We start from the raw sequence: 57,671 nt of genomic DNA on the forward strand, positions 1-57,671 counted from the left end.
AGCTGATGCATGCGGATGGATGGTTCAGGCTTCTTCCACTTTTTTTTGGTCAAGTACTGCCAAAGGTCCACAATGGACACTTCTCCGTAGCCGAACAGGCTGAACTCCTCAATTTTGCTTAACATCGCTGGTTCCAATGAATCATAATACATGCGGTAAGGATGATCATCTTTCATACTTTTCTCCCCGATCTCTAAGGTAATGGTTTTTCAGCTCCATAACTTGTCATGCTTTGTCCATCTCATGGCATATATATTAATTGTATATGATAATACCGCTTTTGAGAAGGCAGGGAATGCAATGTCCAAGTTTTTAAAAGGGACTCTAATATTAATGATGGCAGGCCTCATTACCCGGGTATTAGGTTTTATCAATCGAATTGTCGTGGCAAGGTTCATTGGGGAAGAAGGAGTAGGATTATTCATGATGGCCTTCCCTACACTCATCCTAGTCATCACAATCACACAGATGGGGATCCCGGTTGCCATTTCAAAAAATGTAGCTGAAGCAGAAGCCAGGGGAGATTTCAAAAAAATTAAAAAGATCCTTGTGGTCTCCCTCGCTGTTACACTTTCACTCTCTGTCATCTTTACGCCAGCCCTGATATTGTTGGCGCCGTATCTTTCCCATACCCTTTTTACGGACCCGCGCACTTACTATCCGCTGGTTGCCATTGCTCCTATTGTTCCGATCGTAGCCATATCCTCTGTCATCAGAGGTTATTTTCAAGGGCGCCAAAATATGGCTCCCGCAGCATTTTCACAGGTCATCGAACAAATCATCCGCATCCTTTTGATTGCCATTATGACAAGGGCCTTTCTCCCATATGGCATCGAATATGCGGCAGCTGGCGCCATGATCGCCTCTGTCCTTGGCGAATTGGCATCACTTATTTATCTATTCACTGCATTTAAATTAAAAAAGAAATTCAAAATACGTAAAAATTTCTTTAAATCCATATCCTCCGGAAAACAAACATTCAAGGAGCTTATGGAAATTGCCTTGCCAGCCACCGGAAGCCGGATGATCGGCTCCTTATCATGGTTTTTTGAACCGATTGTCGTTTCCCACAGCCTGGCGATTGCCGGTGTGGCAGCCGTTGCTGCAACAAAGCAATATGGGGCTTTGACAGGATACGCCCTGCCGCTTCTTATGCTCCCGTCATTCATAACGGTTTCTCTTTCGACCTCATTGGTGCCAGCCATAAGTGAAGCCAATTCTAAAAAAGAATTTAAGACTGTTGAACACCGGCTTCAACAGGCATTAAGGTTCTCCTTGATTACGGGCGGACTTGCTGTCATCCTTCTCTATGTCTTTGCTGAACCATTAATGGAGATTATGTACGGGTCTAAGAACGGGGCCGGTTTCATCAAGCTCATGGCGCCATTTTTTATTTTCTATTATTATCAGGGACCGCTTCAAGCCGTTCTCCAAGCTTTGAACCTTGCACGTGCAGCCATGATCAACAGCCTCATTGGAGCCATTGTGAAAACAGCAGTCATCTTCCTACTGGCCACACAACCGCAGTTTGGCATCAATGGAGCAGCATTGGGGATTGTTGTCGGCACCCTTTTGGTTACTCTCCTGCATTTCATGACAGTAATGAAAGTGATTCCCTTTACTATCTATGTCATGGACTATGTAAAATTTCTGGCAGCTACTCTGGTTTCCGCATTGGCGAGCTTCTGGCTTTATCGGGTGCCATTCCAGGAACTCAGCATGCTCCCTCGTCTATTGGGAAGCATTATGGTGATGTGCGTGCTTTACACTATCCTCTTATGGACGGCCGGCTTAATCAAGAGAAGTGATATCGTGATGTTCAGGAAACTCATAAAAAAATGAGGGGTGGAAGCCCCTCATTTTTCATCTTTAATTGTCCTTTAGATCAATGTAAAATTCGCCATTCTGCCAACTGCAAAAAGAAATATCTTTCGTTTGAATATATCCTCTCTCCTTCAGTTCTTTCTTAAGCCAAAAAGGATTTTTTCCGATCGTATTCAAATTTTCATGAATGATGTCCCCATCTAAAATAAGAGGCAAGGTAACGGTGCTTTCAGAATCCTCTTCCTTCTCAAATACCGACAGTTTTCCTGATGTTTCAAGAATGGCAAATTCAACATCAGCTATATTCCGAATATCATTCTCCCTTAACTGCACCATTAAATCATCAAAATTATAGCGCTGCTTCTTCATCATGGTTTCATCGATTTTTCCTTTATTGATCAATATAACAGGCTTTCCATCCACTAGATCCCTGAACCTTTTATTTTTCAGTGATATCCATGCAAAAGTGATTTGAACAAGAAGCAAAACGAGCATCGGAAGCAGGGTATGCATTAAGTCCTCTGAGGGCTTCTCGATTGCCATCACTGCCATTTCTGCGATCATGATGAAGACGACTAAATCCAGTATGCTTAACTCACCGATTTCCCTTTTACCCATCAAACGAAAAATGATCAAAATCACTGCATATAAGAAAATGGTCCGGAACATGATGACGCCGTACATCTGCATCCCTCCCCATTTTTAAAGTTCTGATCTCTCTCGTATTATGCACGTCAACAATTCATTGCATTCCTTTTCAATTAATTAGGCTGTTTTGGTAAATGTTTTTGTTAAAATCTTACTGCCGATTTTAACGTAAAATTAGCAATTTGGCGCGTTGTATTGAGTATCCAGGCTCTTTTCATTTGAAAAGAGCCATTATTTATCAAGAAATACATAATTTTAATTCTAAATAAACCTTTGCCGAATATGCTTGTACTAGGGAGATTACTGCTAGTATGAGAAAGGAGAGGAGCAGTTATAGAGGCGAAAAAATTAGGGGGATCCATTTTAAGCGGATTATTGGCCATCCTCATTCTTGCAATGCTGTCGAGTTTGGTTTTTTCTTTGATCCTGCGCTTTACATCAGCCGATGAATCCTCTATCAATTTATTTGTAACGATCATTTCATTTATCAGCCTGTTTATCGGTGGATTTGTTTCAGGAGGAAAAGGCCGGCAGAAAGGTCTTATGCTCGGAGGTCTGACCGGCGTCATTTATTCTGTGCTGGTATTCCTATTCCAATACTTAGGGCTCGATGCCCTCTTCTCCATGAAACAGATGATTTATCACGGCTGCTTCATCATCACAGCCATGATGGGCGGCGTACTCGGAGTCAATATGTCTGGTGGCAAGACAGGTAGTTCAAATTAAGAGTAATGAAAAAGACCCGGAGCAGCAGAAGGCATCCCTCCTTTGCTCCGGGTCTTTTTTGAATGTCCTATGTATACATTCTGCTGGTATGTTACTTCTTTACAGATTCCTTCACTTCACGGATGGCAGCACGATCGAAAGTCAAACGTGAACCATCACCGCTTAGAAGTACGATTGTTCCTTCATCGATTGCATCGACAATTCCATGAATTCCGCCGATTGTCACGATTCGATCACCTTTTTGCAAATCACTCTGCATCTGCTGGACAGATTTCTGGCGTTTTTGCTGCGGGCGGATCAAAAGGAAATAAAACAATACGAACATCAAAAGCAATGGACCTACAGTACCCAATAATCCTTGCATTTTTTCACTCCTTTCTAAATTAATGTAATTTTATTAAAAGTTTTTCGCGCCTGGCTTGTTGAATCCATATTGTTCGAAAAACTCTTCTCTGAAGTCACCAAGACGATCTTCGCGGATCGCTTCTCGGACTTGCTTCATTAAGTTTAACAGAAAATATAGATTATGATAAGTCGTTAGGCGGATTCCGAAAGTTTCATCACATTTTATCAAGTGGCGGATGTATGCTCTTGAATAGTTTCGGCAAGTATAGCAATCGCAATTTTCATCCAAAGGACCAAAGTCACGTGCAAATTTAGCATTTTTCACAACAAGTCTTCCGCTGCTTGTCATAAGTGTGCCGTTCCGTGCAATCCTTGACGGCAATACGCAGTCGAACATATCAATTCCGCGCATGGCTCCATCAATCAAGGAGTCAGGAGACCCTACTCCCATCAAGTAGCGAGGCTTATTATCAGGAAGCAGCGGTGTGGTAAATTCCAGCACCCTGTTCATGATATCCTTCGGCTCGCCCACAGATAATCCTCCGACAGCATAGCCAGGGAAATCCATCGAAACCAAATCCCGTGCACTCATCTTTCTTAATTCCTCATATTCTCCGCCTTGTACAATTCCAAAAAGACCTTGGTCTTCCGGACGCTGATGTGCTTGAAGGCAGCGCTCAGCCCATCTGGACGTACGTTCAACCGATTTTTTCATATAGTCGAATGTGGCAGGGAATGGAGGACATTCATCAAAAGCCATCATGATGTCAGACCCGAGGGCATTCTGGATTTCCATTGCTTTTTCAGGGGACAGGAATAGTTTGTCGCCATTCAAATGGTTCCTGAAATGAACCCCTTCTTCTTCAATGTTGCGGAATTCACTCAAGCTGAATACTTGGAATCCGCCGGAATCCGTTAAAATCGGCTGATCCCAGTTCATGAATTTATGAAGGCCGCCTGCTTCCTTGATAATTTCATGGCCCGGACGAAGCCATAAATGGTAAGTGTTGCTCAGTATAATTCCCGCACCCATGGCCTTTAATTCTTCAGGTGCCATCGTTTTAACGGTCGCAAGTGTTCCTACGGGCATGAACATTGGTGTTTCAAATGATCCGTGAGGCGTATGGATGATGCCCAATCTTGCCCCTGTCTGTTTACAAGTCTTGATTAATTCGTATCTGATTGCTGTCAATGAGTTCTTTCTCCTTCCAATTGCTTGCTACAAAATGAACATTGCATCGCCAAAGCTGAAAAATCGATAGCGTTCCTTCACGGCTGTTTCATAGGCATGAAGAACATGCTCCCTCCCGGCAAGAGCACTTACCAGCATGATGAGGGTTGATTTTGGCAGATGGAAATTGGTAATCATTCCGTCTATCGCTTTAAATTCATAGCCTGGATAAATAAATATATTGGTCCATCCGCTTGAAGCTGTGAACCTGCCGTCATTCGCGGTCGCCACCGTTTCAAGTGTACGGGTCGAGGTTGTCCCGACGGAAATGATTCTCCCCCCGGCTTCCCTGACTTCATTCAGCAAACGGGCAGTCCCTTCTGAAATCTGGTAGAATTCCGCGTGCATTTCATGTTCTTGAAGGTCTTCCACAGAAACAGGGCGGAATGTTCCCAGACCGACATGAAGAGTGATAAACGCAATATGCACACCCATATCTTCAATTTCCTTCAGGAGCTCCTGTGTAAAGTGAAGTCCGGCTGTTGGTGCCGCTGCAGACCCCCGCTCCTTCGCAAAGACAGTCTGGTATCGCTCGCTGTCATCCAAGCGTTCCTTGATATAAGGAGGAAGCGGCATATCACCCAGGGACTCCAGGATTTCATAAAAGATTCCATCATATTTGAACTCAAGTATCCGGCCGCCATGATCCTTGATGCCGACGCATTCTGCCGTCAGCCGGCCGTCGCCAAAAGTAATGATTGTACCTTCCTTGACTCTCTTTGCAGGCTTGACTAGGGTTTCCCACGCATCCCCTTCTTCCTGCTTAAGCAGGAGGATCTCGATGGCCGCACCTGTATCTTCTTTCTCCCCGAATAATCGGGCAGGCAATACCCTCGTGTCATTAAGTACGAGACAGTCGCCGGGTTTTAAATATTTTGTAATATCGCGAAAATGACTATGTGATAAGGAGCCGTCTTCTTTATTCAAGACCATTAGCCGGCTCGCTGTCCGTTCCTCCAATGGGGTTTGGGCAATCAATTCTTCCGGTAAATGAAAATCAAACAAATCCACTTTCAATTTTTTCACCTTTTTTCTGTATGTTTACGTGCTGAATTCCACTTTATTGTACCACCAGATGCTGCTATAAATCATTCCATAGGCACCTTAAGATTAAAATGCTTATAGACCGCATCTGATACAATCCTTCCCCGTGGCGTCCTTTGCAGAAAACCGATTTGAAGCAAATACGGTTCGTATACGTCCTCTATAGTATCGGATTCTTCACCGATGCTAGCTGCAATTGTATCCAGACCGACAGGACCGCCTTTAAAACGTTCGATGATCCCCATTAATAATTTATGGTCAATATGATCAAGACCTAAACGGTCAACTTGAAGAAGCTCAAGTGCTTCATCCGTAAGATGCTGCGTGATTTCTCCATTGCCCCTGACCTGGGCATAGTCCCGGACTCTCTTTAAAAGACGGTTGGCAATCCGCGGCGTCCCCCTGGAACGGCGTGCAATTTCCTCGGCGCCTTTTGCATCGATTTGAGTTTCAAAAATTTCCGCAGTCCTTTTGACGATCTCAGTCAGCTGTCCCGCTTCATAATATTCCAAGCGGCTCAATACGCCGAAGCGGTCTCTCAATGGTGCAGAAATGGAACCTGCTCTTGTCGTGGCGCCGACTAATGTGAATGGCGGCAGATCCAAACGGACGGATCTTGCGCTTGGCCCTTTACCGATCACAATATCCAGGCAAAAATCCTCCATAGCAGGATAGAGGACCTCTTCAATGGACCGAGGAAGCCGGTGGATTTCGTCGATAAACAAGACATCACCTGGTTCGAGGGCTGTAAGGATTGCTGCCAAATCGCCCGGCCTCTCGATGGCAGGACCTGAAGTAGTCCGGATCTGTACGCCCATTTCATTTGCAATTACGGCAGCCAAAGTGGTTTTTCCAAGCCCAGGGGGACCGTAAAGCAGAACATGGTCAAGGGCTTCTTCCCTCATTTTTGCTGCTTCTATGAAAATCGATAAATTCTGTTTTACTTTTTCCTGGCCAATGTATTGCTGCAGGAACTGAGGACGCAGACTTTGCTCGAGCGAGAGATCAAGCATATCCGCTTCACCGGAAACAATTCGATCTGTCATCACTTTCCCCCCTTTACTTTTTTATTTCAGCAGCTTCTTCAGCGCCAATTTAATATAGCCATCCGTTGAAAGATTTTCACCCTTCAGGGAAGGCAGGACTTTGTTTACCTCTTTTTCTGAGTATCCAAGTGCTTTTAAAGCAAGGATAGCTTCATCCAAAGCTTTTGAACTGGCTTCTTTTTGATCCATTGCCTCAGCTGTGAATAAGTTCGGAAAATAATCCGGGACAATATCCTGAAGCTTACCCTTGAGGTCAAGGATCATCTGCCGCGCAGTTTTCTTCCCTACTCCAGGGAATTTAACCAGGAAGCTTTCATCTTCATTCTCGATAGCGTTGATGACTTGCTCCGGTTCACCTGATGCCAAAATGGCCAAGGCCCCTTTTGGACCGATTCCCGTGACATTGATTAGCCTGATGAACAGAAGCTTTTCTTCGAGAGAATGAAAGCCGTATAAAGCCAAAATATCTTCTCTTACATGCTGATATGTATAGACGATCGTTTCTTTGTTTTGATGTTTAGAAAAGGAGAAAGGATTGGCTGTGAAAATCTGATAGCCCACTCCATTATTCTCCAGCACGATATATTCTGGACCAACGCGTTCCAAGGTCCCTTTGATGTATTCAAACAAACTAATTCTCTCCCTTTTTATGTACCTCATTTTATCATATCATTTTTCTCGTTTGGAAGGAATGAAATTACCCAAAACATTTGTTCTTATTTATGAACAAAAACAGACAGGGCAGCTGCTCCCTGTCTGTTATATGTTCAATTGATAGATAATGGCCTATAGGTTTCTAATACACTGGTATAGTCATATTTGTTCTTTATCGGAATCCCGTTCATCAATTTCTTTTGTGTACTGCTTTCAAGCCTTCTCATGTCGATTTGAAAAAAGGATTGGATTAAATTGGATTGATCGGGCTTCCCATTGAAAATGGATAAGGTGCCATCTTCGGACAACCCGAAGTACCCATTTGATTTTAGGAGCGGAGAGATATCATTGATTCTTTTTTGGAACGTAATTGTCCCATCTTCGACATCTACAAGCTGCCAATGTTGATATTTATCCCAAAACTCTTCCATTGATATGATGGATTCATCAACGGTTTCCTCACTCATTTCCCCGTCCAGATAAACCCTCTCAAGCAATATGGATACATGTATATCAGCTTTTTCACTTGAATCCATATCCTCAACTTTCAATGAACCCGCAAGAGCGGTATCGCTTATAAGGAACAAGCCAGCGAAAATAAGCAATGCTTGGATTATAGAATAAAAGTACTTCATGATCTGCACTCCTTTTGTAATGAAGCGGCTCTACACTATTATCCTCACCATATTTATACAATTTATTCGTATAAAAAAGCAGCGCGGGATTCCCGCACTGCCTGCTACTTCATTTTATTTGTTAAGGTCCTGAATAGATCCTTCATATCCATATCAATGGATTGTCCTGGACCGCCGTCCCTTAAATCATTATCCATATTTCTGATTCGGCTGAAGGTCCCTTCATCTGTCACAACGGTTGCTGAACGCCCGTGTAGGTAAGGTGCGACAGCCTTTTTGATTTTCGCTTTGGTTTGTTCTTCTTTGCTATAGTCCTCAAGGTCAACGGCAATCAGCACATTGCTGCCGTATGTCACTGATCTGACATCATTGACATTCTTGACGCGGCTAGCCACATTGCCTATCTTTTCTGAGAGTTCCCCCTCATAGCTTGTATAGTAGGAGGATTTTGCTTTCCTGGTGTTATCGTCGAGATGGCCATGGTAATTCGCATCCCCATAGCTGAACCGATTATCCCTGTGGAAGAAATTACGATCATATTCCGATAAAGGCCTGGATGGATTTTGTGGATTCCCATCCTCGTCCTTTACTTGGAGGTATTTTTGTTTTTGGGCTCGTATATCTTTTCCCTCTTTGCCAACCGAGTGATCCATCCATTCTGTAAGCGGTCCATCATTGTGATCATTTACATCACCGCCATGTCCGCTGTTGGAGTAATAGCCAAGCGGTTCATACGTATCCGAGTATCGCTGCTGCTTGGCAGATTCGTTAGCCCCGCATCCAGCCAAGCCTCCTGCAATCAATACAGATAACGGCCAAACCAAGTATTTCTTCTCCAAAAGGAAAACCCCCTTTTCCTCATTGAGCAGAATATGCTCTTTTGTAGGTTGGCAGAAAAGTGGGGTGTTCATGCAATTGGAAAGGCCGATTCGATTGCCTGCATTGGACCTAATTGGAGTTTAAGGAATCAATTTTATTGAATATTTCATACATCATCCTCATGCGGAGCGGAAACTGGCTGATGGTCAGATCATATAAATACGGCCATATCATTTGACGCGCCTTTTCATCGCTTTTTAAAAATCGATTACATTCCCTTAGCACATCCGTCGGATATAAAAGTGAAATAAGAAACACCTTGTCTTTCTCATACATCGAGAGGATTTCATGCTTAAATAATTCATCTATCGACCAGTTAAGGGTAGGCAAGAAACGGCTGGCAATCTGAAGGTGTTCGATTACCGGTGGAGCTATGGCGATAAGATCAAAATCGATTAAGTAAAGTTCTTCATTTTTCCCATTTAAAAAGTTATGGTACGCAACATCTCCATGAATGATGCATGAAGGCGTCTGATCAAAATATCCTATTACTGAACTAATTTTATCAAGCGACCATTTCGCCCATTCCTCATACATATCCAATAAAAACACAGGAAAATATGCTTCAAGCATGTAGCGGTTATGATGAAATTCTGCCAGTCTGTTCTTCCATTTATCCTTTTGATCGAACTCCGGCAAAAAAGATTTGAAATCGGCCGGAAAAATGGATGTTGTCTGATGAAATTTCTGCAGGAGTTTCAGTGCCTTCCTCCTATTTTCCTTGGTTTTAAACGTAAATATATTCCTGCTTGAATAAATGAATTCGATGATTCCAAATAATCGCCCCTCAAACTGAAGAACGGGATATGTGCCATGAATCGGATGAAAAGAATATGTATGGCAGAATCCATGTTCTTTCAATTTCCTTGTAAGAAGCTGCTGATGAAAGAGCTTTTTCTTGGAAGAAAACTCTTTGACAAGCCAGGTCTTACCCTGGGTTTTGTATTTCCAAAGCCCGTTCTTAACGGCTCTTAATCTGCCGGTATTATTTTGAAGAAGAGTATTTAAAAAATGAAGGAGACGAGTGGAAAAATCGTCTCCTTCATAGGGGAATCTAAAAGCCATTATCTTCTCCATCAATCCTCGGCATTCCCGGAAAACCGTATTGGCCAGGCATACCCATTTGTGGCTGCATACCCATTTGCGGCTGCATGCCCATTTGCGGCTGCATGCCCATTTGCGGCTGCATACCCATTTGCGGCATCATGCCCATTGGCTGCTGCATGCCCATCGGCTGCTGCATGCCCATCGGCTGCTGCATACCCATCGGCTGCTGCATCATTGGCTGCTGCATACCATAAGGCTGGCCCCACATGCCAGGATTTCCTCCCATATATTGATGGTGGTGATATGGCACTTCAAACGATGGTCCTCCACAGCCGCAGTCATCTTCAAATGGCATATAAGCTTGCTGTGGTGCTTGCTGCATCATCGGTTGCTGCATCATAGGCTGCTGCATTGGGTAATGCATCTCAGGGGATTCTTGGACAGAAGTCCCTTGAACCTGAGCCATTGGATATCCTCCATGCTCCATTCTTGGACCGCCCATTGGGCCAAATCCCATACCAGGCATGACTGGCGATGCAGGGTAGCATCCAGGCGGATTACCCATTTGTGGATAATACATGGCCGGGTTCACACCTTGAGGCATTTGAGGCATCCCCCCGTATTGCGGATTTTGCTGGTCATGGGCTCCCATCACACCTTGTGGAGATCCTGGATAATTCATTGGCTGTTGATGCATCATAGGCATATAAGAGGATGATTCATCATCATAGTGGTGCATCATGGCGGGATTGACTCCCTGCATCATCGGCTGCTGCATCGGCATGGACATTGCCCCTTGGACCTGCGGCATCGGACCCATAGGACCTGGACCTCCATAAGGAAAATTAAATCCTGAACCTGGCATTACCGGGGTTACGGGCACACAATAACTTGGATACATAGGTTCTGGTTGACCCCCTTCGATTGGTTTTTCAGCAACCGGTTCTTCTTTCGGCTTTTCAACCGGCTTTGGCGGAACTGGAAGCGGTGCCTGCGGTGCTTGCATCTGCATATTTGCCATATTCATCATATAATAATTATTTATATCGATTTCTGGGATAACTGGTTGGGGAGCTTTTGGAGTATAAACTGGCTTTGGCATTTCTTTCACAGGCGCTTCCTTAACAGGAGCCTCTTTCACAGGCATTTCTTTCGGAGCTGATGCAACGGGCTTTTGCTGTGAAAAAGGATGCTCTTTTGGGCTTTCCTTTTTTGTCCCATAGGATACTTTTGCTCCACCTACTTCTTTATTGACGGTTCCGCCAGAAGCAGGTACTTTAATTTTCATACCGGGCATTATCATATCGGGGTTTGAAAGCTGGGCATTCATCTTTTTTAACTCTTCGAAATTCACGCCATATTTTTTGGCTATTTTCCAAAGAGTATCCCCTTTTTGGACGATGTGGATTTTCACTCATTTTCCCTCCTCAGGCATAAGTCTATTCATTGTATGTCAAGATAGGCAAAATGCTAATAATCTACTCAAATACTTATGAACTTTTTTTAAAGAATATGCTAAACCTTGAATTCTGGGGTCTAAAGATCAATTTAAAAAAACAGCCATCCATTTGATGACTGTCAATTACTTCATTCATTTTCATTTCATGCCCTGTCCAGCATACGCTGAAGCGCCAGCATTGCATTATCAGAAGTGTCTTTATCCACCACGATCTGATTGACCGGCTTCCCTTCCTCTATCCTTTCAAGCGACCAGAGCAGGTGGGGCAAATCAATCCTGTTCATCGTCAGACATGGGCACATATTTGGATTGAGCGAAATGATTTGTTTGTCTTTATGCTTATCGATCAAACGCTTCACTAGATTCATTTCAGTCCCGATAGCCCAAGATGATCCCGGTTCTGCTTTTTCAATCGTATCAATGATATATTTAGTAGACCCATTTAAATCAGATATTTCCACTACTTCACGCCTGCACTCCGGATGGACAATGATTTTCATTTGTGGATGCTTTGCCCTCACTTCATGTACATTGGCAACTGTGAAGTTCTCATGTACGGAACAATGGCCCTTCCATAAAATCACTTTGATATCTTCAGCGTCGCCTTCATAAATCAATGTATTTACTTGAGGATCCCATACAGCCATTTTATCCAATGGGATGCCTAAATCAAAGGCAGTGTTCCGGCCAAGATGCTGATCAGGCAAGAAAAGGATGCGCTCCTTTTGAGTCAAGGCCCATTCAACCATGGCATGAGCATTGGAAGAGGTCACTGTAGCCCCTCCATTTTTGCCCACAAACGCTTTGATTGCAGCGGTGGAATTTACGTATGTTAAGGGCAGTATCGTGTCCCCGAACATTTCCTGCAGGAGAACCCAGGCACGCTCAGTCTGATAAATATCTGCCATATCAGCCATGGAACAGCCCGCTCTCATATCCGGCAGGATGACCTTTTGATGATCCCCCGTCAAGATATCAGCCGTTTCAGCCATGAAGTGGACTCCACAGAAAACGATGTAATCCGCTTGTTTGTTAATGGACGAAACCTGTGCAAGCTGGAGTGAATCCCCTGCTGCATCAGCAAATTTCATTACCTCGTCCTTTTGATAATGATGGCCGGGAATGAATAATTTCTTTCCGAGCTTCTGCTTGATCTCCCACACTCTTTCTTCCATTTCTGGATAGGTCATTTCTTTATATTTTTCCGGGAGAGATGCATTATCCATATTCAACAATTCCATCATATTCATCCCACTTACGCCTCCATCACCGTTTTTCTGTTCTTCACTTTTGCACTGATGTCAAATGCTTCTATTGTATGCGTCAAGCAGCCTAGTGAAATATAATCCACTCCTGAAAGGGCATAATCCCTGATATTATCCAGTGTGATCCCTCCGGAAGCTTCCGTTAAGATTCCTACCGGGACAATACTTAACCATTCCCTTATTTCAGCTGGAGTACGATTATCAAACATGATGATATCCACACCTGCTTCGATGGCTTCCATAAGCTGTTCTTTTGTTTCGATCTCCACTTCAACTTTTACAGTATGGCCGATTTTACCCCTTATTTCATTCACAGCCTCAGTGATAGAACCGGCAAAATCAATATGGTTATCTTTAATCAGAACAGAATCAGCCAATCCCATACGATGGTTAAAGCCTCCTCCGCATCTGACTGCATATTTTTCAAGCATCCTGAGTCCGGGGGTTGTTTTTCGAGTATCGCAAATCTTTGCACCCGTTCCTTCAATCCTTTTTACAAAAGTAGAAGTCTTTGAGGCAATCCCGCTCATTCGCTGGATTAAATTGAGGACGACTCTTTCACCTTTTAGCAAACTTGCCACTGCTCCGGTAATGACGGCAATGGCATCCCCATATTTCACTTCTTCCCCATCCCTCTTTTCAATGGAGATAGAAAGGGAAGGATCAATGGTATGAAAGCCTTCGTTGATGACATCCTCTCCGCAAAATACCCCATTTGCTTTTGCCATTAGCTTCAAACTTCCCTGTGCTTCCGGAGCAAACAGCATATCCGTCGTGATATCCATATCCCCAATGTCTTCAATAAAAAATGGTTCAAGCATAGCTTTTAATTTTACCCGATTCATATCTGTTCCTCCTCAAATGCATTCCATGATTCGAATGAATGATGTGGCAATTTAGCCAATCCATATTTTCATCAGGATAATCAGTCCTTAAATGCCCCCCTCTGCTTTCCGTCCTCTTTAAGGCTGAGGAAACGATCATCCTTGCAGAAAGAATCATAAACGCAACACTGATTTCTTCAATATCCCAATTTTTATAGCTTCGCAATAAATATTCATCAATGTGAAAGGATTCCAGCCAGGCTAATAGTTGTTCCATTCCTTCTTTTGAACGAACAATCCCAGCACCTTCCATCATTCGCCGTTTAATCTCCCCTCGCTCCGGAAGTTTCGGACATGCTAATCCGCCGCTCTTCTCAATAAGACGCCAAGTTGGGGCAGCGCTTTTTCTTGTGAATTGATTCAAGTGGGCTGCAAGGCGCTTTCCGTATGAAAGCCCTTCCAATAATGAGTTGCTTGCCAGCCGGTTCGCTCCATGAACCCCGCTGTCTGCCACTTCCCCTATCGCATATAAATGGGGAATCGAGGTTTCCCCAAAATCATTGATGGAGATGCCTCCCATTAAAAAATGAGAGCCTGGGGCAACCGGAATCAAGCCTCTTTCTACATTAATGCCTTCCCGCTCACAAAGAGAGGCAATCGATGGAAAATGCAGTTTGAAATCATTAATCATGGTGATATCAAGGAATACCTCATCCCCATTCCTTCTAATCTCAAATATCCTTTGAGCGACAATATGTCTCGGGGCAAGATCTTTTAGTGGGTGGATACTTTCCATGATGGCTTTTCCTTCATTGTTTCTCAATACTGCTCCATGACCCCGGACTGCCTCCGAAACCAAACCTTTTGCCATACCTCCGACGTATAGTAATGTAGGGTGGAATTGCACAAACTCCAAGTTGGACAACTCTGCTCCTGCAAGATAGGCGAGTGCCAATCCATCCCCTGTTACAGACGGGTGATTTGAAGTGAAGTGATACAGCCCCCCTGCGCCTCCGGTGGCAAGGACAACATGTTCCCCAAAGTATTCGTTCACATCCCCATTGCTATTTTTGGTTTGAACTCCTCTGCAGACTCCATCCTGAGAAAGGATCAGTTCAATTGCCATTTCATTCTCAATGAATTCAATGTTCGAAGGAATCGAATTGAAAAAGGCATCCATGATGCGCCTTCCCGTTGCATCGCCTCCGCTATGGACGATCCTCCTTCGACTATGGGCCCCTTCCATTCCAAGCGCAACTTGCCCTTGTTCATCCAAATCCAACGGAACCCCGATGCTCATTAATTCACAAACAATATCCGGAGCATCCTTTACCAGGTTGAGCACTGCTTTTTCATCCTGATGCCGCCTTCCAGCTTCCAATGTATCCTGATAATGCAACCGATAATGATCGTCTGGAGAAATAGCAGCAGCCATTCCACCCTGTGCCATATAAGAATTGCAATGGTTCTTCAACGACTTTGTGATAATTATCACATGAGAATCCGAATGAAGTAATTTTGCCAGCTGCATAGCTGCAATACCGCTGCCTAAAATGATTACGTCAGCATGCTTCATAAATTTAAACTCCTTTTTAACAGGTGTCTTGACACATATCTTTACATATTATTAGACTTATGACAAGAGATTTTTTTTAAGGAGTGTGCCATTCGATGAAATACTTTGATTATGCAGCCTCAACGCCTATGGATCCGGATGTTCTAGAAGCTTACATGCAAGCTGCCTCACAGGTATATGGAAATACAGAAAGTCTTCATGATATTGGAGGAAAAGCACAATATATCCTCAATGAGTGCAGGAAAAAGCTTGCCGGGATTACTGGGGTAAAAGAAGAAGGGCTTTATTTCAGCTCCGGCGGCACCGAAAGCAATTTATTGTCTTTACTGGCACTTGCACAAGGAGCCAGCAGCGGAAAAAGGCATATCATCTCAACTCATGGGGAGCACGCTTCTGTTCATTCTGCCATGGAATATTTAAAAGAACATGGTTTTGAAGTGGAGTATCTTTCTTTTACAACTGAAGGGACAATCGACCTTCAGAAGTTGTCCTTAGCAATACGGGATGATACCTTGCTCGTTTCGATCCAGCATGTCAATTCGGAAATTGGATCGATTCAGCCAATCAAAGAAATTTCAGAGCTCATTAAAGGGAAAGATATCCTCTTGCATTGCGACTGCGTACAGTCTTTTGGGAAAGTCGATTTAAAAAGCATTACACCATACATGGACAGCTTTACTGTGTCATCACATAAAATCCACGGACCAAAAGGGGTGGGTGCATTTTATATCAATCCCCTCCATCAAGCGAAGCCTGTCTTTCCCGGCCTTTCCCATGAACGGGGCATGAGGGGTGGGACGGTGAATATCCCTGGAATCTTTGCTTTTATGACTGCATCTGAAAAGGCTGCCGCAAAACTGGATGATTGGCAGGCAGCATGGGATAAAAGAGACTATTTCCTTGAACTTTTGAGGAACGAAAAACCTCACATTTTTGGATCAATGGATAAGGATCGGCAGCTTCCATATATAATCGGGATGGCTTTCGATGGCATTGAAGGACAGCTGGTGATGCTCGAAGCAAACACAATGGGATTCTCAATTTCTACAGGAAGTGCATGCCACACCGGCCAGCAAGAACCAGCCAATGCCATGAAAGCAATGGGCGTGGATGTTGAAAGGGCAAAATCATTTTTTAGAATTTCTTTTAGCAAGACCACTACACATGAGCAGCTTTTTGATCTGGCAAAAGCACTAAAAACGATATACGCTGAATACAAAACGGTCCGCGCTTAATATGGTATAATGCGTATCAGAATAAACATGTCCGGAGGGAATAGGAATGGCGAAGCCAAAGATTCTAGGTGAAGAACGAAGACAGCTGCTGCTGAAAATACTTAAAGATCGCAATGCACCCATCACTGGGACTGAGCTTGCCAAGACCGCCAATGTTTCAAGGCAGGTCATTGTCAGTGATATTACACTTCTTAAAGCGAGAAATGAGCCGATCCTTGCTACAAGCCAAGGCTATCTTTATATGGCCCAGAACCCAATACATCAATACAAAGAAAGAATCGTTGCATGCTTCCACCCCCCTGAAGAAACAGAAAATGAATTGTTTCTTCTTGTCGACCATGGAGCTACAGTGAAAGACGTAAGGATCGAACATCCGGTTTATGGAGATCTCTCGGCATCGATCATGGTCTCCAATCGTAAGGAAGTAAGCCAGTTCCTGCAAAGAATTGAAGAAACTAATGCGGGCTATCTTTCACAACTGACAGAGGGAATCCATCTTCATACCATCATTGCCCCTTCAGAGGAGATACTCGACGAAGCAGAAGAGGCACTTCGAACTGCAGGGTATCTTGTGGATGAAAAGGATTAAGAATAGAAAAAACCGGATTGTATTCCAATCCGGTTTTTGTTTGCCTGTTATTCTGTTGAGTACACAGGATAGCTACCCAGAAGCTTGACCCCGCAGCCCAATGCCTCCATTTCCTTGATGGCATTCGGAAGCAGGACCTCATCCATAGCTTGTTCAATATCCAGTATGAAGAAATAATCACCTAGACCTGTTTTCAGCGGCCTTGATTCGATCTTGCTCAGGTTGATTTTTCTCCAAGCCAAAGCCGACAGCACTTGATGAAGGGCACCTGAGTGATTTGAGGGAAGAGTGACCATGAGGGTGGTCTTTTCATTGCTAAAACCTGATTCGAGCTCCAGCGGTTTTTTCGTTCTGGACAACACAACGAATCTTGTGTGGTTTCTATCAAAATCCTGGATTCCATGCTGGATGATGGATAATCCATATGTATCGGCTGCCAGCTCATTGGCTATTGCCGCAATCTTCATTTCCGGATGTTCCTTTAAGTATTTTGCCGCAGCTGCAGTGGACGTCGTATATTCAATGGACGCCCCCCTATAGTGTCGATGCAGATACTGATGGCATTGGGCAGTTGCATGGGAGTGGGACAATATTTTCTCTACTTCCATGCTATTTTCCACATGATCAGGATGGACCATCAAATGCTGCTGGATCGGAACCGTCAATTCAGCAATGATTTTCAGTTCCACTTCATGAAACAGATAGTCAACAGTCAGATGTACCGATCCCTCAAGCGTATTTTCCAATGGAACTACTGCATAATCCACCTTCTCAAAGTGTACCGCTTCAATACATTCAGGGATGGTCATGAACGGCACATGCTCTTGCAGAGGGAATAGATGCTTGACTGCCATATCTGTAAATGTTGCCATAGGTCCTAAAAATCCAATCCTCATTCTCTCTTCTCCCCTCTATTTCAACATATAAAAAAGGGAGGAGCGGCTCCTATGCACCGGAACCAAGCACCTCCACTTTTTCAACAAACTCCAGCTTTTTCAATCCCGATATCAAACCATCCAGATTGCCATCCATATCCGTTACATTCAATGACAAGGTGACATTGGCCCTTCCTTGAAGGGGAATAGTCTGATGTATGGTCAGTATATTACAGCGGTGGGCTGCAACGACTCCAAGAAGGTGGGATAGTGTGCCTGTCCGATCTTCCAAGTGAAAAAACAGGGTAATGATTTTTTCTTTCACAACGGTATGAAAAGGAAATACAGTATCACGATACTTGTAAAAAGCACTCCGGCTTAAATCTACACGCTGCACTGCATCCCATACAGAAGAAGCTTTTCCCCTCTCAAGGAGATTCTTTGCCTCAAGGGTTTTCTTCATCGCTTCAGGCAAGACATCCTCCCTGATCAGGTAAAACTTCTGATCAAATTCTTTTTTTTCCATTGATCATTTCCCCTAACAAATGAAGGACATCATCAATCGATGAATTCAAATTCAAACTCCAATAGCCTTACGATATCCCCGTCTTTGGCGCCGCGCTCCCTCAAAGCTTCATCTACACCCATACCGCGAAGCTGGCGTGCAAAGCGTCGAACAGATTCCTCCCTGGAGAAATCCGTCATTTTAAATAGACGTTCCAGCGAATACCCGTTAAGAACGTAAGCTCCATCCGGGTCACGTGTAATGGAGAATTCTTCTTCTTGTTTCTCATGTTTATAAATGACACGATTGACGTCTTCATTTTCTTCCACATGTTCAAGAGGGAATTCCGGTGTATCCTCGACTTTATCTGCAATCGCAAATAACAGATCCCTCAAACCTTCGCGAGTCAAAGCTGAAATAGGGAAAATCGGATGTTCTTTTCCAACTTTTACCTTGAATTCTTCCAGGTTTTCCTCAGCACCAGGCATGTCCATTTTGTTTGCGACTATGATCTGCGGACGTTCAGTCAAACGAAGGTTATATTCTTTCAATTCTTCATTGATTGTAAGGTAATCCTCGTAAGGATCCCTTCCTTCAGTGGCAGCCATATCGATGACATGCACGATGACTCTAGTCCGTTCGATGTGGCGCAGGAATTGATGGCCAAGCCCAACTCCTTGGTGAGCCCCTTCGATAAGTCCTGGAAGATCTGCCATTACGAACGAACGGCTATCTTCTGTTTCGACCATTCCGAGGTTTGGAACAATTGTGGTAAAGTGATATTCGGCAATTTTTGGCTTAGCAGAAGAAACTACGGATAACAAAGTAGATTTCCCTACACTTGGGAAGCCAACCAAACCGACATCTGCGAGCAGTTTTAATTCCATGATGACATTGCGTTCCTTGCCAGGCTCCCCTTTTTCGGATAATTCCGGTGCCGGGTTGGCAGGTGTCGCAAAACGGCTGTTTCCTCTACCGCCTCGGCCGCCTTTTGCAATGACGGCGCGTTGTCCGTGCTCAGTCAAATCCGCAATGATTTCCTCTGTATCGGCATCTTTTACAATTGTACCGGGTGGAACCTTAACGACCATGTCTGCAGCATTTTTACCATGCTGGTTCTTAGACATCCCATGTTCTCCCCTTGTTGCTTTAAAGTGGCGCTGATAGCGGAAATCCATTAAAGTCCTTAGACCTTCCTCCACTTCGAATACAACGTCCGCGCCTCTTCCTCCGTCCCCGCCGGCAGGACCGCCCTTAGGAACATACTTTTCGCGGCGGAATGCAACCATACCGTTGCCTCCATCGCCACCCTTCACATATATTTTGACCTGATCGACAAACATGAAAGGCACCTCCTTTTCTTCCTCTTGCTGTTATATGTAAATAATCAGAAGGATAATTGAATGGTAAATTGATTGATGCTCCAATCTTCAATGGCTGCTTGCTTCTGTAACTTAAGCCAATTCAATACTTCCTCTTCACTTTTCAGTATGCCACGAAAATCCAAAAAGAATTTCGCTGAATCCTTATCAAGTTGTATGGTAATGGATAACTGCTGATCCTGAAACGGTTCGACCGCTTCGTTCAGTAAAGCGAAAAATGTTGAAAACCAATTGAATAATTCCGCATCATCCAAAGAATGGACTGTATTTTCATTCAAAATGTCATAATCAATTGTGAAACGATGCCCTTCCCAATTGAACGTCATCAATAATGAAGCAAATCTATGCAGTTTCAAATTTGATAGTCTGGACTCTTGCTGTGCTTCCAATACGATTTCATCAATGATTGACTTAGCCCGTTCCGGTCTATCTAAAGCTAAATTCCCTTTGATTAATTGCAGCTTGTTCATCCAGTCGTGGCGCGCATGTTTAAGCACCTCAACTACTGTCCAGTTATTATTCATTCCCGCACTCCTAATTATCATTCAGTCTAATTACATATATCACCAGACTGCTGAAAAGCTTTTTCACCCAGTCTGATTTACAGAAAATATTTTTTTGAATTCTATTAATCATTCGCACTGTTCTTTTTGTAGTATACCAAAAAAGGAAGGCGTCGTCCTCCTTATTGGCAAAATCCTAATTGTTCCTCATAAAACAAGAAAACTCTAACCGACAATTCGGTTAGAGTCTTCTTTCAGCATTAAGCTTCTTTCACTTCAGGGTAAACGCTGACTTGTTTCTTGTCACGACCCAAACGCTCGAAACGGACAACTCCATCGATTTTTGCGAATAGAGTATCGTCTCCGCCACGGCCTACGTTTGCACCTGGATAGATTTTCGTACCGCGTTGACGGTAAAGAATAGATCCACCAGTAACAAACTGACCATCTGCACGTTTAGCGCCTAAACGTTTTGAGATAGAGTCACGACCGTTCTTAGTTGAACCTACACCCTTTTTGGATGCAAAAAATTGAAGGTCTAGTCTTAGCATTAGTTCCACCTCCTATTTAGTTGAAGGTTAATTTAATATATTTTCCGTAATCACGTTCAATTGTCTGCAAGGAAACTACCATACCTTTTAAAAGAAGCTGGACTTGCTTGTCCTCTTCTTCCGGCAAATCATTCGGAATGCTGCAGCTAAGGAAGCCGCCATCCGATGACTGATCAATAATCGGCTCCGCATTGGTTAATGCAAACACCGCATTGATGGCACCGAAGGATACAGCAGATGCGCCAGCACATACAATATCTGAACCATGTTCCGCAAAATCAGCATGTCCCTTCATCGAAAAGGAAGAAATCCTTCCGTCCGGGGACTGGTTAATCTTCACCTTGATCATAAAATCAGGCCTTACAAGTTGATAGCATCGATTACTACTTTAGTGTAAGGTTGGCGATGACCTTGCTTTTTACGTTGGTTCTTCTTCGCTTTGTACTTGAAAATCGTAATTTTCTTTTGACGGCCGTGTTTTTCAACCTTACCTGTAACAGTAGCTCCTCCCACTAATGGGCTTCCTACTTTTACAGAATCTCCGCCTACGAAAAGAACTTTATCAAAAGTGACAACTTCACCTTCAGCTACATCCAATTTTTCGATGTAAACTTCTTGTCCAGCTGCTACTTTGATTTGTTTTCCGCCAGTTTCAATAATTGCGTACATACTTGCACCTCCTCATAGTCTCAGACTCGCCAAAAACAGGCGTTTCGCCATAAGCAAAAGCTTAATACCTGATTTGTGCGGTTGTAGCACGGGTGCTACAAACAATAACATTAAAACTTTATCATAACGGACTCTCTTATGTCAATGGCGGAATGAAGAATTGCTTCAAACCATTTTTTTTATTTCTCGAATCGTTCCAAATTGTTTGAGGTTGAAATGGTGATTAGGATGTCCTTCCAAACGGCTAAAGAAAATCCGGACGTTTAAAATCGTTTCGATTCTCTTTAAATGTTTTGCATTTTCCCCTTTAAATACATCCATTACTTCTTCTGTCGCTTCGATAAGCACGGATTCATGCTCCCCGAACGGTCTTTCCCATAACAGCCTCTCCAATTCAAATGCGACGGTTTCCGGACTTTTGATTTTCCCTGTCCCTTTACAGACGGGGCAATCTGCAAGAATATACTCGGGAATGGATTTTTTTGTTTTTTTCCTTGTGACCTGCAGGATCCCCAAAGAAGTGAACCCTACAATCCGGAAATACTTCGGATCCCTCCTAAGAATATTCTCTAAGGATTTGATCACTTTTTTGCGATCATTTTCACTCTTCATATCAATGAAATCAATGAGGATGATGCCGCTGTAGTCCCTTAAAATGATTTGCCTGGCTATTTCATCTGCTGCTTCCAGGTTCGTTTTGATGATTGTATCCCCAAGCTGGCTTTTACCGGTGAACTTGCCTGTATTGACATCAAAGACCGTCAAGGCTTCTGTTTCTTCAACAATTAAATAAGCTCCGCTGTCCAGCCAAATGATCTGCTTCAGGGCACGCTCATATTCCTTTTCGATATCATAGCTCACCATGATATTTTTCTTGTCGGTATAAAGGGTATACTCCCACTCGCCGTCCGGCTGGGAGTCCTTTATGTCCTTCAGAAATGATGCGTCATCACAGATGACTGCACCAGTTCCCAGTCGATCCATCTCATTTGTGATTTCCCCTAAAAATAATGCAGGGGCATGGATCAGGGAAGGAGCAGGGGACTTTTCTGCCTCTTGTTGGATATGTTGATACCTTGTCCTCAGTTTGTTCAATTCCTGCATCAATTCTTCTTCGGTCGATTCAAATGCTTCTGTACGGAAAATGAAGCCTTCTCCATCCTTCTTCTGCTCATTGCCGAAACCCCTCAATCGATCCCGGGTTTCTTCAGGAGCTTTTTTGGAGACGGCAATATATTTCCCATGGGGCATATAAACAGCTTTTTTGCCGGAAAACTCCAAAACCCCTGTCAGTAAAGGGCCTTTCGTATCGCTCTCGTCTTTTTTTACCTGTACAAGGAGCTTTTCCCCCTGGCGAATGAACTTGGTCAATGCCATCATTTCTTTGTTATTCGATTCATTATGTATGTACGCAGGAATCTGATCGCGTGATAGGTAGCCGTTCTTTCCTTCTCCGATATCCACGAATGCGGCTCCAATCCCATTTTCCACTTTCTCTACTTTCCCCAGATAAATCCTCCCGACCATTGAATCCTGTTCAGGCTGGGCTATATTAAGCTTTAGCACCTTTTCATTTTCTATGACTGCATATCTTTTTTCTCTCGTTCGATAATCAATGATTATTTTATTCAAATCGATGCGCCTCGCTTTAAAGCATTAAGGGGAGGCTATGATCTGCCTCCCCTGTAATTACTTTAGCCAGAAAAAAAACAAACGTCAATAGAGCTCCAGGATGTCTTTTACTTTGGCAGTGACCATCTTCTCCGTGAAATAGGCATGCAGGAGTTCGTTTTCATCAAGGCTGCCGATTTCAGCGCTGCCCTCGATGACAATAATCGGGTGTTTAACGCCCCGTTTAAATCTGCTAAGCACCTCTGAGAGACTGTCCTCCGCATTTACATTCAGCGGACTGAGCCGCATGAAGTTCGGCTTCTTCCCATAATGGCGCTCCAAAAGGAACCTCATCAAGATAAATTGCCGCTGCTTCCATTCCATCCATAATGAAAAGTAGAGGTAGCATAACACAATCCATAAGTTTAATTGCATGGGAAAGATAAACAGAGAGAAAAGATGAAGCGACAATAAGACAATGACAGAAAATAAGATTGTTTGCTGAAATGCCTTTGAATATGGGTGGAGCAATGAAAGCCCCATAAGAAGGAGCTTCCCCCCATCAAGGGGCAAAACCGGTAAGAGGTTGAATAACAGGATCATGATGTTGAATTCCATGAACATAAAAAAAACATCCTCTGGCACCCATTCGTTCATATATAACGCATACATGACAGCAGTCATCCAAATATGCTGAAGGGGGCCGGCGAGTGTGACAGCCAATTCTTCTTTCAGCGGCCGGTTTCCATACTCCTCCATCTCAGCAACACCGCCGAATGGGAGGATCCTGATCCGTTTGATCCTCCATGAAAAAAACTGGGCGCAAACCCCATGCCCCATTTCGTGTATGATGATAATCCCAAGAAGCATCAACAACTCCGTGAAATGAGCAGTCATTACGGCAACGGCAGCGACCACCCAAAATAAAGGATGGATCCTGAATTTCAGGAAGACTTTAAACAGGGGTTTTTTTATTAGGAATTTACTCAAGCGAGATCACCTGCAGAGGGTCTACGAATTCATCCCCTTTTTTAATGGCTAAATAAAACTCACTTGATTCTCCTTCAGCACGTTTAGAAGGCTTTCCTACAACCATCCCATCTTCGACACTTTCATATTCCGATACTGCAATCGATTCCAAATGTCCATACCATGACTCTGTCTTCTTATCAGGGTGCTGAATGATCACGGTATACCCAAGATCATCTTTCTTGCCGGCAAAGATGACAACCCCTTTACTTAAAGAAACGACTGGTTCCTCAGCTTCCGTTTCGAGCATGATTCCTTTCCCATTTGCGCGGAAGCTTTCCAAAACTTTACCTGCTGGGACTGCATAATGAGGCTTGCTCCCTGCCGCTTGATCTACAGAATCTTTAGGGTCATTGGGAAAGAGAGCGAGCGGCTTTCCAAACTGTTCCTGATACCAATCAGATACTGCCGCAAATTGAAATTCTGAAGACATCATTTTTTCAACATACTTTTTCGGTTCTTTAAAAACCGGTGATGAACCGCGGTAAAGAACCGCCACCCCAAGAACAAGAACGGCAGACAGAAGAATCTTAAATAAAAACACTTCCTTGTTCCATAAAGGGTGCTGATCAGATGGACCCGATTCAAACGAAGGAAATCTCTCGCCGCCATACCTTTCTTCATCTGCAGGGATATAGGTGCTTCTGTTGGAAGTCCCATTGAACTGCTTCGTGTTTTTCCGTTTCGCTATCCGCTTTCTAATCTCATCCGCTCGATTACTCATGGCCTCACCAATCTCCTTTTAGACATTTGTACTACTTTATGACTTGTCCAGTCGGAGTATGAATAGAAATACCGAAAGTCATCCAGGCTCTTTAAAAAACAAAAAAGCCAAATGCCCCCGTCAATGATTGACGGCAAGCACTTGGCTTTCAATTTCATTTATTTTATTAAGCTTTGACGCCAAAGAATTTTTTCAGCTTGGCCATAACTCCCGGCTTATCTGTATCCAACGATTGAAGAGGTACAGATTCACCTAGGATGCGGCGGGCGATATTCCGATAGGCAATGGAAGCTTTGCTGTTTGGATTTAGCGCAATTGGCTCCCCTTGATTGGAAGACCTGATGACATTTTCATCATCTGCCACAATTCCAAGGAGGTCGATGGATAAATGAGTCGTGATTTCATCCACATCAAGCATTTCTCCATTCTTCATCATGTGGGGACGAATACGATTGATTACCAGGCGTGGAGGTTCAATATCCTCTTTCTCCAAAAGACCGATGATCCTGTCAGCATCCCTTACTGCTGAGATTTCAGGTGTAGTGACAACGATAGCCTTATCCGCTCCGGCAACCGCATTTTTGTATCCTTGCTCGATGCCGGCAGGGCAATCGATCAGGATATAATCATAATCCTGCTTCAATTCATCGACCAGCTTTACCATCTGGTCGGGATTGACTGCTGATTTATCGCTTGTCTGAGCTGCGGGAAGCAAAAAGAGAAGGTCATCGAACCGTTTGTCCTTCACCAATGCCTGATGGATTTTACAGCGGCCTTCCACTACATCCACCAGGTCATAGATGATCCGGTTTTCCAGTCCAAGGACAACATCCAAATTTCTCAAACCAATATCTGTATCGATCAGGCACACTTTTTTTCCTTGCAATGCTAAAGCTGTGCCTAAATTGGCAGACGTTGTCGTTTTTCCGACCCCGCCTTTTCCAGATGTAATGACGATTGCATCACCCATGAGTAGCGTCCCCCTTTAATCTATTAATTGTCGGTCTAAGATGTTTTAAAACTTGTAATCTATCAATGACGATTTGTTCTGAATCATCTATGTAGGCACATTCCATTTCATTTCCTGCTGCATCATAGGAGTCAGGAGCGCGATTCAGGCATTCAGCAATCCTTAACTGTGTCGGCGTCATCACAGAAGCAGCGATGACCGCATCTTTATTTCCATTGCATCCGGCATGGGCAATGCCTTTTAGCATTCCCATGATAAAAATATTACCGCCGGCTTTCACCCGTCCTCCAGGATTCACGTCCCCTACCAGAAGCAGATCTCCAGGGACTTCAAGCACTTGGCCGGAACGAACAACGGCGGCAACGGAAAAGATGTCGGTTTCTTCTTTCTGTTTAAACGCTTCCTCTTTTGTCATGACGCTGCTATAGACTTCTTCCACGACAAGATTGCGTTTTTTTCTGACAAGCTCCTTCAATTCTTCTTCCTGCTCAGTTGTCAGATAGCGATTGCCCGCCTGAATTTTAACTGCTATGAGTGGAGCATCTTCCTGCTCCCGGTAATGAGCGGACAGCTTATCTTCAAGTTCTTTTTTCACATCATCATATGAGCACTGATCATTCAGCTGAAGGACCAGTCCGTTTTTTGTGCCTTTTATCATAACATTTTGTTTTTTCATCATGGCGCTTTATTCACCTCAGTGCCTGTATAATTCGACAATTCGTGCCTGATTTCCTTTTTTGCAGGAAAGAATTAATCATCCAGCAACTCTTTTCTCCAAAACATCAGCCATCTTTTTAGAGGAAAAGCAACGATGATCAAGAATGCAAGATTCAATATTAACGTCGGCCAAAGTCTGATATCGACAAAATCAACCATCGTCATCTGGACATGACCGATTAAACGATAGAATTGATAGACAATGAATTCGACTGCTGCCATATTCAAGAGAGCAACCAGAATCGCTATGAAAACATTGGACTGCAAAACTTTCATGACCTTTGTAGTCAGGTAGACGGCAGCCGGAAATAGAAAAAGATTGATGCCGATGATCTCTGTGAAGAAAACATCATAAAGCAATCCGAAAAGCAGCGCATACCAAAGCGTATTGTTACGGATATAATAAATGGCCATAAAAATAAGGATGGCCAATAAAAAATGCGGCGCCAGGATGCGTTCACCATGAAAAGCCTTTGCCGAAAATACTTGGGCAAAGACTCCTTCAAAATAAAAACTGAGGGCCAGAATCAAAGGGAGAATGAAGCGTTTCATTATTCCCCCTCCTTTTCTGTCGTTAAATCAAATGCATCAGATTTGGCGATGGTCCGGTCGATGACCATCACATGCTCCACATCATATAAATCTGCTGATGGCTTTACATACGCCATTTGGGTCAATCCGTATTGATCTGGTACAAGCTTTTCGATTTTCCCGATCGGGATCCCTTCGGTGAAAAGTCCACCCATTCCCGATGTGACGACATTTCTGCCTTTCTTGATATCAACATCGTAAGGAAGTCTTTTAAGAATCAGCATTTTTTTCTTGGCATCATAGCCTTCTATTAATCCGAAAACATTTTTTTCGCCTTTTTCCCCTTGGACTTTGACAGAAATCCTGTTTTTAGGATCATTTGAACTCAATAGCTGGACTGTCGATGTGAACTGCTTGGAACTTTTAATTTTCCCAATGAATCCTTTAGCCGTGATGACAGCCATATTTGGCTTCACTCCACTGGATAAGCCTTTGTCGATTTGCAGAAGCTCTTCCCATTGGACGGGATTTCGTGCGATAACCGTGGCTTGGGTAGGATTGTAGTCCCTGAGATTATCTTTGATATTCAGGGTCTCCCTTAAATCTTTATTATCTTTTTGTAGATCATTGACTTTCGCGTCAAGAGAGGCAAGCTCATCAAGGCGGGCTTTTAACTTTTTATTTTCAATGTATGTATTCTGCAGATCCTCAACATTTTGAATAAAGCCCGCTACTGCTCCAGCGGGCTTGGATACAAGATTCTGTCCAAAGCCGACAATATCAGAAATGAATTGTTCCGGCAAAGAAACGTTTTCACGATCACGAAGAGAAAATCCAATCAATGCCACCAGTACAATGATGCTTACCAGCAATAATATCAGACGCTTATTTAAAAAGAATTGGGGCATGACTTACACCTCTATCATTTATTAGCGTGAATCTTTTGCTTTGTTCTTGAATAAGTGAATATGGTCCAGCGCTTTCCCAGTACCGATTGCCACACAATCTAAAGGATCTTCCGCAATCAATACAGGCATTTTCGTCTCTTCTCCAATTACTTTATCAAGGTTGCGAAGGAGTGCTCCTCCTCCAGTCAGAACAATGCCGCGGTCCATAATATCAGCCGCCAATTCAGGTGGTGTCTTCTCGAGCGTGCTCTTGACTGCATCCACGATAGAGTAGACCGTATCATGCAAAGCATTGGCGATTTCGACTGCTGTGATTTCAATCGTTTTCGGCAGACCTGTCAAAAGATCGCGTCCGCGGATTTCCATGGATTCCATGTCTTCAGCTCCGCCTGCAGAACCGACTTCCATTTTGATGGTTTCCGCTGTACGGTCCCCGATCATCAAATTATAATTCTTTCGGATGTAGCTGATGATGGATTCATCCATTTCATCTCCGGCAATACGGATTGATTGGCTTGTAACAATTCCGCCAAGTGAAATGATGGCCACTTCAGTTGTCCCGCCGCCGATGTCGACAACCATGCTTCCTGTTGGCTCCCATACAGGCAGGTTTGCACCAATTGCAGCTGCAAAAGGCTCTTCGATGGTATAGGCATCCCTTGCACCTGCTTGACGGGTTGCATCGATGACAGCGCGTTCTTCGACTGCAGTGATCCCGGATGGCACACAAACCATTACATACGGCTTGCTGGAGAATAATCCTTTATTTTTCACTGCTTGTCTAATGTAATATTTCATCATGGTAGCAGTTGTTTCATAGTCTGCGATGACGCCGTCCTTCATTGGGCGAAGGGCTACAACATTCCCAGGTGTACGTCCAATCATGTTTTTGGCATCATTTCCGACTGCTACGATGCTTTTAGTATCTGTCTGCATGGCAACAACGGATGGCTCACGGACCACAATGCCCTTTCCTTTTACGTATACCAGCGTATTCGCTGTTCCTAAATCGATTCCAAGATCTCTAGTTCCAAGTCCAAACATTCAAGTATCTCCCTTTCTGATACGAATTACTAAGGTTTTTATAGTACTTTTATTTTCAAAAAATCACAGGTAATTTCATCTTTGCGATTCGACAAAAATCGATGCTCGTTATGAAAAATCATAAACTCTATTATATCTCAATGGCTGTTAAAATCATAGTGTCATAAATAACCTTTTTCCTTTAAACTGATAAATTTCTTGTCGCCGATAATCAAATGATCGAGAATATCTATTCCGATGATTTTTCCGCATTCTGCAAGCCTTTTCGTCACCTCTATATCTTCCCGGCTGGGAGAAGGGTCCCCGGAAGGATGATTATGGGCACAAATAATAGACGCTGCAGAGCGGCGAAAGGCTTCTTTGAAGACTTCTCTTGGGTGGACAATCGAGGCATTCAGACTTCCGACAAAGATAGTCTGGCGGTGCAGGACTTGATTCTTGGTGTTCAGGTAGAGGCAGACGAAATGCTCCTGTGAAAGGAACCTCATATCATTCATGACATAATTCGCGCCATCCTCCGGGCTCCTGATGACGTAGCGGTCATCATACGTAAGATTGCTGATCCGGCGGCCGATTTCAACGGCAGCCATGATCTGGATGGCTTTTGCTTCACCGACACCTTTAATGGCTGTCATTTCCTCCAATGAAGCATCTTTTAAGAGCCTGAAGCCATCAAAATGGGTGAGAACGCGGTTAGCGAGGTGAATGACCGATTCGTTTTTTGTCCCGGTTCTTAAAATGATGGCAAGAAGCTCCTGATTTGAGAGGCTGCTTGCACCATTATTGGCCATCCTTTCACGCGGGCGTTCGTCAGTGGGATAGTCCCTTATGAGGATCGTTTCAGTTTCCAATAGGTTATTTTCCTCCTTTTAGGAGGACGCCGGGCCTGGCCATATCCCCTAAAAGGACAGACCTGCGGATTTCAGCTCTCGGTAAAGGCGGGAAACAGGAAGGCCGACCACGGAATAATAATCGCCCTTGATTTCTTTCACAAATAGCGAACCATACCCTTGGATCCCATAAGAGCCCGCTTTATCAAACGGTTCGCCTGTTTCAATATAGCGGTTGATTTCCTCGTCCGTCAAAGCCCAGAACGTCACATCCGTTTTTTCAAAAAAAGATTGGGGCTCTCCATCCTTGATGATGGAGACTCCAGTAAATACAGAGTGGGTACGGCCAGAGAGTTTTTTCAGAGTGGATTTAGCATCGTCAGAATCTAGCGGCTTCCCAAGGATTTCATCACCCAATGCTACAACCGTATCCGATCCGATCACTATGTCCTCAGGAAAAGATTCAGCCACGGTTTTAGCTTTCCTTTCAGCTAATAGAAGGACCGCTTTGTCGGGGGCGATTCCTTCGGGCAGATTTTCATCAGCATCGCTCGGAAAAATGTCAAATGGGACTTGAAGTTTTTGTAGAAGTTCTTTTCTTCGGGGAGATCCTGAAGCAAGGATTAAGCGGTTCATCTTTCATCAAACCTTTCCATTCAATATCAGAGGGAGATACAAGATAATCCTATCAAAAAGCCCCTTGCTAAACAAATGATAAACGACAAAAAAGACGATTATTTTTATCTTGATCCTAAAAACGCAAAGCTTGGGAGCAAGATCGAAAAAAATCGTCTTTTCGCAATATTTCCTAGAAAATATCAGTTTATGTCAATCTTTTAAAGATAGATAGGTGCTTAAAAAATCGAGAAGTGCTTGCTGGGCATCAATGAGATCTTTTTCATTTCCACTTTTCTTGAAGGTTTCAATCCCGGAATAGCCTTGGATCAGGTCCTTTTTCAATTCATTGATTTCTTTATTGGAGAAATCCCCAATCTGTTCCATGCTTTTTATTTTATCAGGAACATCAGCATCCAGTTGAGCGCCGTTCCCAGATAGTAAAGAGCCGCTCGTCTCAGACAGGAGAAGAAATAGGGGGGCTGCATCATTTAGGAATGCTGCCTCTTTTCCTGATACCCCATCAACCTTGATATCCCCTGCAGAAATTGTTTTTGCAAAAACATCGATCTGCTGATCCTTCATTTTTTGCGCCTGTACCTTTGCTTCTTCTACTGTTCCGGCTGTACCGGAATATAAATAGTATTGTTCCCCCTGCTTGGCGACAGAAGCAGGAAACCCTTTTGCGGCGATTTCTGCAGCAGTGGTTTTAGCAGCTTCTTCTGACGTAAAGATCCCGGCTTGGATGACAGGGACATTGAAGGAATTCAATGTTAATGCTGTGGCTTCTCCGCCAGATTTGGCATCCGATCCGCCCGCTCCTGCTTCATGATTTTCTTCAAGCCCCAAAGAAACGGCAGGTTCTGATTTGCTGGTAAACAAATGAAGCATGGCATACCCCAGTATCAGCCCAATGATGACCGCTGTTGCGATTGAAAAAACAAGATTCGACAGACCACCTTTCCGTTTTGGCCCTTTCGGCTGCACCCATGATTTTTTGGAAATGGCGGGCACATACGAAATCTGCTTGAATTCTTTTAGTTCACCTTGGTCCTGCCCCGGATCTGGCAGAACCCAATCAAATGATTCATCTTCCTCAAGGGCTTCAGAACCAGCTGCTGTTTCTTTTTTTGTATCTTTCCAATCATGCACCACTAAATTCTCTTCAAATTCCTTTTCTTCTCCGTTGATTTTGATCCTGATGGAGGCTTCATTTTTTCCCGGCTTGTCCAATTCCATTCCTCCCGCACGAAACATTTGCTTCATGCTACCATATCACGGATAAAAAAAAACAAGACTGGTGTCGTCTTGTTGGATAAGGTTTTCGTCAATTTTCGTAAATCGGTATTTTTAAGGAAGTTCCTGAATAAACGACGTTTTCTTTTAAGTTATTATAAGTTTTGATTGTTTCTTCCCCTTCAGGAGAATGATAGTATTTCATGGCGATGCTGAACAATGTTTCACCTGGTTGGACAATATGTGTCAAAACTTCTGCGGGATGGGTTGGATCCTTGTTCTGTTCATCTGAAGCTTTTTCTGAAGATGCCGAATCATCCGCTGCTGTGTCTGCAGGTGATGTCTGCTCATCTACTTGGCTGCCGGATTTATCAGCAGGTGGATTTTCGCTTCCGGAGTTCTCAATCGGACCTGTCGGAACAAGCGGGTTCACTTTATGGCTTGGCTGAGGTGCATCGATAACAGGCAGGTCCTTCACCAAATCTTCCAATTCAGGGTAATAGAAAATGGACAGGATGACATTATACGTTAGTGGAAGCCCTTGATCTAAAGTGGTTCTGGGCTCGCGGTTGCCTGCAAAATTTACGGAGTCGATGCTTACGATTCTCTCCATCCCTTCAAGGGAATCCAGAAAATCCATCAATTCATTAAACCCGGGAGCCTCCATCTGCAAATTAATTGTAACCCGATTAATCCCCTGCGGAAGCTGCACGCTTTTCTCAGGAATGGCAGTTTCTTGAGAATTCTCAGTCTGAAGGGCCTTTTCAAGATTTTTGCTGAGGTCGGCAGCTGAATTGGTGTCTGTTCCTTCAGCAGCGGTAGTTGATGCAGGATTCCCATCATCCTGAATGGAAACAGAAAGCAGCTTGCTTCCAGATGTAATCTGCGCCTGCTCCAAATTCAATATGAAGTTTTCAATTAACGGCTTTACCGGAATTTTCTTTTGAAGTTCGGTTGTTTTCACTGCAAGTTCTTCATTTCCTTTATTTACTACAGATGATTTCCCATCTGCTGTTAGACGCTTTTCCTCCATTAATTGTTTATTTAACAGTTCAATATCTTTTTGCTTCGGGATCAGCATCCATGCAGAAAGAATGAAAAGCAAAATGACAACAATGATACCACCGGTTAAGAAAACAGTTCGATTGTTCCATTTACTGTTCATCATTCACACCTTCTTTTGCCGAATCCGTATTTCTGATTGCGTCATTATCGATAATTAGATTATATTGAGCCAAATATCTTGGCAAAGATGCTCCTGCCTCATCCACACCTTCTGTGACAATACTGCCGAGTGAAACCTCCTTGATGAAGGGAGACTCTTTAAGGTTTTTCAGGTAATACGCTGCTTCGGGAGCTGTATCGAACTGTACAGTTAATGAAACGATTTCATTGCTGCTGTATGAAAACGTAAGAATATATCCCCTATCAGGAAGTTTCCCCGTTATTTCTTTAATCAGCGCTACAGTTGAAACAGGGTAAGTCTCTCCCCATTCTATCGCAGAAGATAACTTTTGAATGGAACCTGGTTCAATATTTCTCTCCTTGGCGTTCTGTACAGTCCTTAGTTGCCGCTCATAATTCACTTTCTGTTGAAGGCTCGCTTCTTCTAAGTTTAAGCGATGGTTATAGGAAATAAGAAGGATGACGGCTAAAAGGACTAGCAGCAGGAAAATTCCAATAAAGATGACTGGCTTGTATGGAGATTTTTTCTTTTCAATTAAATTAATATCGACCAGCATTCCTGTCACCTACTTTAGAGATAGCCCGATGCATTCATTGAGCACAAATGGTATATTCATATTTTTATCTGTCTGAAAAAGAGGCTGTGCAAGGGACTGTATTGAAATTCCCAGCTGGTTTTCCAACTCTTTGGCATAAGAATTAAGGAAAGGATGATCGCCTGAAACGATATAAGCATTCAACTGGTATTCTCCATTTGTCATGTTATATCGGTAGAAATTGATCAGTCTCTCTACTTCTTGACTGATCACCTGTATTTGTTCCATCGTTCCATTTTCATCGTTTGAAGGGTGATATACTTCAAAACCAGTCCTTGATTGCTGAATTTCATAATTTAAACTTTCAGGGAGCACCTGAGACCTGACATATATAGGTTTATGATCATGAAAAATGGACAGCTGAAAACTATTGATAAAAATCTGGATTTGCAATAAGTGTTGATTAGGGTCATAAAGATTTAAATGATAGTAAAGCCGGTACAGAGACAAAATGGATAAATCCATCACTTGCGGTTTACATTTCAATTCTGTCAGAAAGTCAACATATTGCTGAACAATCGATTCCTTGACAGCGATAAGAAGCACCTCGTTTGCCCCTTCTCTTGTTTCAAGTTCAACCACTTCAAGAATGGGATCCTCAAATGGCAAATGCAGGGACTCCCCTATTTCCATATATAGATATCCCTTTATTTCATCAAATGGAATTTCAAGCGGCACAGAAACCTTACGCACAATGGTATGACCATCTGGAAGATTCACATATACCGGGACTCTCTTGATTTTATTTTCTATTAAATAATGATCAATGATCATGCTTAATGTTTCAGGATCTTGGATGATTCCTTCTTGAATCAATCCTTCCGGGAGGCATTTTTGCCCATATCTTTTTATGGAATGATGCTTTCCTGTCTCAAGGAAACGAAAATACCGGTCTGTGAACATTACATGCACCGTACGTTGAGTGTCAAATATAGACGGCATTCCTTTCCTCACTCCTTACCAGAAAAATGTGTTGAAGTACCAGTCGATGATTTCTTGCGTATAGAAAAAAGCCAATATCGAACCAATGCCAATAAAGGGTCCGAATGGAATCGGCTGGCGCTTTCCATATCGTTTCATAGACATCATGCTGATTCCGAATACTGCCCCAATTAATGAGGCGAGTGCGAAAGTCAGAATGATGGCTTTGAGCCCCAGCAAATAGCCTAATACAAAAAACAGCTTAATGTCCCCGCCGCCCATTGCGCCTTTACTGATGATGGCAATAAGGAGAAGCGTCCCGAAGCCGATGAACGCCCCCAGCAGGGAATCCCACCATGGTGAAAGCGGATCGAATACGCGGAGCAAAATAAAAACGGGCAGAAAAAAAAGAAGAACTTTATCAGGGATAATCATATAGTGGATATCCGAAATAAAGATGATTATGATCAGTGAAATAAGGGCCCAGCCAATGAGTGTTTCAATCTGCCATCCAAAGTGAAGGAACGATAATAGAAACAATATCCCAGTCGCCAATTCAAATAGTGGATAGATGATAGAAATCTTCACACTGCAGTTTCTGCATTTTCCTTTTAAAGCTATGTATGAAATAACGGGAATGAGTTCGTACCAGTTCAGGGTCTTTTGGCATGAGGTGCAGTGAGATCCCGGGTAGATAATTGATTGTTTTTTGGGGACTCGAAGACCCACAACGTTGAAAAAAGAACCAAGAATAAGTCCTAATATAAAGACAAATAAATCAATGAAAAACAAAGACATCCAACCTTTTGATTTTCTATTATTATACTATATTAATAGTAAGTTCGACATAGTTCGAGGAAAAGCCTGCTAATACATGTCTAAAATTATTATAAAAAAAAGAGCACGAATGTGCCCTTAAGAAATTCTAATTACGGGTAGCCGGCTTTTTACCTGAAATAATATCCGCTTCAGAAGCATTATCATAATAAGTTTTTGAACTACCCGATTTTGCGCTAGGTTTGAGAGTAATGCTATACGTAATCGCATTACCTTTTTTTACAATCAATACTTTACTATTAGTACCATCATATGCTTTTTTATCATTATCTGGATCTCCCGGAATAGCATCAAGATAACCTCCATCAACTAATTGCTTTACAGAAGGTGTTGAGGGAACTATTATAGTAGAATCATTTGCAGCAACAGCGATTTTAGCAGCAGAAATTATCTGCAAAGCATTGGCCCTGTGAGCATCAGCCTTGCTTTTGTCAATAATTCCCCCAATACTCGGCACAGCAATTGCCGCAATGATTCCTAAAATGACGATGACAGCCAACAGTTCAACGAGGGTGAAACCTTTTTGGTTCTTTAGTGCTTTGATTCGTTTCAACATCCGCTTTTCCTCCTAGGACTTTAGTACGGCGTTGCCGCCGTTAAAAAAAGCCAATTTTATATTTAATCATGATAAATATAAAATTGGCGGGGTGCACTACTAGCTCCAGATTATCCTAGTGCCCATTTTGGGATAACCTTTCTTCGCTTCCAATTATTCTCTCTCTATTTAATTATTCACAATTATAATAGATACGTAGCCTATTTTCTACAAATAATGTGTTAATTTGATAATTTTTTTTATTATTGAATATGATTAAAGATGTCGAACATCGGAATGGCGATGGCTGCTACGATCGTCCCTACAACAGCAGCCAGGAAAACTATCAATACAGGCTCTAAGAGAGACTTCAATTGTTCGGTTGCCTGGTCCACTTCAGCCTCATAAAAATCCGCTACTTTATCAAGCATATAATCCAATGTACCCGACTGTTCCCCAATGGAAATCATCCTGGACACAAATACCGGAAATGCCCAATGGTCCTGCATCGGCTCTGCAATTGATTTCCCTTTTTCCAGAGACATCTTCGATTCATGCAAAACCCTGGAAATCACTTCATTTCCGACAGCTTTCTGAACAATGGTCAGCGACTGCATGATTGGCACAGTTGCAGAGAATAAGGAACTTAAGGTACGCGTCAGTCTGGCTAATATGGCTTTTTGCATAATTTTTCCGAATATCGGTATCCTTAAAATCACATAATCGACCCAATACGTCCCATTATTCGTTTTATTTTTGAAATAATAAAATCCTGTCCCAGCTAAAATCAGCAATAAGAGTCCGACCCACCAAAATGTATGAAAGAAATCGCTGAGATTAAGCAGGAATGCTGTCAACGGCGGCAGTTTAGATCCAAAGGAAGAAAACATTGACGCAAATCTCGGCAGAATGACAGTGAGCATGAAAATGACTACCCCTATCGATATTCCACCTAAAATGGCAGGATACGTCATGGCAGCTCTCACTTTTTGTCTAATTGCATTCTGTTTTTCAAAATATACAGCCAACCGATCCAGAATTTCTTCCATCTGGCCGCCAGCTTCCCCCGCTTTCATCATATTGATGAAGATTGGAGGGAAGATCGATTTATGCTTCTCTGCCGCTTCCGAAAACGACATACCAGACCGGATGTCTTCTTCCATTTCGAATAATACACGCCTTAACTGTTTATTGTCAGTTTGCTGGGCGAGAATTTTCGTTGCATCCACGATAGTGATCCCTGCTTTGATCAGGGTGGAAAATTGCCTGATATAAATAACAAGATGTTTGAATTTAACTTTATCAAGCCCAAACTTGATTTCTTTATAAAAAATGCCCTTTAACTCTTCGATGTTTCTGATGGATATCCCGCGTTCCTTCAGGTTTCCTACTGCTTCACGATGGTTAATGGCAGATATCTTTCCTTTTACAATGCTACCTCTTCTGTCCCTGCCTCGATATTGAAATACTGGCATCTTAAACACCCTCAGCAAGGAATGGCATCGCCGTTTCCCTTGCAATCTTTTCGCTGTCCAGGAGCGTTTGAATATTCATCTGCATCGTCTGCATGCCCGCTGCTTTATTTGTCTGCATGATGCTGTGAATCTGATGGATTTTTTCATTTCGAATCAGATTCTTAACAGCCGGCGTGTTCAACATTATTTCAAAGGCAGCAACCCTGCTTTTTTTGTCAACAGTAGGTAAAAGACGTTGTGAAATGACCGTATTTAAGACAGAGGCGAGCTGAATTCTTACCTGTGACTGCTGCTCAGGCGGAAAGACATCAATAATCCTGTCGATTGTGGCGGGGGCATCCGTCGTATGGAGGGTCGCCAAAACCAAATGACCTGTTTCAGCAGCTGTGATGGCCGTGGAAATCGTCTCAATATCCCTCATTTCCCCTACAAGAATGACATCTGGGTCCTGCCTTAAGCAGGCACGAAGACCGTCTGAAAAGGATTTTGTATCAAAACCTACTTCACGCTGATCTATAATGCACGCGTTGTGTTTATGTAAATATTCAATCGGATCCTCGAGTGTGATGACATGCCTGCGCACCGACCGATTCATTTCATCAATCATGGCAGCAAGGGTTGTTGACTTCCCGCTGCCTGTGGGCCCGGTAACAAGTACTAGTCCTTGCTGTTGCAAAGCAATCCTTTTGAAAATCATAGGCAGCTTTAAGTCTTCGAATGTAGGAATCCTTGTAGGAACGACCCGGATGGCCATACTGATGCAGGATCGTTGATGAAAAGCATTGACGCGAAATCTCGAGACTCCTTCAATGCCATATGAAAAATCCAGTTCTCCCTTTTCTTTAAAAACCTGCCATTGCTGATGAGGAATGATGGCCTTAGCCATTCCCTCTGTATCTGCAGGCTTTAATACCTCTTTCCCGTAATGCTTGAGGTCTCCATTCAATCTCATCACTGGCGGGACACCAACAGTAATATGAATATCCGATGTCCCAAGTTCAAATGCCGCTCTTAAAATACTATCCAATCGTTCTTTCAAATCCATTCTCCCCTATTCTTCCATTGCTACCCGTAATATTTCATTTATGGTCGTGAATCCCAATTTTGCCTTCAGAAGACCGTCGTCTATCAAAAACAGCATCCCTTTTTTCAAAGCATTCATCTTTATTTCTTGCATGCTTTTATTGTTATAGAGGAGACTTCTCATATCATCGTCGAATACCAATAATTCATGGAGGGCCATTCTCCCCCGGAATCCTGTCTTTTGGCATGAGTTGCATCCTTTGCCTTGATACAGTTTCTGGACAGTCAATCCCCTGCGTTCGAATAGTTTCTTTTCCATATCTGTTGGTTCATACTCCTCTTTGCAATCGCTGCAAATCAAGCGAACCAGACGCTGAGCCACGACACCGGATAAAGCCGAGACAACTAGATAGGGTTCAATATCCATATCTAGAAGACGTGGTATTGTCGAAATAGCTGAGTTCGTATGCATCGTACTGAGGACAAGATGTCCAGTCAATGCCGATCTGACTGCTATCTCCGCTGTCTCATGGTCCCTTATTTCACCAATCATGATGATATTCGGGTCTTGTCGAAGGATGGACCGAAGACCGTTTGCAAAAGTGAGGCCAATCTGTGGATTGACTTGCACCTGATTGATCCCATCCAGGATATATTCAACCGGATCCTCAATCGTCACAATATTTACCTTTTCTGAGTTAAGGTGGTTCAAGGATGAATAAAGAGTCGATGTTTTCCCTGAACCGGTCGGACCCGTCATAAGAATGAGCCCAGAAGGTTTCTCAATCAGCTTGATGTAGTTTTGGATATTCATCTTATTGAATCCAATTTGAGATATTTTTTTTACAACATTGTCGAGATTGAGGATCCTGATAACAATTTTTTCTCCATCCACTGTGGGCAGGATTGAAATCCGAAGATCTACATTCGTCCGGTGGATATCCATTTTGATTCTACCGTCCTGCGGCAGTCTGCTTTCAGTGATATTCATATTGCCAAGAATTTTTATCCTAGCCACTAAGGATGGATAAACAGCTTTTGCTATGACCCGTTCTGTTTTTAAAATTCCATCTACCCTGTAGCGGATAAGGACTTTTGTCTCGTGAGGATCAATATGTATGTCGCTTGCTTTAAGCTGTACGCCGGAAGATAGAATTTGATTGACAATTTTGACCGCGGGAGCTTCATCTTCCTCGGCTTGACTGTAGGCAGCCAATTCTTCCTCTGTGTATTGTTCATTGACATGATAGTACTTATGGAGGGCAGAAATGATTTCATCTTTGGTTGCGATGACAGGTTTGATTTGAAAGCCGGTAGATATCTGCATATCATCCATTGCAAAATAATCCATTGGATCATTCATGGCTACCGTCAGTTCCTGTCCCTTTTTCTCTATCGGAATGACGAAGTTCCTCATTGCAAATTCTTTGCTGATTAGTTTACAAAGACTGGTATCAATTGGATAACGATGAAGGACGATATGCGGAATCCCAAGTTGGAATTCCAGCACTTCGATTAGTTGGCCTTCATTAAGAAAGCCTCGTTCTACAAGAGCATCTCCAAGCTTCTGTCCTTTTTTCTTCATTTCCAAGGTTTCATGGAGCTGACCTTCTGAAATGATCCCAGCTTCTACTAATAAATCGCCTAAACGTTTCCGTTCTTTCATTTTTAACGTCCCTTCAATTGTAAAATACTTTCAACTTTTGGACTATTTACATTATATTATAAAGTAAGAGAAACAAATTTCGATAGAATAATATGTTTTTAAGGAGATTTCGACAATATGGTGAGAAATGAACGTGGGAACACGCTGATAATCGTTCTTGTTACTATAACTGTATTATTGTTGGCAGTCGTCTTGCTGATGCCTGCTTTATCCCAGCGTGAATCGAATCAGGAAAGAACCTATCGAAACCTCCAAGTCACTGAAATGGCCAACTCCACAATGCAATCGCTATTGGAGGATCCATCTATATTGTTAAAAGAGAAAAATCCGCTGATTATTAAAACTCCAGACAGTGACGCAATGGATGTATATGCTGAAGCAATAGATTCAGAAGGTCATCCCTTGGAATCAAAAGACCTAACCCGTGTTCCCTTCACGTTGAGAGCATCAGCCTATTACGGTGATTTGAATCATAACAGAAGCAAGGACATTGACGAAAAGTTTTTTACTAAAAAAATCATAACTAGCGCGGCAAGCAAAGCTGTGCTGGATATACCCAACATTCCTAATCTCACATTTGTCAGTTATATATCTTCCAAATTAATATTGAATGCCTCTCCCAATAGTAAGGACATTGAAGCAAACATGACTATTGTCCCTCATATTTACAAAGCTGTAATTAACAAAAATGGGGAATTTGAAACAAGCATTTTGTCGCCGCAACCTCTTATTTCACCATTTTCTAATAGTAATGTAGCTGGTTTTAAATTGGAATTTCAAAATGCAAAAAATGGTTCTTTCTATTGTGTTAAAGCAGCAAATGCAATGGATGAAAGCTTGGAAAGCGGCTGCGCCATTTTTAAAGTGTCCGATGGATTAAGTGCAGGCAATGGCTTAGTAAAAAAAGAGGAAGGGAATGTCACGATATACGAAGCAATATCACCACAAATATATACTCCCGGGATTTTGACTGTATTAAAAGGCAATCATGTGTATAACCAGAATGGAGGAGATATAGATTTTTCAGGGGACTTAGGGGTAATTATTGAAAATGAGGTGTTTTTAAATCTTTTAAAAGGGGGGCAAGGTGATATTAAACTGACTTCCAATTCCGGGTCCATCACTCTTCAAGAAGGATCTGGATTGAATAGTTTCACAAACAGCAATGACAATAAATCTACCATACTATTAAAGGCTTCTACAGGAATTTATATCGATAAAACCCAAATATACAGTGAACGGGGAATTAGTTTAGAAACCGGACAAATTATTTCCGCACAAGAGGCGAAATTAGAAACAGGAAAAAATAAAGCCTCTGTTAAATTTATATTAACATCATCAGGCTATCAGCTTAATATTGACGGGCTTTCATTGGATTCAGGTGAAGATGCTGCTGCATCCCCTAAAAACGAGTTGAAAATATGCGGTAATTTATTAAGCGGAACCATTAATTCCATAAGCAATTATTTCTGCAGTCAATAAATAGCAGACCAGCCTTCATTTTGGCTGGTCTGCTATTTTTGTAACTCAGTATTCAGTAGATTAAAACTGTACTGTATGTTTTTATCCCCTTCAATTTTCACTATGAATGCCCTTCCCTTCTGATCAAGGGAATCTAATTTAATACCGCTGATTCCTTTAAAAGCTTCTCCTTGTTCAGGATATTTAAAATCCATCAGTGCATCGCATTTTCGTTCATAATGATAAAGGGTTTTCTGCTCTTTGTTCACATTAAATGAATGGCATGTTCCATCCATCTGCCTTACCTTAATTTCCTGAGGGTCTTCTGTATAAGCGATCTCTATACCAGATGAAAAAGTGTCCTGCAGCAAAAGTCTTAGAGCTTGAGAGTTTCCTTCCTGGATCACTGTAGAGTTGGTCTGGGAAACAAAATGGTTGGTTTGGAGCAAAAAACCTATGACAACTCCTATTATAAGAAAAAAAATAGTGATGGATGCCAAGAGTTCAATCAAAGTCATACCGGCTTCAGAATTAAACACCTTTTTTATTCTTTCCATTTGACACCTACCACCAGCAGCTTCGGAATTACTGCTTCTTCTTTTTTCTCATTGATTACTTTTATATGAACGATAGAAGAAACAAATACACATTCATTCTTTTCTTTACACATGTCGAAAGTTGGACTTCCATTTATGGAAATAAGCTCCGATTGAATAGCCGGTGTATTTTTCAACTCATAAGTATCATTAGCTTCTGCATTATTGATTTCTTCTGCTTCCTTCACCAATTCTTGATTCGCCAACTCAATTGCCTTCTGTTTTGTATCGGAGCGTTCGTCCAAAAAAGAAAAGAAACCAGTAAACTGAAGGAGAATCACTGCTAATATCCCTAATATAGTGATAGATAAAAGTACTTCAATCAGGGTGAAACCTCTTTGATTATTCATGAAATCACTTCTTTGTATTGGCATTTATTTTACAATCGTTTCATTGTCATATATGGCAGTTGGATCATCTGAAGCGGAAGACTGGCTTTCATCATTCTCTGGAAGACTTGAAGCGCTTGGATCAATTGAAGATCCGCTTTGATCGTTGCTTCCCACCACGGATGGGTCATTTGAATCATTCATTTGAGGAACATCCGCATTTTCTGTTCCGCTGTTCTCTATCAACGTGCTTTCTGTTGAAGGGTCAGGCAGCTCCTTATAGACCCTGTTATCAATAGGAAGGTAAAAATCTTTTGAAACAGGTTCGCTTTTAATCAATATATCCTGGTAATATATTTCCTTACTAATATCAACAGAATATCCTTCTCTTCCAGGTACATCTTGTTTTTGTCCTAATATCGGCTCATACTCAATGATTTCCCTTGGAGGGTATTGTTTCTCATTGCTTTTTTTCAGCTCATATCGAAAAGGATCGTCCTTCAAACTAACATAGACATTTAAATGACCCGATTTATCCAACTCACTTGTGAATACAACTGGTTGATTCTTCCCGTTGTATAGTTTTAAATCATAGTCATCATCAATTTTTGCTTCAAACCCATCATTGATCCCCATAGGCTTGTTTTCACTTATATGCCTTTCTATCACTTTCACATTGCTTTTCAGAGCAGTTTCATATATCAATGAGGCAGCCATAGTTAAAAACTCATTGCTATATCCGATGGCGCCCTTTTGTTCCATGTACTCCTTTAATGAAAGTTCGGATCCTGGCGGAATGGTGATTTCTTTATATTCACCAACCCATTTAGATAATAAATCAATGTATCCTGTCTCTTTACCTACAGAGGATGCGATTGTTCCTTGTATTGAATCTGCTTTTAAATAATCTGCGAGAGACAGGATAAATGGCTTTGTATCCAATGACTCAGCAATTGGAATCAATGCGTTGTTCGCTTGATTCATGTCAATATGTGAAGAAAGAAGGCTCATATTTAATTCTCTCATCATTTCTCGCCAATGGTCATCTGGAATATTGACAACTAAAGGATTTCTTTTTCCTTCAACAGCATTGTCAACGGATGCTTCAATATCAAATTGAAAAAAGTCTGTTGGAAGAGGCTTAACGGTATCCAAAATACTTGCACTGATTTTCGTATTCTTTGTCCATTCATTCACTCTGCTTCTCAATTTGTTGATTGCTTCTTCTTTACTCAAAGATGAAATTTCGACAGGACCTATGTATGTTTGGCTTGGAAATCCGGATTCTTGCTGAAAAAAAGTTTGAATAGCGAATGTACTGGATTGCGAAAACAGAAGCAAGAAGCCTGTTGAAACAAGAAGTATTAAAATGATTTGAGTGATGTGCCTTCGTTTCAATTCCAGTCCCCCCTCAAACATTCTCAGCTTTTTTTAATTCATTATGATAATGCATAAGGTCTTCATACTCTACGTCCATGAGTTGGCGGTTATCTCTATCTAAATAGGCTGATAAGGAATCTTCTTCACGAAAATCCTTTTTTTCTATCGATATATCATTATCTTCTTCGTCCAATTCTTGTAAGACAGAAAAACGATTCCTGAATATCTCTTCAATATCTTCATCGAATTCATCCTCACCCACTTGAAGCTCCTGTGGGTCCAATGTATTAACTTCTTTAAAGATTTCCTCATCGTTAGAATGTACGGGAATTTCTGATAAAGTAAAATCTTGTTCTTCAAAACCCGAAGGAATCATGTGCAAGTCATTTTTATTTTCGTCTTCTGAATCTACAGCCGTCTCTATTACAGATAATAATTCAGAATCACTACTTTCTATTATTCCTGTTCCATTTTCTTTAGCGGGCTTTTCCAATTGGAAATCCTCGTCTTCATCTTTAAATTCTTCTGCCCTTTTTCTCAGTTCCAGAAAAGAAAAATATGGAGCAGGCAGTGCTTCAAAATTATTAGTATCCATATTTTCATCCTCTACTGAACTCTCTCTGATATCTATCCGTGTACCTATTAATATTCCCGAAGCAATAATTAATAGAATAGTGGTGAGGATAAAGAATGGGAAAGAGAAAATACTTGAAAAAAATATGGCTGAAGCAAACAATATCACGCTCGTGCCGAAAATGATATGTTTTGCCTGACGATTCCATTTCAATGGAATTAAATAAAAGATGATTGAAAATATTATCAATGCTGATACGGCAGAAAATAGTTTTATCACATCGGCACCTCCGAACTCCTATCATTCTATTATACTAAGCATTTCGGATTATGGTTATCTAAAACTATCATTTCAACAAAAAAAATCAGCCTTTGGCATAGCTGATTTTTTTATGTTTTTAAATACTCTGCAACTCTATTGCGGCCCGCTCGCTTCGCACCGATGTACAAAGCCCTGTCTGCATGCCTGATGAGGGAAAGTGCGTCATCAGCATCTTGTGGAGCAGTTGCAACCCCTATGCTCGCTGTTATCCTTACCATCAGCCTCTTTCTTTCATCTGAAAGGTCACTGTGAAGGGTGAAAGGACGGTTGGCAATGGTTAATCGTACAGTTTCAGCCAGCGCTGAAGCTTCTTCCTTATTTACATTGGATAGAAGAATGACGAACTCTTCTCCCCCGTACCGGGCTAAAGTACCGTAATCTCCAATTAGTTTTGATAGCCTGTCCGCCATCTCCACGAGTATTTCATTCCCACTTTGATGCCCATATGTATCATTCACCACTTTAAAATGATCAATATCAAGCATGATTAAAGAGATCTCTTTCAAGTTTCCTTTATTTAATTCTCCATATTCACGTGTAAGAAGGTTTTCAAAGTAGCGGTAGTTATAAAGATTTGTTAGGGCGCATCTTTCACTGTTCCGCTTCGTTTCTTCATAATGGCGGCCATTCTCAATGGCCACAGCAAAATAGGAGCAGAGCATGTCCACAATCATCAGCTGATATTTTTCATATGCCTTTTTCCTAGTGGATGCAAGCAGAAGCACGCCGACCGTTTCCTGATTACGCATGATTGGAACACTCAGCACGCTCTCCACATTTGGAGGCATATATCCATTTGCGATCCCGCTCCACTCTGATTTGTCATTAAACAGGACGGATTTCCCTTCGGCCCATACTACCCCGCTGATCCCCTGGTTTTTCTTGAGAGGAATTAAATCATTATCCTTCCTCTCTCCCATTTCGACTCTTCTTAAAAGGTCGAGCTCGTCCCCTTCCACACTTAAGATGTATGCGTAGTCGACAGGCAGGTTCTGCGAAATTTTTTGAATGAATAAATCGAGCACTTCATCTACTTTGAGTCGCTGCGTCAGCTCATGTCCGATTTCAACGGCCTTCTGGATATAGTCATTGATCTTCTCCGTGGAGTTATACTTTCGAAGGACAATCGAGACGCTGACGAATGGAACACCTAAAAGGAAGATTGCCACTACTCCCAGTTCTGAATATAAGAAAAACAGGGCGATTGAAAAAGGATATACCATCATGATGGCGAGCGTTTCCCATGTTAAATCTGCTCCAAAAAACTTGTATTTCAACCCTATCATATTCCTGGATACATATAGCAGTAAATGATTCAGGATGAAATATGCAATCTCATGGATCGCGGCCGGCAATATTACATGATGAAGGTCTGTGTCTCCTACTTGTCCTCCGAAAGCAAAAAAGATCATACCGCTTATGGTAGAAGCCAGGAAGAACATAAGAGAATTAAGAGGAATTCGATAAAGGTCGGTTTTCCCAATTCTTACCCGGAACATCAATAGAACGATAGCCAATTGCAAAATCAGAATGGAGAAGAATAAATTAAATGATAAAAGTGCTGCTAAGGTGACCCATTGGATCATGAATATAGTAATGCCATTGATGGTGATTGGAAAAAAAGTGATGATTGCTGCCAAAAGAAGGAATAATGCCATATCCAATGGCTTTATCTCAGCCGGAGGGTAATAAAGATAGGTCAGATAAAGTCCAGCAGGGACGATGGCTGCCCAGGAAATCCAAAAAAACATTGAAACACTTCGTTTAATGCCCATCATTACCCTCCTTTTTTTATTAGTCAAATAGTCACAAGTTTGAAAATATTTTACCAAATACAGGCTGACTTGTCACTTTAATTATTTTTGTTTTTTGAAAATTTTAAATAAATTGGTTTTACATTGGAAAGAAAATAGAGGGAGCCAGTTATGACCACCATATCTTTTTCTCCTGCATTACCTGCTACCTGCTGAATCAGTTCAGTCCAGTCATTATTGTAGTGTTTGGAAGCACTCCTGCTGATTTCATAGAGTTCCGCCGCAGTGGAAGCCCGCGGAAAATCAAATTCCGTGAAGTAGAGTTCTGCATCCATTTGATCCAGGATTTCTATCATTCCCCGCAAATCTTTATCCTTAAGGGCTGTAAAAATAATTTTTTTGGAAGTGGAAGCAAATCGGTTTTCCAATGTATCTTTCAATGATAGAAGCCCTTCAATGTTATGGGCGCCATCCACATATACCAGCGGCTCTTTTGAAAGTCTTTCCATCCTTCCCGGCCAAAATGCTTTCTTCAATCCTTCCATCAATTGCTCTCCCGTAATTTCAAATGAAAGGGCTTTGATTATGTAAAGGAGGATCGCACTGGCAAGAGCTGCATTTTCCGCTTGATGCTTCCCAAGCATGGAGATTGCAAGATTGTTAAAACTTCCCCAAGGTGTCTCCACACTGAATATTTCCCCTTCTTCAGTTGAATGATGATTCACCATGCGGAAATGGATCGGATTTTGATAAAGGATCCCTTCTCTTTCAGCAGCCTGTTCTTCTATTACTCGTTTGGCTTCTTCCTGATGTACATTGGAGAAGATCGGCGCCCCTTTTTTGATGATTCCGGCTTTTTCAAAAGCAATCTTATCTAGCGTATCACCAAGGATCTGCATATGGTCAAAGCCAATGCTCGTTATGGCAGAGGCAATCGGATGGATGATATTCGTAGAATCGAATCTTCCTCCAAGCCCGACTTCCATGATGACGATATCCTGGGGATTTACCTTGCTGAAATAATAAATCGCCATGGCCGTGATTACTTCAAACTCAGTGGGAGAACCCCATTCTGCCTCTTCAAGTTCCTCAGCAAGAGGCTTGATGACATTTACTAATCCAACGAGGTCTTGGTCAGGGATCGGCATTCCGTTCACGCTTATACGCTCATTGAATTGTTCAAAATAAGGCGAAGTGAATGTCCCGACTGAATAGCCTGCTTCTTGAAGGATAGCTCGAAGATATGTAACGGTGGAACCCTTGCCATTCGTCCCGCCGACATGGATATAAGTCGACTCTTCTTCAGGATGACCCAGCTTTTCCATCATCCATTCCATCCGCTTCAGCCCGGGTTTTATCCCAAGACGGAGTCGGGAATGAATCCAGTCAATGGCTTCTTCATACGTATTGATCATTTTCCTGCCTCCTTTTAATAAGAAAAGCGCAAGCGCCCTGAAAAGCCCCGACAAGTATAAGACGGAACTCGAAGGAAATCCTGATTTCCGTAGAGGTACGGCTTATAACCTCGAGGGGCTGGGCGCTGGAGCTGGACAAATTCACGCTTTGAATTTTTATACTTTCTTATTAAAGAAAGAGACTGACCAGTAGACGCCAGTCCCTCTCCATTTTTTATTCGCCTTTTAATTCTTTAATGCGGTTTTCAACAGTCGTGCGCTTTTCTAAATAATCTTTTTCTTTTGCTTTTTCTTCGTCAACTACCTTTTGAGGGGCTTTGCTGATGAAGCGCTCATTTCCAAGTTTATTTTGAACGCGCTCAACTTCTTTATTCCATTTATCCCATTCTTTTTCCAGGCGTTTGATTTCTTCATCGATATTGATCAGTCCTTCAAGCGGCAAAATCAGCTCAGCGCCAGTCACTACAGCAGTCATCGCCTTATCAGGTGTTTCAACATCAAGTGCGAGAACCAATTCATCAGGATTGCAGAATCGAGTGATATATCCTTCATTTTTCTGAAGTTTCGTTAGGATATTCTCATCCTTCGCTTTGATGATGAGCTTGATTTTCTTGCTCATTGGCGTGTTTACTTCAGAACGGATGTTGCGGACAGCACGAATGATTTCCACAAGGAGTTTCATATCGTTGGCTGCTTCTTCATTATGGAACGATTTTTCGACAACAGGCCAGCTCGCAGTTGTAATGGATTCGCCATTATGCGGCAGGTTCTGCCATATTTCCTCGGTAATAAACGGCATGAACGGGTGTAAAAGCCTCATGGTTTGATCAAGGACGTATGCAAGGATGGAACGTGTCGTCTTCTTGGCTTCTTCGTCATCGCCATTCAATGGAAGCTTCGACATTTCGATATACCAATCGCAGAAATCATCCCAGATAAAGTTATAAAGCAATCGGCCAACTTCGCCGAATTCATATTTATCAGCGAGTTTCGTCACATTTTCAATCGTTTCATTCAAGCGGGTAAGGATCCATTCATCCGCAACTGATTTTTTGCCGGACAAATCAATTTCATCGTAGGTCATTCCGTCCATATTCATCAAAGCAAATCGGGAAGCATTCCAAATCTTGTTGGCAAAGTTCCAAACAGATTCAACCTTCTCGAAGCTGAAGCGTAGATCCTGGCCAGGTGCACCGCCAGTAGATAAGAAATAGCGCAGGGAATCCGCACCGTATTTCTCAATGACATCCATCGGGTCAACACCGTTGCCGAGGGATTTACTCATTTTACGTCCTTGTTCGTCCCTTACCAATCCATGGATGAGAACATCCTTGAAAGGACGTTTGTCCGTGAACTCCAAGCCTTGGAAAATCATGCGGGATACCCAGAAGAAAATGATGTCATAGCCGGTAACCAGGCAGTTTGTCGGATAGTAGCGCTGATAGTCCAAAGACTCTGTCTCCGGCCAGCCCATTGTTGAGAACGGCCATAGAGCTGAACTGAACCAAGTATCCAATACGTCATTATCCTGCTCCCAGTTTTCAATGTCTGCAGGCGGTTCGTGGTCAACGTGTACTTCTCCTGTTTCTTTATGGTACCAGGCAGGAATGCGGTGACCCCACCAAAGCTGTCTGGAGATGCACCAGTCATGGATATTTTCCATCCAGTGTAAATACGTTTTTTCAAAACGATCTGGCACAAAGTTTACTTTCTCTTCAGACTCTTGAAGCTTGACTGCTTCTTCAGCCAATGGCTTCATTTTTACGAACCATTGAGTTGAAAGATACGGTTCAACAACAGCGCCGCTTCGTTCTGAATGTCCAACAGAATGCATGTGGTCCTCAATCTTGAATAGGACGCCATCTTCCTGAAGGTCTTTCACGATCTGCTTGCGGCAGTCGAATCGGTCCATACCTTTATATTTGCCGGCAAGGTCGTTCATCGATCCGTCCTCATTCATGACAAGGATGCGTGCAAGGTTATGACGGTTTCCGATCTCGAAGTCATTAGGATCATGAGCCGGAGTGATTTTTACTGCCCCGGAACCAAATTCCATATCTACGTAGTCGTCGCCGACAATCGGGATCTCGCGTCCAGTGATCGGCAGAATGACTGTTTTGCCAATCAGGTGCTTGTAGCGATCATCTTCCGGGTGAACGGCTACAGCTGTATCCCCAAGCATCGTTTCCGGGCGGGTTGTTGCAATTTCGATATGTCCGGATCCGTCAGCAAGCGGATATCTCATATGGTAGAAAGCTCCTTGGACATCTTTATGGATAACTTCGATATCGGATAGAGCGGTCTTCGTTGCGGGATCCCAGTTGATGATATATTCGCCGCGGTAGATCAAGCCTTTTTTATAAAGCGTCACGAATACTTCCTGAACGGCTTTTGACAATCCTTCATCCAACGTGAAACGTTCACGGGAGTAGTCAAGCCCTAGGCCAAGTTTTCCCCATTGCTTTCTGATGAAGCCTGCATATTCCTCTTTCCATTTCCATGTTTCTTCCACGAATTTTTCGCGGCCCAAATCGTATCTTGTAGTCCCTTGACTTCTTAATTTCTCCTCAACCTTTGCCTGGGTTGCGATTCCCGCATGGTCCATTCCCGGAAGCCAAAGTACATCGTATCCCTGCATTCTCTTCATTCTCGTTAAGATATCTTGAAGGGTTGTATCCCATGCATGGCCGAGGTGAAGCTTTCCTGTTACGTTCGGAGGCGGGATGACGATTGTATACGGCTCCTTGTCCAAATCATTTTTCGCTTCAAAAAACTTGCCGTCCAGCCACCATTGATAGCGGCCTTTTTCAATGGACTGCGGATCGTATTTCGTCGGCATTGAAATTTCTCTTGTTTCCATTTGATTTTCCTCCTTTTTTGATAAAAAAACAAAAAACCCCTTTCGCCTAAAAGGACGAAAGGAGTTGTTTTCGCGGTGCCACCTTTTTTCTGAAAGAGTGGTAAAAATGCTCTTTCAGCTCTCAATTCGATAACGGCTCTACACCGGCTCCCACTACTTTTGGGTTCATGGGGGCTGCTCCAGGGCGACATTCCGGGACTTCTGCTTAGGAAATCTTTCAGCTGGTGATTTCCCTCTCTAAAAGCGTTCATCGTCGTACTCTTCCCTATCCAAGCATTTAAATCTTTATGTACTCATAATAGTATCCGAAAAGAAAACTTTTCGTCAATCATTATTCACCTATTTTTAAAAAAATATTCGATTTCATCATGAAGTTTGTTTTCTTGAGCAATTCACCCATCAGCCTAAAGAAACATAAATTAATAATAAATGTCCGGGAGGTGAAAAAATGAGGAGAAAATACAATCCATATATGCTTCCTCCTTGGCTGAGGACTTTTCGCGGGGTATGTAAGCAATTCATCCTCCCCTTTACCATTTTCCAGGCCGTCCGGACGGTGCTGCTTCCAACGACCTTCGATGTCCTGCTTCTCGCAGTCTTTGCACTCCTTGCACTCGCTTTCTATTTAGAGTGGATATAAGAAAAGTGAGCCCACTGCTTCAGATGGGCTCACTTTTCTGTTTAGGAAGGAGGCGATTCTTTTGCCTCTTTTTTCTTTCTTTCCAATTCATCCATCCTCATGACGACATACTCCGTATTTTTGAGCAGCCAATATTGTTTCTGGAGGCGTTTCACCATTTTTTGTTCTTTTCGTTTATTGCCTTTGAGGTGATATTTTTCCACCACCCTGAAAATGGGGCCTGGGTGTGCCAGGTAGCTCATGAACAGCAGCATTTCCTCTTCCTTGAAAGAAAAGTGCTGAAAATAGGTGTACAGCCATTCGACGCAGTCCTCAAATTGCCTTGGATAGGTTTTTAAGGTCCGGGACAAGAAGGGCAGCAGGTCATGAAAGGCCGGGGCCGTTTTGGAATGTTCGAAATTTGTGAAGTATCCGTAGCCCCTGTCATCATACAAAAAATGCTCCGTCGAAATTTTCCCATGAACGATGACGGTTCTTGCTTTCTTGTTATCTTTACTTGTTTCATACCATTCTTCCAGCTTTTTGATGGCAAAATTGAGAGCTTGATGCATATCGTGAAAATACGAGCAGAATAGAAGCTGGAAAGGAGACATGTAGGCTTCCTTCTCGCACCGTTCAACAAACTCCTCAAGGAATTCCTTTTGCCTCTCCCATTCTTCCATTGTATTTTCATAATGTTCTTTCCGGTCATCTTCTCCAAGGGAGATATCTTTTGAAGAGATGGTGTGCATCCTTGCCAATTCCCGAAATAGTTTTTGATGCCTTTCGAATCGATCCTCTTTTTCTTCGTTAGAGAGCCATGGCATCAAATAATACAAGTATCCCCCATCCAGAACCCCATAGCGGCCATCCATAGTGGGATAGATGGGTACAATATGATAATATCCCCTCTGATAGAGGGTCTGGACATTCCTGACAAAGTCCACCCCGTTCTGCGGGATGATTCTCTTGAGTGCAAAGACGCCTTTTGTGGAGTAAATTTTATAGACGCTTCCTTTGCCTTCAACAAAATGAGCCTCAACCCCATATTGGGAAAGAATCGTTTTCGTTTCATTGTACAGGTTTTCTGACATGCCATCACCTGCTTTTAATTAGGGGCCATACACTACCCTTGTATTCATCAATAAAGCAGAGCAAGGTGGATTTGCACCCTGCTCATTTGATTCCTTTTCTATTACTTTTTATAGGCGTATTCATTTGAGATGTAGAGCACCTGGCCTTCATAGACATCCTGGCTCATTTCCAAGCTGTTCACTCTCAACAGCTGCTGAACACTGACATCATATCTTTCAGCAATTGAATCGAGCGTGTCTCCATTCTGTACAATGCAAACCTTTAATTTTGCTGATCTCTCTTCTTCTTTACGGGCAAAGAAATCGGTCAATGAAATACCTTGGTTCTTTTTCTTCTTTGCCTTTTTATTATCTTCCCCTTTTTTCGCAGCGGGTTGAGCTTCCTGTTCCTCATGCTCTTCCTCTGCTGCTTCATTCGCATTTTCATACGGATGCGCATTTTGTGGAGAGGATTGGGCCGTTTCCTGTTCTTTATCCTTATACATATCATAAGGCTCATAACCGGAAGAAGAACTGCTTGATGATTCTTCTGCCTCAGGCATCTGGAATACCGGATTTCCGGAATATTCTTCTGCAAATCGATTATACTGCGGCAGGGTCGGAAGTTTGTTCAGATCATATTGAACCTGAACAGGCACTTCTTCTTCCTCCTGCGGCTGTTTTCTTGCCTGTGCTGCAAACGGTGAATAGAAGCTGTCTTCTTCTTCCTGCTCCTCTTCTTCCTGCTGATGGTAGAAAAATGGTTCGTTGACCGTTTCTGCTTCTTCGGTTTCTTCTAAAACAGCTGATTCCCGATACAGAGGCTCATATTCAACAGTTTCAGCTTCAGGTTCCGTTTTCGTTTGCTGCTCTCCGTATATTCCGGAGATGATTAAGTCTGCCGAAAGTCTCAGGCAGCTTTTTTCAGGGAGGATATAATCGAAAGTCTCCACCGTCACATCAATCTTTTCAAGATTTTCAATCCGATTTTTCGGGATGGTGATATCAACCGGGAAACGATGTTTAAAACCGCTTGGCCCTTCTTCCCTGACCTCGACTTCATGCATGAATTTGCCGGACTGTACTTCGTCCTCATCAGCTTCTGCTGCTGCATCCGCTGTATATTCCCCGCTCAGTTCCAGGTTTCCTCTAATCAGCACATACTGCTCTTGTTCTTGAATTGAAATATACGGATCCAAAGAGATGGATACCAATTCACTTACTTCCTGTCCTTTTTTGAACCAAACAGACTCTTCAAGTGAAAATCGCAAATACGATTTTTGGCTATCAGACAAAACGGACTCCTCCTTTCAAAATCCCCTGCAAATAAATTCATTATGTCTGTATACACTCTATGAGAAATGCATTAAAAATATGAATAAATAAAAAAACCACCCTTAAAAAAGGGATGGTTTTGTAATTGATTATTTTTTCAGTTTGCTGAAGGCTTTTTCTGCTGCCTCAATAGTCTTTTCGATATCCTCGCTGCTGTGGGCGCTTGATAGGAATAATCCTTCAAACTGGGACGGAGGAAGGAAGACGCCTTGATCAGCCATTTCTTTGTAGTAATCTGCAAACAATTGCAAATCGGATGTTTTTGCCGTTTCGTAATCCTTCACTGTTTCATTAGTGAAGAAGATTCCGATCATGGAGCCTGCACGATTGATCGTATGAGGAATGCCGTGCTTTTCTGCCGCTGCATGGAGTCCTTCCTCTAGACGATCCGCTTTTCTTCCGAATTCTTCATATGTTTCAGGGGTCAACTGGCTCAATGTTTCAAAGCCGGCAGTCATTGCCAATGGATTTCCGGATAATGTCCCGGCCTGATAGATAGGACCGCTTGGAGCGATTCTCTCCATGATTTCAGCTTTCCCGCCATATGCTCCGACAGGAAGACCCCCACCGATGACTTTTCCTAGACATGTAAGATCTGGTGTCACATCGAAGTAGCCTTGGGCACAGTTGTAGCCGACACGGAATCCGGTCATGACTTCATCGAAAATCAACAGCGTTCCGTATTCTTCAGTTATTTCCCGAAGTCCTTCAAGGAAGCCTGGAAGAGGAGGGACGACACCCATGTTTCCGGCAACAGGTTCAACGATGACGCCTGCAAGGTCTTCACCGAACTCTTTAAAGGCATAGCGGACGCTCTCTAAGTCGTTATATGGGACCGTAATGGTGTTTTTTGCTACACCTTCAGGCACACCCGGGCTGTCAGGCAATCCGAGGGTGGCAACGCCTGAACCTGCTTTGATGAGAAGGGAATCGCCATGGCCGTGGTAGCAGCCTTCGAACTTTAATATTTTATTGCGTCCTGTGTATCCCCTTGCCAAACGTAGGGCGCTCATGGTTGCTTCCGTTCCTGATGAAACCATGCGGATCACTTCAATGGATGGGACCCGATCCCGCACAAGCTTAGCCAATTCATTCTCGATCAATGTTGGTGCACCGAAGCTCGTCCCCTGTTCTGCTACTTTCTTGATGCTTTCGACCACTCGGTCATTGGCATGGCCTAAAATCAGCGGCCCCCAGGATAAGACGTAGTCGATATATTCATTTCCATCGATATCATAAATCTTGGAGCCTTTCCCTTCCTTCATGAAAATCGGATCCATATTCACCGATTTAAAAGCCCTCACCGGACTGTTCACCCCACCCGGCATGAGCGATTTCGCTTCACTGAATGCTGCTTTTGACTTTTCATAAGAGCGCATAATTGACCCTTCCTTTCTAAACAGTCCGAGATTTTCCATTCTGGATTTTTCCCGGCTTACAATTAACCTCGAAAAAATCAGCGATTACTTTTCATTCAGCCAATTCGCAACATCTTTGGCATGGTAGGTAATCAATAGATCGGCACCTGCACGTTTCATCGCAATCAGCTTCTCCATGACAACGCCTTTTTCATCGATCCAGCCGTTTTGGGCTGCTGCCTTCACCATTGAATATTCTCCGCTCACATTGTACGCAACCAATGGTGCATTGAATTCATTCTTCACATCTCTCATGATATCGAGATAGGACAAAGCAGGCTTCACGATTAGGAAATCAGCGCCTTCTTCCATATCAGACTGTGCTTCTCTTAATGCTTCCATGCGATTTGCCGGATCCATTTGATACGCGCGTCTATCTCCGAACTGAGGGGTGCTGTCAGCAGCATCACGGAATGGACCATAGAAGCTTGATGCATATTTGACTGCATAAGACATAACCGGTACATCTTCAAAGCCCGCCTCATCCAATCCTTTGCGGATCGCTGCTACAAACCCGTCCATCATATTGGATGGCGCAATGATATCTGCCCCTGCCTTCGCTTGGCTTACAGCCGTCCTTGCCAATAAATCGAGGGAAGGGTCGTTGAGGACTTTATCGCCTTCCACTACGCCGCAATGGCCGTGATCTGTATATTCACAAAGACATGTATCAGCAATGACGATCATTTCAGGATACTGTTCCTTGATGGCTCTTGTCGCTTCCTGAACGATTCCATGGTCATGGTATGCCCCGGTGCCGGTGCTGTCTTTTTCTTCCGGTACACCGAATAGGATGACAGATTTTATTCCAAGGGAAACGATCTCATCCATTTCCTGCTTCAGTAAATCAAGGGAATATTGATATACACCAGGCATTGATTTAACAGGGTTCTTTTTATTTTCGCCTTCTACGATAAACAGCGGATAGATTAGATCCTCGACATGCAGATATGTTTCCCTTACCAATGCACGCATGTTGGTTGATTGACGCAGTCTGCGGTGCCGTTTGAAATTTAATTCCATGATTGATCTTCCTCCTCGTTTTTTTGTATATATTCCATCATCTCGTTCACCATGGCCTCCGTCGTGTACACGGATGGGCAAATTCTTGGGGTGACTCCGAAATTCTTCAGCTCTTTAGCTGTCACCGGCCCAATGCAAGCAGCCGTAAGATGTGGAAGCACGTGATCCAATCCTTCTAAACGAATGATTTCCATAAAGTTCCTGACAGTGGAAGGGCTGGTAAAAGTGACAACAGCTTTGCCGCAATTTTGCAGCCAGTCTTTCAGTTTCCCCCTGCTTTCATCAGGAAAAAACGTTTCATAGATAGTCCAGTCATCAAGCGTGAATCCTTCATTACGCAGTCCTTCCGGAATGATGCTCCTGGCAAGGTTCCCGTGGGGAAAAAGGATTTTCCCCCCCTTTACTGCAGATATGAATTCTTCAACAAAATCTTCTGCACTGAATTTATTTGGCACAAAATCCGGTTCAATTCCTTCTTTTTGGAGAATTTTCTTTGTCTTATCTCCAACTGCCGCCCATTTCATTGTAGCAGGGATAGGGACATTGTTCTTCTCTAACGCTTTGAAAAAGAAACGGACGGTGTTGGCACTCGTGAAGATGATCCAATCATAATCAGCCATCTTCTTCAAATAATTGTCTTGAGCACCTTCTGCAGGACGGAACTCAATCATCGGAATATGGATAGCCTTTCCTCCGAGGCTAATAACCTTTTCACTCAGTTCCCTGCCTTGTTCTGCACTTCTAGTTATAAGAATATCCCATCCTTTTAAAGGATTCTGGGACAGGTTCATTGCTCCAATTCTTCTTTCACTTGATCGATCAGTTTTTTTGCGCCTTTTTCACTGAGCAATGCAGCGGCTTTTTCACCGACTTCCACTGGATCTTTGCCCACAACGGTTTCTTTATAGATCGTTTTCCCATCAGGGGCAGCAACAAGTGCTGTCAATGTAATGCCATTCTCGTTATCGACCACAGCATGTCCTGCAATCGGAACCTGGCAGCCGCCTTCCATTTTGTCCAGGTACGTCCTTTCCGCAACGGAAGCCAATTTCACTTTTGAGTCCGTGAATTTTGCCAGTTCAGCCAATAATTCTTCGTCATCTTCCCTGCATTCGATTGCAAGAGATCCTTGCCCCACTGCCGGTAAACAAACTTCAGGCTCAAGGAATTCTGTGATGACATCAGCTGCCCACCCCATTCTTGATAGGCCAGCAGCAGCTAAAATAATGGCATCGTACTCTCCCGATTCAAGCTTTGCCAGACGAGTGTCGATGTTGCCGCGTATCCATTTGATTTCAAGATCCGGTCTGACGGCAAGAATCTGAGCGCTGCGTCTCAGGCTGCTTGTCCCGACTACCGCGCCTGAAGGGAGATCCTTAAGCTTCATATGATTTTTGGAAATAAGGGCATCCCTATGGTCTTCCCTCACTGGGATGCATCCGATTGTCAGCCCTTCAGGAAGGACCGCTGGCATGTCTTTCATACTATGTATGGCCATATCGATTTCTTTATTGAACAAAGCCTGCTCGATTTCTTTAACAAACAGTC

General features: G+C 42.8%; 58 protein-coding genes, 1 pseudogene, 1 riboswitch and 2 other annotated features (2 of these 62 running past the window's edge). Of the genes and pseudogenes, 6 read left to right on the forward strand and 53 right to left on the reverse strand.

From position 1 onward, the window contains the following. Window positions 1–176 carry the 5' portion of a post-transcriptional regulator gene (locus DFR59_RS07435; protein ID WP_114745000.1) on the reverse strand. Its footprint begins 136 nt before the window's first position, so the window shows 176 of its 312 coding nt (coding positions 1–176); its start codon is at window positions 174–176; its stop codon lies beyond the left edge, outside the window. 124 nt (window positions 177–300) lie between these two features. Here DFR59_RS07435 and spoVB point away from each other — a divergent pair, with 124 nt between their 5' ends. Then, on the forward strand, window positions 301–1,842 hold the full coding sequence (gene spoVB, locus DFR59_RS07440; RefSeq protein ID WP_114745001.1) for a stage V sporulation protein B: 1,542 nt from the start codon (window positions 301–303) through the stop codon (window positions 1,840–1,842). A 27-nt stretch (window positions 1,843–1,869) separates the two neighbouring features. On the opposite strand, the gene DFR59_RS07445 is transcribed toward spoVB, so the two are convergent. After that, the gene (locus DFR59_RS07445; RefSeq protein WP_114745002.1) at window positions 1,870–2,514 is read right to left on the reverse strand and encodes a DUF421 domain-containing protein; all 645 of its coding nucleotides are present in this window, start codon (window positions 2,512–2,514) and stop codon (window positions 1,870–1,872) included. A gap of 318 nt (window positions 2,515–2,832) precedes the next feature. Here DFR59_RS07445 and DFR59_RS07450 point away from each other — a divergent pair, with 318 nt between their 5' ends. Continuing rightward, complete coding sequence (locus DFR59_RS07450) at window positions 2,833–3,198, forward strand: TIGR04086 family membrane protein (protein WP_342768312.1); 366 nt, start codon at window positions 2,833–2,835, stop codon at window positions 3,196–3,198. Window positions 3,199–3,289: 91 nt separating this feature from the next. On the opposite strand, the gene yajC is transcribed toward DFR59_RS07450, so the two are convergent. From yajC to nadB, 12 genes and pseudogenes are all read right to left on the reverse strand, one after another. Then, on the reverse strand, window positions 3,290–3,562 hold the full coding sequence (gene yajC / locus DFR59_RS07455; protein ID WP_114745004.1) for a preprotein translocase subunit YajC: 273 nt from the start codon (window positions 3,560–3,562) through the stop codon (window positions 3,290–3,292). 33 nt (window positions 3,563–3,595) lie between these two features. Then, window positions 3,596–4,735, reverse strand: coding sequence for a tRNA guanosine(34) transglycosylase Tgt (gene tgt, locus DFR59_RS07460; protein WP_114745005.1), 1,140 nt, complete (start codon window positions 4,733–4,735; stop codon window positions 3,596–3,598). A gap of 27 nt (window positions 4,736–4,762) precedes the next feature. After that, on the reverse strand, window positions 4,763–5,791 hold the full coding sequence (gene queA, locus DFR59_RS07465) for a tRNA preQ1(34) S-adenosylmethionine ribosyltransferase-isomerase QueA (RefSeq protein ID WP_114745006.1): 1,029 nt from the start codon (window positions 5,789–5,791) through the stop codon (window positions 4,763–4,765). A gap of 71 nt (window positions 5,792–5,862) precedes the next feature. Continuing rightward, window positions 5,863–6,864, reverse strand: coding sequence for a Holliday junction branch migration DNA helicase RuvB (gene ruvB / locus DFR59_RS07470; protein WP_114745007.1), 1,002 nt, complete (start codon window positions 6,862–6,864; stop codon window positions 5,863–5,865). A gap of 21 nt (window positions 6,865–6,885) precedes the next feature. Next, a complete protein-coding gene (gene ruvA / locus DFR59_RS07475) occupies window positions 6,886–7,494 on the reverse strand; it encodes a Holliday junction branch migration protein RuvA (protein ID WP_114745008.1) in 609 nt (202 codons plus the stop codon). A gap of 137 nt (window positions 7,495–7,631) precedes the next feature. After that, entirely contained in the window at window positions 7,632–8,153 is a 522-nt protein-coding gene (locus DFR59_RS07480) for an intercompartmental signaling factor BofC (protein WP_114745009.1), read from the reverse strand. A gap of 104 nt (window positions 8,154–8,257) precedes the next feature. Then, the gene (locus tag DFR59_RS07485; protein WP_114745010.1) at window positions 8,258–8,992 is read right to left on the reverse strand and encodes a YhcN/YlaJ family sporulation lipoprotein; all 735 of its coding nucleotides are present in this window, start codon (window positions 8,990–8,992) and stop codon (window positions 8,258–8,260) included. A gap of 109 nt (window positions 8,993–9,101) precedes the next feature. Further along, on the reverse strand, window positions 9,102–10,097 hold the full coding sequence (locus DFR59_RS07490; protein ID WP_158538348.1) for a phosphotransferase: 996 nt from the start codon (window positions 10,095–10,097) through the stop codon (window positions 9,102–9,104). A gap of 1,248 nt (window positions 10,098–11,345) precedes the next feature. Further along, window positions 11,346–11,493, reverse strand: a pseudogene (gene safA, locus DFR59_RS20575) (SafA/ExsA family spore coat assembly protein); the annotation flags it as partial. A gap of 188 nt (window positions 11,494–11,681) precedes the next feature. After that, window positions 11,682–12,788: a quinolinate synthase NadA gene (gene nadA, locus DFR59_RS07500; protein ID WP_114745012.1), complete on the reverse strand. Its 1,107-nt coding sequence runs from the start codon at window positions 12,786–12,788 to the stop codon at window positions 11,682–11,684. Between the two features lie 5 nt (window positions 12,789–12,793). Further along, the gene (gene nadC / locus DFR59_RS07505; protein WP_114745013.1) at window positions 12,794–13,648 is read right to left on the reverse strand and encodes a carboxylating nicotinate-nucleotide diphosphorylase; all 855 of its coding nucleotides are present in this window, start codon (window positions 13,646–13,648) and stop codon (window positions 12,794–12,796) included. Beyond that, complete coding sequence (gene nadB, locus DFR59_RS07510) at window positions 13,617–15,203, reverse strand: L-aspartate oxidase (RefSeq protein WP_114745014.1); 1,587 nt, start codon at window positions 15,201–15,203, stop codon at window positions 13,617–13,619. Before nadB ends, nadC begins: the two co-directional genes overlap by 32 nt. Before the next feature lie 95 nt (window positions 15,204–15,298). Here nadB and DFR59_RS07515 point away from each other — a divergent pair, with 95 nt between their 5' ends. Continuing rightward, window positions 15,299–16,438 (forward strand): IscS subfamily cysteine desulfurase, encoded by a 1,140-nt coding sequence (locus tag DFR59_RS07515; protein ID WP_114745015.1) that lies wholly within the window; start codon window positions 15,299–15,301, stop codon window positions 16,436–16,438. Between the two features lie 46 nt (window positions 16,439–16,484). Beyond that, window positions 16,485–17,027 carry a transcription repressor NadR gene (locus DFR59_RS07520; protein ID WP_114745016.1) on the forward strand — a complete coding sequence of 181 codons (543 nt, stop codon included), beginning with the start codon at window positions 16,485–16,487 and terminating at the stop codon, window positions 17,025–17,027. Between the two features lie 47 nt (window positions 17,028–17,074). Here the strand turns inward: DFR59_RS07520 and pheA are convergent, their stop codons facing one another. The 26 genes from pheA to DFR59_RS07650 all read right to left on the reverse strand — a co-directional run bounded on the left by pheA (window position 17,075) and on the right by DFR59_RS07650 (window position 39,965). Next, complete coding sequence (gene pheA, locus DFR59_RS07525; RefSeq protein WP_114745017.1) at window positions 17,075–17,923, reverse strand: prephenate dehydratase; 849 nt, start codon at window positions 17,921–17,923, stop codon at window positions 17,075–17,077. 49 nt (window positions 17,924–17,972) lie between these two features. Continuing rightward, entirely contained in the window at window positions 17,973–18,428 is a 456-nt protein-coding gene (locus DFR59_RS07530) for an ACT domain-containing protein (protein ID WP_114745018.1), read from the reverse strand. A gap of 32 nt (window positions 18,429–18,460) precedes the next feature. Then, on the reverse strand, window positions 18,461–19,750 hold the full coding sequence (gene obgE / locus DFR59_RS07535) for a GTPase ObgE (RefSeq protein ID WP_114745019.1): 1,290 nt from the start codon (window positions 19,748–19,750) through the stop codon (window positions 18,461–18,463). A 44-nt stretch (window positions 19,751–19,794) separates the two neighbouring features. Beyond that, entirely contained in the window at window positions 19,795–20,313 is a 519-nt protein-coding gene (locus DFR59_RS07540; protein WP_158538349.1) for a sporulation initiation phosphotransferase B, read from the reverse strand. Window positions 20,314–20,552: 239 nt separating this feature from the next. Further along, the gene (gene rpmA / locus DFR59_RS07545; RefSeq protein WP_114745021.1) at window positions 20,553–20,843 is read right to left on the reverse strand and encodes a 50S ribosomal protein L27; all 291 of its coding nucleotides are present in this window, start codon (window positions 20,841–20,843) and stop codon (window positions 20,553–20,555) included. A 16-nt stretch (window positions 20,844–20,859) separates the two neighbouring features. Then, on the reverse strand, window positions 20,860–21,192 hold the full coding sequence (locus DFR59_RS07550; RefSeq protein WP_114745022.1) for a ribosomal-processing cysteine protease Prp: 333 nt from the start codon (window positions 21,190–21,192) through the stop codon (window positions 20,860–20,862). An 11-nt stretch (window positions 21,193–21,203) separates the two neighbouring features. Next, on the reverse strand, window positions 21,204–21,512 hold the full coding sequence (rplU, locus tag DFR59_RS07555; protein ID WP_114745023.1) for a 50S ribosomal protein L21: 309 nt from the start codon (window positions 21,510–21,512) through the stop codon (window positions 21,204–21,206). A 12-nt stretch (window positions 21,513–21,524) separates the two neighbouring features. Next, window positions 21,525–21,605, reverse strand: a sequence feature (ribosomal protein L21 leader region). Window positions 21,606–21,677: 72 nt separating this feature from the next. Continuing rightward, entirely contained in the window at window positions 21,678–23,144 is a 1,467-nt protein-coding gene (locus DFR59_RS07560; protein WP_114745024.1) for an Rne/Rng family ribonuclease, read from the reverse strand. Between the two features lie 84 nt (window positions 23,145–23,228). Continuing rightward, window positions 23,229–24,113, reverse strand: coding sequence for a M50 family metallopeptidase (locus DFR59_RS07565; protein ID WP_245948410.1), 885 nt, complete (start codon window positions 24,111–24,113; stop codon window positions 23,229–23,231). Next, a complete protein-coding gene (locus tag DFR59_RS07570) occupies window positions 24,106–24,876 on the reverse strand; it encodes a M23 family metallopeptidase (protein WP_114745025.1) in 771 nt (256 codons plus the stop codon). The genes DFR59_RS07565 and DFR59_RS07570 overlap by 8 nt, the downstream gene beginning before the upstream one ends. A gap of 166 nt (window positions 24,877–25,042) precedes the next feature. Beyond that, window positions 25,043–25,846 carry a septum site-determining protein MinD gene (gene minD / locus DFR59_RS07575; protein ID WP_114745026.1) on the reverse strand — a complete coding sequence of 268 codons (804 nt, stop codon included), beginning with the start codon at window positions 25,844–25,846 and terminating at the stop codon, window positions 25,043–25,045. Then, entirely contained in the window at window positions 25,839–26,525 is a 687-nt protein-coding gene (gene minC, locus DFR59_RS07580; RefSeq protein WP_114745027.1) for a septum site-determining protein MinC, read from the reverse strand. The genes minD and minC overlap by 8 nt, the downstream gene beginning before the upstream one ends. A gap of 71 nt (window positions 26,526–26,596) precedes the next feature. Then, window positions 26,597–27,115, reverse strand: a complete 519-nt coding sequence (gene mreD / locus DFR59_RS07585) for a rod shape-determining protein MreD (protein WP_114745028.1) — start codon at window positions 27,113–27,115, stop codon at window positions 26,597–26,599. Continuing rightward, a complete protein-coding gene (gene mreC, locus DFR59_RS07590) occupies window positions 27,115–28,002 on the reverse strand; it encodes a rod shape-determining protein MreC (protein WP_114745029.1) in 888 nt (295 codons plus the stop codon). The genes mreD and mreC overlap by 1 nt, the downstream gene beginning before the upstream one ends. A gap of 21 nt (window positions 28,003–28,023) precedes the next feature. Continuing rightward, window positions 28,024–29,046, reverse strand: coding sequence for a rod shape-determining protein (locus DFR59_RS07595; RefSeq protein WP_114745030.1), 1,023 nt, complete (start codon window positions 29,044–29,046; stop codon window positions 28,024–28,026). A gap of 161 nt (window positions 29,047–29,207) precedes the next feature. After that, window positions 29,208–29,897, reverse strand: coding sequence for a RadC family protein (gene radC, locus DFR59_RS07600; protein ID WP_114745031.1), 690 nt, complete (start codon window positions 29,895–29,897; stop codon window positions 29,208–29,210). Window positions 29,898–29,945: 48 nt separating this feature from the next. After that, window positions 29,946–30,512, reverse strand: a complete 567-nt coding sequence (locus DFR59_RS07605) for a Maf family protein (RefSeq protein ID WP_114745032.1) — start codon at window positions 30,510–30,512, stop codon at window positions 29,946–29,948. Window positions 30,513–30,704: 192 nt separating this feature from the next. After that, window positions 30,705–31,724, reverse strand: coding sequence for an SPOR domain-containing protein (locus DFR59_RS07610; protein WP_158538350.1), 1,020 nt, complete (start codon window positions 31,722–31,724; stop codon window positions 30,705–30,707). Between the two features lie 94 nt (window positions 31,725–31,818). Beyond that, on the reverse strand, window positions 31,819–32,892 hold the full coding sequence (locus tag DFR59_RS07615; protein WP_211318534.1) for a LysM peptidoglycan-binding domain-containing protein: 1,074 nt from the start codon (window positions 32,890–32,892) through the stop codon (window positions 31,819–31,821). Continuing rightward, a complete protein-coding gene (locus tag DFR59_RS07620) occupies window positions 32,882–33,469 on the reverse strand; it encodes a PilN domain-containing protein (protein ID WP_114745035.1) in 588 nt (195 codons plus the stop codon). The genes DFR59_RS07615 and DFR59_RS07620 overlap by 11 nt, the downstream gene beginning before the upstream one ends. 9 nt (window positions 33,470–33,478) lie before the next feature. Continuing rightward, the gene (gene pilM / locus DFR59_RS07625) at window positions 33,479–34,450 is read right to left on the reverse strand and encodes a type IV pilus biogenesis protein PilM (protein WP_114745036.1); all 972 of its coding nucleotides are present in this window, start codon (window positions 34,448–34,450) and stop codon (window positions 33,479–33,481) included. A gap of 15 nt (window positions 34,451–34,465) precedes the next feature. Continuing rightward, window positions 34,466–35,227 (reverse strand): prepilin peptidase, encoded by a 762-nt coding sequence (locus DFR59_RS07630; protein WP_114745037.1) that lies wholly within the window; start codon window positions 35,225–35,227, stop codon window positions 34,466–34,468. Between the two features lie 127 nt (window positions 35,228–35,354). After that, on the reverse strand, window positions 35,355–35,822 hold the full coding sequence (locus DFR59_RS07635) for a type II secretion system protein (protein ID WP_114745038.1): 468 nt from the start codon (window positions 35,820–35,822) through the stop codon (window positions 35,355–35,357). A gap of 76 nt (window positions 35,823–35,898) precedes the next feature. Beyond that, window positions 35,899–35,982, reverse strand: a riboswitch (cyclic di-GMP riboswitch). Window positions 35,983–36,064: 82 nt separating this feature from the next. Beyond that, a complete protein-coding gene (locus tag DFR59_RS07640; RefSeq protein ID WP_114745039.1) occupies window positions 36,065–37,276 on the reverse strand; it encodes a type II secretion system F family protein in 1,212 nt (403 codons plus the stop codon). Window position 37,277: 1 nt separating this feature from the next. Further along, entirely contained in the window at window positions 37,278–38,315 is a 1,038-nt protein-coding gene (locus DFR59_RS07645; protein ID WP_114745040.1) for a type IV pilus twitching motility protein PilT, read from the reverse strand. A 12-nt stretch (window positions 38,316–38,327) separates the two neighbouring features. Then, complete coding sequence (locus tag DFR59_RS07650; protein WP_114745041.1) at window positions 38,328–39,965, reverse strand: GspE/PulE family protein; 1,638 nt, start codon at window positions 39,963–39,965, stop codon at window positions 38,328–38,330. A 117-nt stretch (window positions 39,966–40,082) separates the two neighbouring features. Here DFR59_RS07650 and DFR59_RS07655 point away from each other — a divergent pair, with 117 nt between their 5' ends. Beyond that, entirely contained in the window at window positions 40,083–41,447 is a 1,365-nt protein-coding gene (locus tag DFR59_RS07655; RefSeq protein WP_114745042.1) for a hypothetical protein, read from the forward strand. A 32-nt stretch (window positions 41,448–41,479) separates the two neighbouring features. On the opposite strand, the gene DFR59_RS07660 is transcribed toward DFR59_RS07655, so the two are convergent. The 7 genes from DFR59_RS07660 to DFR59_RS07690 all read right to left on the reverse strand — a co-directional run bounded on the left by DFR59_RS07660 (window position 41,480) and on the right by DFR59_RS07690 (window position 50,655). After that, complete coding sequence (locus DFR59_RS07660; RefSeq protein WP_114745043.1) at window positions 41,480–41,983, reverse strand: PilW family protein; 504 nt, start codon at window positions 41,981–41,983, stop codon at window positions 41,480–41,482. Next, window positions 41,971–42,372: a type II secretion system protein gene (locus DFR59_RS07665; protein WP_158538351.1), complete on the reverse strand. Its 402-nt coding sequence runs from the start codon at window positions 42,370–42,372 to the stop codon at window positions 41,971–41,973. The genes DFR59_RS07660 and DFR59_RS07665 overlap by 13 nt, the downstream gene beginning before the upstream one ends. A 24-nt stretch (window positions 42,373–42,396) precedes the next feature. Beyond that, on the reverse strand, window positions 42,397–43,749 hold the full coding sequence (locus DFR59_RS07670) for a VanW family protein (protein WP_158538352.1): 1,353 nt from the start codon (window positions 43,747–43,749) through the stop codon (window positions 42,397–42,399). A gap of 13 nt (window positions 43,750–43,762) precedes the next feature. After that, on the reverse strand, window positions 43,763–44,584 hold the full coding sequence (locus DFR59_RS07675) for a hypothetical protein (RefSeq protein ID WP_114745046.1): 822 nt from the start codon (window positions 44,582–44,584) through the stop codon (window positions 43,763–43,765). A gap of 110 nt (window positions 44,585–44,694) precedes the next feature. Further along, a complete protein-coding gene (locus DFR59_RS07680) occupies window positions 44,695–46,401 on the reverse strand; it encodes a sensor domain-containing diguanylate cyclase (RefSeq protein ID WP_114745047.1) in 1,707 nt (568 codons plus the stop codon). 77 nt (window positions 46,402–46,478) lie between these two features. After that, the gene (locus DFR59_RS07685; protein ID WP_114745048.1) at window positions 46,479–47,795 is read right to left on the reverse strand and encodes a bifunctional folylpolyglutamate synthase/dihydrofolate synthase; all 1,317 of its coding nucleotides are present in this window, start codon (window positions 47,793–47,795) and stop codon (window positions 46,479–46,481) included. 214 nt (window positions 47,796–48,009) lie between these two features. Next, the gene (locus DFR59_RS07690; RefSeq protein WP_114745049.1) at window positions 48,010–50,655 is read right to left on the reverse strand and encodes a valine--tRNA ligase; all 2,646 of its coding nucleotides are present in this window, start codon (window positions 50,653–50,655) and stop codon (window positions 48,010–48,012) included. A 47-nt stretch (window positions 50,656–50,702) separates the two neighbouring features. Then, window positions 50,703–50,936: a binding site (T-box leader), on the reverse strand. A 167-nt stretch (window positions 50,937–51,103) separates the two neighbouring features. On the opposite strand from DFR59_RS07690, the gene DFR59_RS07695 reads away from it, so the two are divergent. Then, window positions 51,104–51,295 carry a hypothetical protein gene (locus DFR59_RS07695; protein ID WP_114745050.1) on the forward strand — a complete coding sequence of 64 codons (192 nt, stop codon included), beginning with the start codon at window positions 51,104–51,106 and terminating at the stop codon, window positions 51,293–51,295. Between the two features lie 41 nt (window positions 51,296–51,336). Here the strand turns inward: DFR59_RS07695 and ysxE are convergent, their stop codons facing one another. From ysxE to hemC, 6 genes are all read right to left on the reverse strand, one after another. Continuing rightward, a complete protein-coding gene (gene ysxE / locus DFR59_RS07700; protein WP_114745051.1) occupies window positions 51,337–52,368 on the reverse strand; it encodes a spore coat protein YsxE in 1,032 nt (343 codons plus the stop codon). A gap of 101 nt (window positions 52,369–52,469) precedes the next feature. Then, complete coding sequence (gene spoVID / locus DFR59_RS07705) at window positions 52,470–53,642, reverse strand: stage VI sporulation protein D (RefSeq protein ID WP_114745052.1); 1,173 nt, start codon at window positions 53,640–53,642, stop codon at window positions 52,470–52,472. A gap of 129 nt (window positions 53,643–53,771) precedes the next feature. Beyond that, the gene (gene hemL / locus DFR59_RS07710; RefSeq protein WP_114745053.1) at window positions 53,772–55,061 is read right to left on the reverse strand and encodes a glutamate-1-semialdehyde 2,1-aminomutase; all 1,290 of its coding nucleotides are present in this window, start codon (window positions 55,059–55,061) and stop codon (window positions 53,772–53,774) included. Between the two features lie 84 nt (window positions 55,062–55,145). Continuing rightward, complete coding sequence (gene hemB, locus DFR59_RS07715; RefSeq protein WP_425454700.1) at window positions 55,146–56,123, reverse strand: porphobilinogen synthase; 978 nt, start codon at window positions 56,121–56,123, stop codon at window positions 55,146–55,148. Continuing rightward, entirely contained in the window at window positions 56,114–56,914 is an 801-nt protein-coding gene (locus DFR59_RS07720; protein ID WP_114745054.1) for a uroporphyrinogen-III synthase, read from the reverse strand. Before DFR59_RS07720 ends, hemB begins: the two co-directional genes overlap by 10 nt. Next, window positions 56,911–57,671, reverse strand: the 3' portion of a protein-coding gene (gene hemC / locus DFR59_RS07725; protein ID WP_114745055.1) for a hydroxymethylbilane synthase. Its footprint extends 172 nt past the window's final position; the window shows 761 of its 933 coding nt (coding positions 173–933); its start codon lies beyond the right edge, outside the window; its stop codon occupies window positions 56,911–56,913. Before hemC ends, DFR59_RS07720 begins: the two co-directional genes overlap by 4 nt.

The sequence above is a fragment of the Falsibacillus pallidus genome, from assembly GCF_003350505.1.
In the GTDB taxonomy this organism is placed as follows: Bacteria; Bacillota; Bacilli; order Bacillales; family DSM-25281; genus Falsibacillus; species Falsibacillus pallidus.

Coding starts and splice junctions, on each gene's coding strand:
- DFR59_RS07605 (WP_114745032.1), bottom strand. CDS start 30,512: ATGAACCGCTTAATCCTTGCTTCAGGATCTCCCCGAAGAAAAGAACTT.
- nadA (WP_114745012.1), bottom strand. CDS start 12,788: ATGAATATGATGGAATTGTTGAATATGGATAATGCATCTCTCCCGGAA.
- mreD (WP_114745028.1), bottom strand. CDS start 27,115: ATGAAACGCTTCATTCTCCCTTTGATTCTGGCCCTCAGTTTTTATTTT.
- hemB (WP_425454700.1), bottom strand. CDS start 56,123: ATGGAATTAAATTTCAAACGGCACCGCAGACTGCGTCAATCAACCAAC.
- DFR59_RS07520 (WP_114745016.1), top strand. CDS start 16,485: ATGGCGAAGCCAAAGATTCTAGGTGAAGAACGAAGACAGCTGCTGCTG.
- mreC (WP_114745029.1), bottom strand. CDS start 28,002: ATGCCCCAATTCTTTTTAAATAAGCGTCTGATATTATTGCTGGTAAGC.
- nadB (WP_114745014.1), bottom strand. CDS start 15,203: ATGAAGCATGCTGACGTAATCATTTTAGGCAGCGGTATTGCAGCTATG.
- DFR59_RS07515 (WP_114745015.1), top strand. CDS start 15,299: ATGAAATACTTTGATTATGCAGCCTCAACGCCTATGGATCCGGATGTT.
- DFR59_RS07595 (WP_114745030.1), bottom strand. CDS start 29,046: ATGTTTGGACTTGGAACTAGAGATCTTGGAATCGATTTAGGAACAGCG.
- DFR59_RS07620 (WP_114745035.1), bottom strand. CDS start 33,469: ATGCTGGTCGATATTAATTTAATTGAAAAGAAAAAATCTCCATACAAG.
- DFR59_RS07655 (WP_114745042.1), top strand. CDS start 40,083: ATGGTGAGAAATGAACGTGGGAACACGCTGATAATCGTTCTTGTTACT.
- DFR59_RS07615 (WP_211318534.1), bottom strand. CDS start 32,892: ATGAACAGTAAATGGAACAATCGAACTGTTTTCTTAACCGGTGGTATC.
- ruvB (WP_114745007.1), bottom strand. CDS start 6,864: ATGACAGATCGAATTGTTTCCGGTGAAGCGGATATGCTTGATCTCTCG.
- DFR59_RS07680 (WP_114745047.1), bottom strand. CDS start 46,401: ATGGGCATTAAACGAAGTGTTTCAATGTTTTTTTGGATTTCCTGGGCA.
- rplU (WP_114745023.1), bottom strand. CDS start 21,512: ATGTACGCAATTATTGAAACTGGCGGAAAACAAATCAAAGTAGCAGCT.
- spoVB (WP_114745001.1), top strand. CDS start 301: ATGTCCAAGTTTTTAAAAGGGACTCTAATATTAATGATGGCAGGCCTC.
- DFR59_RS07665 (WP_158538351.1), bottom strand. CDS start 42,372: ATGAATAATCAAAGAGGTTTCACCCTGATTGAAGTACTTTTATCTATC.
- DFR59_RS07660 (WP_114745043.1), bottom strand. CDS start 41,983: ATGGAAAGAATAAAAAAGGTGTTTAATTCTGAAGCCGGTATGACTTTG.
- DFR59_RS07720 (WP_114745054.1), bottom strand. CDS start 56,914: ATGAACCTGTCCCAGAATCCTTTAAAAGGATGGGATATTCTTATAACT.
- yajC (WP_114745004.1), bottom strand. CDS start 3,562: ATGCAAGGATTATTGGGTACTGTAGGTCCATTGCTTTTGATGTTCGTA.
- DFR59_RS07480 (WP_114745009.1), bottom strand. CDS start 8,153: ATGAAGTACTTTTATTCTATAATCCAAGCATTGCTTATTTTCGCTGGC.
- DFR59_RS07650 (WP_114745041.1), bottom strand. CDS start 39,965: ATGAAAGAACGGAAACGTTTAGGCGATTTATTAGTAGAAGCTGGGATC.
- pheA (WP_114745017.1), bottom strand. CDS start 17,923: ATGAGGATTGGATTTTTAGGACCTATGGCAACATTTACAGATATGGCA.
- ysxE (WP_114745051.1), bottom strand. CDS start 52,368: ATGTCAGAAAACCTGTACAATGAAACGAAAACGATTCTTTCCCAATAT.
- DFR59_RS07530 (WP_114745018.1), bottom strand. CDS start 18,428: ATGGAAAAAAAAGAATTTGATCAGAAGTTTTACCTGATCAGGGAGGAT.
- DFR59_RS07445 (WP_114745002.1), bottom strand. CDS start 2,514: ATGCAGATGTACGGCGTCATCATGTTCCGGACCATTTTCTTATATGCA.
- DFR59_RS07490 (WP_158538348.1), bottom strand. CDS start 10,097: ATGGCTTTTAGATTCCCCTATGAAGGAGACGATTTTTCCACTCGTCTC.
- hemL (WP_114745053.1), bottom strand. CDS start 55,061: ATGCGCTCTTATGAAAAGTCAAAAGCAGCATTCAGTGAAGCGAAATCG.
- DFR59_RS07635 (WP_114745038.1), bottom strand. CDS start 35,822: ATGTTGAAACGAATCAAAGCACTAAAGAACCAAAAAGGTTTCACCCTC.
- DFR59_RS07640 (WP_114745039.1), bottom strand. CDS start 37,276: ATGCCAGTATTTCAATATCGAGGCAGGGACAGAAGAGGTAGCATTGTA.
- nadC (WP_114745013.1), bottom strand. CDS start 13,648: ATGAATCGGGTAAAATTAAAAGCTATGCTTGAACCATTTTTTATTGAA.
- DFR59_RS07695 (WP_114745050.1), top strand. CDS start 51,104: ATGAGGAGAAAATACAATCCATATATGCTTCCTCCTTGGCTGAGGACT.
- DFR59_RS07540 (WP_158538349.1), bottom strand. CDS start 20,313: ATGAATAATAACTGGACAGTAGTTGAGGTGCTTAAACATGCGCGCCAC.
- minC (WP_114745027.1), bottom strand. CDS start 26,525: ATGATGAAAAAACAAAATGTTATGATAAAAGGCACAAAAAACGGACTG.
- DFR59_RS07685 (WP_114745048.1), bottom strand. CDS start 47,795: ATGATCAATACGTATGAAGAAGCCATTGACTGGATTCATTCCCGACTC.
- DFR59_RS07630 (WP_114745037.1), bottom strand. CDS start 35,227: ATGTCTTTGTTTTTCATTGATTTATTTGTCTTTATATTAGGACTTATT.
- minD (WP_114745026.1), bottom strand. CDS start 25,846: ATGGGTGATGCAATCGTCATTACATCTGGAAAAGGCGGGGTCGGAAAA.
- DFR59_RS07550 (WP_114745022.1), bottom strand. CDS start 21,192: ATGATCAAGGTGAAGATTAACCAGTCCCCGGACGGAAGGATTTCTTCC.
- pilM (WP_114745036.1), bottom strand. CDS start 34,450: ATGCCGTCTATATTTGACACTCAACGTACGGTGCATGTAATGTTCACA.
- obgE (WP_114745019.1), bottom strand. CDS start 19,750: ATGTTTGTCGATCAGGTCAAAATATATGTGAAGGGTGGCGATGGAGGC.
- rpmA (WP_114745021.1), bottom strand. CDS start 20,843: ATGCTAAGACTAGACCTTCAATTTTTTGCATCCAAAAAGGGTGTAGGT.
- DFR59_RS07690 (WP_114745049.1), bottom strand. CDS start 50,655: ATGGAAACAAGAGAAATTTCAATGCCGACGAAATACGATCCGCAGTCC.
- DFR59_RS07570 (WP_114745025.1), bottom strand. CDS start 24,876: ATGAGTAATCGAGCGGATGAGATTAGAAAGCGGATAGCGAAACGGAAA.